The organism is Devosia equisanguinis (genome assembly GCF_900631955.1).
GTDB lineage: Bacteria > Pseudomonadota > Alphaproteobacteria > Rhizobiales > Devosiaceae > Devosia > Devosia equisanguinis.
In genome coordinates this window covers 220,607-275,023 of sequence record NZ_UZWD01000023.1, presented here as the reverse complement: position 1 = coordinate 275,023, position 54,417 = coordinate 220,607, and the positions used below count along the sequence as shown (strand labels likewise).

The window sequence follows — 54,417 nt, the reverse complement described above, 5'->3', positions numbered from 1 at the left end:
GTGCTCGACCGTCACGCCAAACCAGCTATTTGGCAGGCCCTTTTCGGCCTGTTCGAGCGTCTTGGCACTGAGCCCTGCCTCCACCCGCAAGCGCACATAGTCGGCGACTTCGGGCGTGCGCGCGACGATGGTGTAACCCGCCGTCACAGCCGCTGCATCAGCCGGGTGAACATCAAAAGGCCCTCGGGCCAGGGGCCGTGGCCGGAATCGACATTGATGTGGCCTGCCTCACCGGCCTGATGGAAGTCGGAGCCCCAGCAACTGGCAAATTCCGCGGCCCGCTCCAAGGTCACATAGGGATCGTTGCTGGAGGCGACGAGCATGGATGGAAAGGGCAGGGGATCGCGCGGGATCGGGCGGAAAACATGGATAGCCTCGGGCGCCGCCGAGCTTTCCTCAACATCGGTCGGCGCGACGAGGAAGGCACCGCGCACATTGTCGGGCAGGCGCGGTGCGGCATGAACCAGCGCCGAAACCGATGTCGAATGCGCCACGAACACCACCGGCCGTTCGGTCAATTCGGCGGCCTTGACGATGGTGTCGACCCAGTCGTCGGCATTGGGCTCCCACCAGTCGGCCTGCTCGACGATGGCGGCAGTATTCATCTTTTCCGCCCAGCGCGTCTGCCAGTGGCCCGGCTTGATGCCGCCGAGCCCTGGCAGGATCAGAATGTCCGCTTCCGCAATCCTCATGCGCCAAAGACCCGGTTGAAGATCGTGTCGACATGCTTGAGGTGATAGGCGTCGTCGAACATGGCGTCGATTTGCGCGTCGCTCAGAGTCACTTGCGCATCGTCCTTGAGGTTCTGCGCAAACAGACCGGTGCGGTCGCCGCGGTGCTCCCAGACCTTCATGGCATTGCGCTGTACGGCAGCATAGCTGTCCTCGCGGCTGTAGCCGGCCTGGGTCAGCGCCAGGAGCATGCGCTGGGAATTATGCAACCCGCCCAGCAGGTCAAGATTTTTGCGCATGTTTTCAGGATAGACGACCAGCTTGTCGATGACGCTGGTGAGGCGGGCCAGGGCGAAGTCGAGGGTGATGGTGGCGTCCGGGCCGATCATGCGCTCGACCGAGGAATGCGAGATGTCGCGCTCGTGCCACAGCGCCACGTTTTCCAGCGCCGGGGTGACCATGCCGCGCACGAGGCGTGCGAGGCCGGTGAGGTTCTCGGTCAGCACCGGATTGCGCTTGTGCGGCATGGCCGATGAGCCCTTCTGACCGGGGGAGAAATACTCTTCGGCTTCCAGGACTTCGGTGCGCTGCAGGTGACGGATTTCGACGGCGACGCGTTCGATGGACGAGGCGATGACGCCCAGCGTTGCAAAGAACATGGCGTGGCGGTCGCGTGGGATCACCTGGGTGGAGACCGGCTCGATCGAGAGGCCGAGCTTTTCGGCGACATATTCTTCCACCTGCGGATCGATATTAGCAAAGGTGCCAATGGCACCGGAAATGGCCGCCGTTGCGATCTCGTCGCGGGCGGCGACGAGGCGGGCGCGGTTCCGGCTGAATTCGGCATAGGCCTCCGCCAACTTGACGCCGAAGGTGGTGGGTTCGGCATGGATGCCGTGGCTGCGGCCGATGGTGATGGTGTTCTTGTGCTCATAGGCGCGCTTCTTGAGCGCGGCCAGCAGGGCGTCGATATCGGCCAGCAGGATATCGGCCGCGTTCTTGAGCTGCACCGAAAGCGTGGTGTCGAGAATGTCGGAAGAGGTCATGCCCTGGTGCACGAAGCGGGCATCGGGACCGACGATTTCGGAGAGGTGCGTCAGGAAGGCGATGACGTCGTGCTTGGTGGTGCGCTCGATTTCATCGATGCGTTCGACGTCGAAGCCGTAATTGCCCAGCTCGGCCTTGCGGGCATTCATGACCTCCCAGATCTTGTCGGCGCTTTCCTTGGGCACGACACCCAGTTCTGCGAGCTTGGAGGTGGCGTGCGCCTCGATCTCGAACCAGATGGCAAAGCGGCTCTCCGCCGACCAGTTGGCAACCATTTCAGGACGGGAATAGCGCGGAATCATGGGTTCAGCCTTGGTAAGTCAGAGTTTGATTCAGTTGCGAGGCAATGTGTTTTCCACGATCACCCCCACCCGGCCTCCCCCTGAAGGAGGGGGAGGAGTAGGGCGGTGTTTGTCTCAGGATCGAGTCCACAACTCGATCGGTCCCTCCCCCTACCAGGGTGAGGTTGGGTGGGGGCCTTGCTAAACCACCAACCCCGTTGCCGCGTCGCGGATCGCCTTGATCCGGCTGGCATAGGTCGATGGGTCGTTGCCCGCATAAATGGCCGAACCGGCGACCAGGACATTGGCACCAGCGGCCACGATTTCTCGAGCGTTGTCGGCGGTGACACCGCCGTCGACCTCGAGATCGATGTCACGATTGCCGATCAGCGCTTTGGCCTGGCGGATCTTGTTGAGGCTTTCGGGGATGAAACTCTGCCCGCCAAAGCCTGGATTAACCGACATCACCAGAACCAGGTCACAGTCGTCGATAACATGCTGGATGGCCGAGACGGGCGTTGCCGGGTTCAGCGCCACACCGGCCTTCTTGCCCAGGCCCCGAATGGCCTGCAGCGAGCGGTGCAGATGCGGTCCGGCCTCGGCATGGACTGTGATGATATCGGCGCCAGCCTTGGCGAAATCGGCGAGGTATGGATCAGCCGGGGCGATCATCAGATGCACGTCGAATACGGCATCGGTCAGCGGGCGCACCGATTTCATCACCGGCGCGCCGAAGCTGATATTGGGTACAAAGTGGCCGTCCATAACGTCGACATGCACATAGTCGGCCCCGGAGGAGATGATCGCCGTCACTTCCTCTCCAAGCCGCGCGAAATCGGCGGAGAGAATGGACGGCGCAATGCGCAGGGGGCGGGTGGTCATGGAGCGCCTCGGTCTCTGTGCGGTTGCCGGTGCTGTAGCGCGCGGCGGCCCAACCGGCAAGGCTTGCCACCGCTTGCCGCACTAAACCTTGGTCGAAAATCCGCTATTGCGGTCCAGCGCCGCCATCAGCTGCTCCTGGAGCAAGGAACGCGCTTGCCGCCAGTCGCCACTGCGCACCGGCATGCGGGCGACAAGGTTGATCTTGCTGTCGTCCATGCTGTCCACCAGCACTTCACCGGCAACACCGGCTTCCGAGTAGGGGCTCTTGAGCGCCTCGGTCAGTTCGGCGCGCACTTTGGTCAAATCGGCCATGCGCGGAACCGAGAAGGCAATCTCGACCATGCGGCTGGCCTCGCGGGTGTAGTTGACGATCCGAGCATTGGAAAGCTTGGAATTCGGCGCGAACATGAAGACGCCATCCGCAGTGCGCATGCGGGTCGCAAACAGCTCAACCTCCACCACCCAGCCCTCAATGCCGTCGGCATTGATATAGTCGCCGACCTTGAAGGGCTTGAGGAAGAGCAGCATGATTCCGGCCGCGATATTGGAGAGGGTACCCTGCAGTGCCAGCGCGACGGCCAGACCCGCCGCACCCAGTACCGCCAGAATCGACGCCGTCTGCACGCCGAACTGGCCGAGCACGATGACGATGGTGACACACAGAATGCCGTAGCGCGTGATCTCGCCGACCAGCGGTGCGATGGTGGCGTCGTTCTTGAGCCGGGCACGGATCAGATTGGTCATTTGGCGAGAAATGAGGTCGGCCATGATCCAGCCGACCGCCAAAACCACGACGGCGATGACCACATTCCAGGCATTGGCCAGCACCCAGGCGGTGGAAACACCAAAGATATCCGAATTGTCCACGTCTTGCTTCCTTGATTGGTATTCGAAGGTCCAAAGGCACAAGCGCGCCGATGGTTGCGCCTCGACTTGCCACGATGGCGTCTGACGAGGAAGGCCGATGCTCACATAGCCGCGATGCGACCGCGCGGCTCATTGCCTTCTGCAGCGAGCGCGATACACAGGGCGCAAGCAAGGAGCGTCATCGTGGAATTTTCCCTGCCATTGGTCATCGGAGCGGGCGTGCTGAGCTTTCTCAGCCCCTGTGTGCTGCCGCTCGTGCCGCCTTACCTCACCTATATGAGCGGGGCGAGCTATGATCAGTTGCGTGCCGAAGCTGTGGGCGGATCGGCCGGCAAGCTGACGGCGCGGGTTGCTTTCACCTCCATCTTCTTCATCCTTGGCTTTACCGTGGTTTTCGTCACGCTGGGCGCGACGGCAACGGCCTTTGGCCAGGCTTTTCGGCAATTGCTGCCGATCATTACCCCGATAGCTGGGATCGTCATCATCGCCATGGGCCTGCATTTCCTCGGCGTGTTCCGCATCGGCCTGCTCGACCGGCAGTTGCGGCACAATGGGCCAGGGGTCGCCTCCGGACCGCTGGGCGGATTCCTGCTCGGCCTGGCCTTCGCCATCGGCTGGACCCCCTGCATCGGACCGGTACTGGCGGCGATTCTGTCGGTAGCGGCGAGCCGCGATACGGCCTGGGAAGGCGCCAGCCTGCTCGGGCTCTATTCGCTGGGACTGGGCATTCCCTTTTTCCTCGCCGGCATCGCCATCGGCCCCTTCCTCACCTTTTTCCAGGGCTTCAAGAAGCATCTGGGCATAGTCGAGAAAGTCATGGGCGGGTTGCTGATCGTCACCGGCATCCTTTTCCTCACCGGCGATTTCACCCGCATTTCCTATTGGTTCCTCGAGACCTTCCCGGTGCTGGCTACCTTCGGCTGAGCAAGATTGCGTTAACCTTGCGGGGGGTTGGGCAGCACAAGCGCATTTTCTAGAGCCTGCCTTCAGGGGTGGTTTACTTCCCGGGATCATGGTGAGGCCGTTCGGGAAGGGACAGTCGGACCGTGCACGCACAGAGCCAACCGCTTGCCACGTCAGCGGCGGAAATGGGAAGCACCAGCGCGGTGGCCACGGCCGCCCCGGCGGCCATGCGCTGCGAAATCGACGTCACAGTCACCCACGAAATCGAAGACGTCGAAGCCGTCTGGCGGACGCTTTCGACGCAATCCATCGAATCCCCCGGCCAAAGCTATGACTTCATTCGCCTTTGGGTAAGGAATCGAAGGCTGGCGCCCGAGTCGCAACGTTATGTGGTCGGCAAGGTCGATGGCCAGCCTGTTGCGCTTCTGCCCTTGCATCGCAAGCGGGTGCAGGGTGTTGCCGTTTTCACCTGGTTTCCCGGCGCCAATGTGGGGTGCTATGCCCCGGTCGCCGACTATGAGCGGCTGGCTTCACTGGGTGCGCCTGGTCGGGCGGCACTGTGGAAGGCCATGACTGCTGCCCTCAAGGGCGCCGATCTCCTCTATCTGCGGTCCATTCCGGTCGAAGCCGGGGGCCACGCGGGCCTTTTCGACGAGCTGGGCAGTACGCTGGCGGTGGAAACCCTTTACCGCGCGCAGTTTTCCTCTTGGGAGGAATGCGATCGTGAGCAACGCAGCAAGTCACGGCGCAAGCATGATCGGCAGCAGGGCGATCGACTGGCAGCCCTTGGCGAGGTTGCGTTCGAGGAAGTGACGGGCGAGGCGGCGCGGCGCGAGGCTATCGACGTCATGTTCAGGCAGCGCTCAGCGCGTTTCCATGCGCAGGGCATTCGCGATATTTTTGTCTATGACAAGCTCATCGGCTTCTATCAGGACGCGGCACTGCCGGGTTCGGGCATCGATGTGCGGGTGCATGCGCTGCGTCTGAATGGAGACATCGTCGCGGTGCGCTACAATGTGGTCCACGGAGACCGCATGTTCTGCCTCATCTCCTCGATGAGCGATGACCCCCATATCCAGTCTGGCTCACCGGGCAAGCAGTGCCTGTTGCGCGTGATGCAAACCGTGTTCGATAGCGGCTTCACCGTGTTCGACATGGGCTCAGGCTTCACCGACGAAAAGCGACACTGGTGCAATGTACAAATGCCGCTGCGGCAGCATTATATCGGCCTGAATTCGCGCGGCGCCGCCATCGCCCATGTCCATCGTGGCCTGCAGAAGGCGCGCGCCCGCGCCAAGGCCAATCCCACGATCAAGACGGCGCTGCGAACCCTTCGGCAACTGGTCGACAAGCTCCGCGGCCGCCAGTCTGCGGGCTCAGATCAGCTTTAGTCCGCGCAGCGAGGCGTGGCCGTTCCGGCCGACAATGATGTGGTCATGCAGGGCAATGCCCATCGGCTTGGCGATATCGGCAATTTCCTTGGTCATCCGCACGTCCGCCGCCGAGGGTGTCGGATCGCCCGACGGATGGTTGTGTACAAGAATCAGAGCTGTCGCCGAAAGCTCCAGCGTCCGGCGAATGACTTCGCGCGGATAAACCGGCGTGTGGTCGACCGTGCCGACCTGCTGGACCTCGTCGGCGATCAGGCGGTTCTTTTTGTCGAGGAAGAGAACGCGGAACTGCTCGACCATTTCGTAGGCCATCTGACTGCGGCAATAGTCGATCAACTGCGACCAGGACGAGAGAATGGGCTTTTCGGCATCGATCTGGTCGCGGCCATAGCGCTGCGCCACTGCCTGCATCACCTTGAGGTGGGTGATCGAGGTGGCGCCGAGCCCCTTGATCTCCGCAAGGCGGTTGGGCGAGGCGCCCAGCACACCGGAAAACGAGCCGAAATGGCTCAGCAATTCCTTGGCCAACTGCTTGGTGTCGCGCTGCGGCAGGATGATGTGCAGCAGCAGTTCGAGCAGTTCGTAATCGGCCAGCGCTTCGCCGCCAACCGCATTGAACCGGTCTCGCGCGCGTTCTCGATGGCCCACATAATGCGGCTTTGCCGCTTCGGCGAGCCCGTCTTTCTTGTCCTTGCCGCTGTCGCTCACTGACCAGACCGCGCGGCAAGCGGGTTGAACAGGCCCTTGGGCGACAGGGTGAAGATCTCGCAGCCGGTTTCGGTGATGCCGATCGAGTGTTCGCACTGTGCAGACAATGTGCGGTCGCGGGTCACTGCGGTCCAGCCATCAGAAAGGATCTTCACGTGCGGCCGGCCGAGGTTGATCATCGGCTCGATGGTGAAGATCATGCCCGGCTTCAGCGGCACGCCGGAGCCTGGGGTGCCGAAGTGAAGGATATTTGGCTCGTCATGGAACAAGCGGCCCAGGCCATGGCCAACGAAATCGCGGACCACGCTCATGCGCTCGGCCTCGGCGATGGTCTGGATGGCGGCGCCGATATCGCCGGTGGTATTGCCGGGCCTTGCAGCAGCGATACCGGCCTCGAGACCGGCATAGGTCACCTCGATCAGGCGTTCGGCCTTCCGCGAAATCTCGCCCACCGGATACATGCGGCTCGAATCGCCGTGCCAGCCATCCACCACCAGGGTGAGATCGATATTGACGATATCGCCTTCCCGCAGCGGCCGGTCATCCGGGATGCCGTGGCAGACCACGTGATTGAGCGACGTGCACAGCGAATGGCGATAGCCCTTATAAAAGATGGTCGCCGGCACCGCGCCGTGGTCGCGGGCGAATTCATAGGCGATCCTGTCCAGCGTGGCGGTGGGCACGCCCGCTTCGACATAGTCTGTAAGGATATCCAGCGCCTCAGCCGTCAACTGCCCCGCCTTGCGCATGCCGGCGAATCCCTCTTCGCCGTGCAGGGGAATGATCCCCGGGGAACGGCGGGATTTGCTGGTCGCGTCGACATAGGTAATCATGCTGAAAGGTCTCCTTGGCGCGAAAATAGGACCTTAGTGGCGGGATTGGAAGATGCGGTGCGGCTTCTGCGGCAATTGCGGTGACACCGGCGCGTCATCGGCTTGACTTGATGGGCCGGGCAGGGGCATGCAGTTTGCTTCATCGGGACCCTGTCATGACCCAAGAAACACGCGTCACCGCCGCAATGATTGTCATCGGCGACGAAATCCTGTCCGGCCGCACCAAGGACGTCAATATCGGCGCCGTCGCCGATTTCTGCACCGATCTGGGCATCGACCTCACCGAAGTGCGCGTAGTCTCGGACGAGATGGACGCCATTGTCGAGGCGGTCAACGCCCTGCGCCAGCGCTACACCTATGTCTTCACCTCGGGGGGCATCGGGCCGACCCATGACGACATTACCGCCGACGCCATTGCCACCGCATTCGGCGTTGCCCTGCCGATCAATGCCCAGGCACGCGACATGCTCGAGGCGCGCTGGAAGCAGACCGGCACCGAGGTCAACGAGGCGCGGCTGCGCATGGCCCGCATTCCCGAAGGCGCCGACCTCATCGTCAATTCCGTCAGCGCCGCGCCGGGTTTCCGCATCGGCAATGTGCATGTGATGGCAGGGGTCCCCGTCATCATGCGCGCCATGCTCGAAGCGCTGGCGCCGACCCTCAAAGGCGGCAAGAAGGTCAAGTCGGTCACCGTCAAGGCTGCGGTCGGCGAAGGCACAGTCGGCGGTCCGCTGGCGGCGCTGCAGGAGCAGTATCCCGCAGTCAAGATGGGCTCCTATCCGCAGATGGGGCATGGCAAGGTGATGACCGAACTGGTGCTGCGCTCATCCGACGAGGCCCTTCTGGCCGAAGCGGCGGAGAAGGTTCGTGCCATGGTTGCGGCGGCGCATGAAAAGGCCGGCGTCGCGCCGCCCGACTCTGAATGATTGGCGATCCCGCTCGCCTTTGCTAAGCACACATCGATACAGAAACTTTTGGCGTCAGCCGCTTGCCTGGAGAGCGCATTGAGCAACCCCAATCAGAAATCCTTTCCCGTCACCTGGGATCAGTTCCATCGCGATAGCCGGGCTTTGGCCTGGCGCCTTGCCGGCATGGGCAGCTTCGATGCGGTGGTCGCCATCGCCCGTGGCGGCCTGGTTCCGGCGGCAATCGTCGCGCGCGAATTGAACATCCGCACCGTCGAAACAGTGGCGGTGAAAAGCTATGACCACCAGAACCAGGGTGGCATAAAGGTGCTCAAGGAAATCAGCCAGCCGGTACTCGACATCGCCAAGAATGGCGGCAAGGTGCTGATCGTCGACGACCTCGTCGATACCGGTTCGACCGCGCGCGTGGTCCGCGAAATGCTGCCGGGCGCTCATTTCGCCACCGTCTATGCCAAGCCCAAGGGCCGCGACATGGTCGATACCTTCATCACCGAAGTCAGCCAGGACACCTGGATTTTCTTCCCCTGGGACCTCGACGTCGCCTATGTCGCCCCCATCTCCGGCGGCACCGACTGATCCCCTGAGTTCGCGGGCGTGGTGGAATGGTAGACACACCGGACTTAAAAAGTCTTTTTTCTACCGTGCTGAAAAAAAGTTTTGGAGAGGAAAAAGGTTGGCATTTCAGAATGTTGGGAGTGCGGGCTAAGGGAGGCATAAAAGGGCTGTTTTTGTGCTAGGTGCAATATAGGTGCAGAGACCTAGTGCGAGAATCGGCGGCAAAAGGCGGACGTGGCGAAATCGGTAGACGCAGCAGACTTTATAATTGGAGTGCCCGTGGGGAAATCCGCGGAGTAGAACCGCTCAAAGTCGGGGAACGCTAACGGGCAGATGCCTTAAGCCAATCCCGAGCCAAGCCCCTCTTCGGGGGAAGGTGTAGAGACTGGACGGGCGGCGCCTAAAGCCTTTGGGCCACGGCGAAGGGACAGTCCAGACCACGAACGCCATATGGCGGCGGCGAAAGTCGAGGTGGTACGAAAATCTGCTTCTCTGTGAGAGTACGGGTTCGAGTCCCGTCGTCCGCACCATTATCCAGCGTCACAGGGTGCCGCTGGAATCCAAGCATTAAGCGGTGGCGGATGATCTTGCATAATAAGATCGTGTTCGGTGAGTCCGAGTCCAAAATATCGTGCGCGCCATTTCATCTTCGAACTATGAACACTACAGCCGCTGGTCCGAAGATCGAAGTGGAACGGGCGTTAACGTTTTCGATCCTGACCCTGTGATGCAGTTCACCTAGCAACGCACGTGAAACCCCGAAATAAAATCCGCTTATGCAGCTTGCGGACGGTCCCTCTCGAATTCCTATGCAGCAGCATCCTAGAAATAGCTGCGCACTGGAGCGCCGAGGGAGCGCTCATCGCAAATGGCTGGAAATGGTAGGGTCCGGAAGAATCAGAACGAGGCGCCGCGCCCTCAGAAAGAGCCAGGGAATGGTGGGCTTGGCTTGCTGCTTGTCCTGGCGATTACCGCGATCGGCGTTGGGTATGTCGGCTACCGGCTGACCCTCGTCTTCGGCCTGATCTAACGAACGATCCAGGCGTGTTATGCGGTTAGACGAGCAGTCGCGAGAGCACATTGGGCGCTATGGCATCAAGCTGGTCGTCGCTGCGGCAATCGCCTACATTCTGAAGAGCGAGAACTTCCTTGCCACATTCGCGCTGTGGACCGGCATATACGGCGTAATGGCCGTCGCTTATGCAGTTCATCGCGGCGAACGATTCGGCAAGACCAGGTTCACCTATTGGGATGAGGCTCTATGGTTGGCGGCGACGGCGTTGGGTCTCTACATTTTCAGTGGCCATCAGTTGGCCGTCTGATCGGCCGCTTCTGTTGGTTCAAAGAAACCGTGCGGATGCGTCGCCAACGCCTGACAACTCGACCTTCAGTTCCTGACCAGGAAGGATTTGCAGCAGCATCGGGATGATCGATCCGGTTGCTACGATATCGCCGGCGCTGAGATAATTGCCTCTGGCGATCAGGTCATTCACGAGCCAGAGCGCAGAGTTGATCGGATCAACCAGCCCCTCTCCCGATGCCGACTGAAACACTGGAACGTTGTTGATCGACGCTCGCATGTCGATTGTGTCCATGGCCTCCAGGCCTGTTGGCTCATGATATTTGTCGACGATCGTCGAAACATGGAACGCATAGTCAGCAATGGCGGCCAGGTGTGGTTGCCCAGTCAGGTGACCACGTCGCCCAACAAGACCGATAGCCGGTTGGTAGCTCAGGATCGCCTTGCAAAATTGATCGCGAGTTATGGGCCAATGGTCCGCCCCCAAGGGACCGCCTATCGTAAAGACGATTTCGCATTGTGCTCCGATGAAGCCTTGGGGAAGCCGGAACGGCCCGTGGGAGTCCTGAAGAACTGATCCCACAGGGATCGGGCAGTAGATGGGACTGGCAAGGCCGAGCGTGCCGCGGATGGCGGGGCAAGTGCCTATCAGTGCGTAGCCTACCGCGTCATTGGCGAAGGCCGAGATTGCTGCTGACTGCACCGCCCAGGCGTCATCCTCGCTTCGAAGCAGATCGAACGGGATATCTGAGGTAATTCCCTGCCGACGGTTTTGGCAAAGCAAGCTAGCGAGATAGTCGAGATTTTGGTCAATCATAGAAGCACACTCCCGCGCGAGAGAGGGCGCAAAGTCGTGCTCAGTCAAATAAAAATCCAACTATATGAGTACGTATATTTTTGTCAGGGCTTTTTCTTATGAAAATACTATCGCAGCGCGGCTGAGCTCCCGTCGAAACAATATGCGGCTCTATTTAGCTTGAGGGTCCCACCAAACCGGAAGGACCTGAAGGTATGAAGCCGCTTAAACCGTCCCTCGCACCCGCCGCTACGGCCACAGCCGAGGCCGGTCTCCCAACAAGACCGGGGGCTGGGCGTCGGCGGATGCTTTGCCGGAGCGCAGTTGGCGCGGTCGCGATCATGGCCGGTTCGGTGATGGGTCTTGGCCAGGCAGCGGCCGAACCCCTGAGCGCGCCGAGCTTTGGTGGCCCTCTGCGCCCGAACCCCGATCCGATGAGCATGGATGCGGGCGTGTTTGGTCGCCTTCATATCACCGGCCAGCTCACAGGCATCGGCAATGCGCAGACGAACGGCATTCCCGGCGTCGATCCGCGAACGACAGATCCCCTCGTCGATATCGGCAATGCCCAAATTCAGGTGCAGACAACCGGGGCGCCTTTGACGTTCTTCGTCCAGGGCGGTGTCTACTCGCTGCCTTCTTTGGGCTCTGCCTACACCCGCGCAACCGACGTCACCGATCAGTTGTACGGGCCGGTGCCGGTTGCTTATGGCAAGCTCGAGCTGTCGCCGAATTTCTCAGTGCAGGCGGGTTTGCTGCCGACGTTGATCGGCGCGGAATCGACCTTCACGTTCCAGAATATGAATATCGCGCGCGGCCTGCTCTGGAACCAGGAGCCGGCGATCAGCCGCGGTGTGCAGGTGAACTATAGCAATGGACCGGTCAACGCCTCGGTGTCGGTCAATGATGGGTTCTACTCAGGGGATTACAACTGGGTATCCGGTCTGGTGTCTTATGCGGCGACGCCGTCGAGCACGATCACGCTGGTCGCCGCAGGCAACTTTGCAGAGTCGGGCAAGACCGGCGCCGCGACGCCACTGGCGCAGAACAACAGCAGCATCTTCAATGTGATCTACACCTATGTCGACGGCCCGCTGACGCTCCAGCCCTACCTGCAATACACAACGGTCCGCTCGAACAGGGACATCGGGATCGATCGCTCGGCCGAAACATTCGGCGGAGCGCTGCTGGCTCGATATGCCATCAATGAGAATTTTTCGATCGCTGGACGCGCCGAGTACATCGCTTCAAGCGGAGGAGATTGCGGCGTCGCCGCAGACTGCGCCCCCACCAATCTGCTCTATGGGCCGAAAAGCAGGGCGTGGTCGCTGACAGTGACGCCGACCTACCAGCGCGGGATCTTCTTCGCGCGTACCGAGCTTTCGTACACCCGCATCGATCGGGTCACCGAAGGCTACGGCTTTGGGTCCAACTTCGACAAGCGCGACCAGGTTCGCGGGATGTTTGAAGCTGGGGTGCTTTTCTAGGACGGGCGCGGGCGGACATGCGGAGCCACCGGCTCCGCAGACGCTCTGCGAGCTTAGGTGATACATGGGTTTGGAACAGATCATATCGAAATTGGAGGCTCCTCAAGCCACAGCGACTGTGTATCCGGTCCTGCCCGTTCTCTGGGTCTACCGGAACTATGATGATCGCTGGACTGTGCATCTTGAAGGTGAAGACTCCGAATGGTGCCACCCGACGCGCAATGATGCCGTCGGTGCGGCAAGGCTGATAGGCGAGAGCTACGGCTGCTACCGCCTCTATCTTCAACTGCCAGACGGTCGCTTCTGCCTGGAGATGATGAACCTCAGTCGGCGGCGCGAGCCACCTCAGATGGGGAGCGAGGGCGAAAATTGAGCCGGGCTGTACCAAGCGATCGCCAAGTCTCCCGACACGTCTTCCGCTGCGCCGTGGAGATCATCGCTCTGGTGGTGATCGCCGGTTGCGCTGTTCTTGCTGCCGCAGGCCCCAGCATCTACCTGGTGCTCAGAAATGGCGGCTGAATGCAGATTTTCGGGCCGTCCTGCTCACCCCAGGTTGCCACGACCGAAACCGAGGTTCAGCAAACGCGAGCGACGCCGTAGATCGGAATACCTGCTTCTGATGTTTGCTGCGAGCTGTGCCGCGGTGCAGGTCGTCGCCATAGTTTTTCTGAGAGCGGCATGACACGCCCTGCTGCTCCCGCTCTCCAACCCGACGACCGAAGGCGGGCTATCGGTGAAAGCCGTCTGGCTGAGTTGCCAGGCCTGAGGACGCAGTTGGAGATGGCCAGAGTCCTCAAGGAGCACCACATCTGGCTGGCTGTGAGGATTATCGAGGAGCGCGAAGACCAGCCGCAGTTTCGACGGCACCGCCGGCTCCGTGATCTGCTCGAAGCAAGTGCCTTGCTTGAAGCGGTTCTCGAACTCGGAGCGCATCTGCAGCCAACACGGCACCCTTGGTCGATGGGCCGCTCGGGAGATCGTTGGCGTTGTCGCGTGGCGTGGAGCGATCGAGGCAATTTGCGCAGGTGCGTGGGCCGACACGACGATCTGGCCGCTGCCATGCTGATCGCATTGCTGGGCTCCCTCGATCGTCGCCGGCGCCGGCCGAAAGAACTCTCGCAAGGTGGAGAAGAGGCAGCATGAAACCCAGTGGCGACCCTCCGTTATTCGGCGGTCTGATGACCGCACTTGTCACCCCGTACAGGGGTGAGGCTATCGATTTCGACGCCTTGGCGGAGCTCGCCAACTGGCAGATCGACCAGGGCGTACAGGGTCTTGTCGCCTGCGGTACTACGGGCGAGGCGCCGACCCTGTCTGATCCGGAATGGGCGGCGGTGATCCGCTTGTGCGTCGAGGTCTCCAATGGCCGTGTGCCGGTGATCGCCGGCTCGGGCACCAACGACACCCGGCGTACCGTCGAATCGACCTGCGAGGCGGCTCGCCTTGGCGCGGACGGAGCTTTGGTCGTCACGCCTTACTATAGTCGGCCGAGCCAGGAGGGCCTGTTCCGGCATTTCGAGAGCGTCGCGCAAGCTGCCGAGCTGCCGATCATCATCTATAATGTGCCTTCCCGGACGGCCGTCGATATCAAGATCGAAACGCTCGACCGCCTTGCGCACCTGCCCGGTCTTGTCGGCGTCAAGGACGCAAGCGGAGATCCGACGCGGGTAAGCACGATGGCCGTCCGCTTCGGCGATCGTTTCACGCAGCTTTCCGGCCATGACCGATCCATGCTGGCTTTCATGGCGGGCGGCGGCGACGGCGCCATTTCGGTCGTGTCGAACGTCGCCCCGATGCTGACAGCGGCGATGATCGGCGCGGTGCGGAAGAGTGCCTATCTGGAAGCTCGGCGCATCAACGCCCATCTTTTCCCGCTGATCGAGGCGCTGGAGCTTGAAAGCAATCCATGCCCGATCAAGTTCGCGTTGCATTGCGCGCGCGGATACTCGCCCGCCGTCCGCCTTCCGCTGGTCGAGGTTTCCGATGGCACCGCAGCAAGAATACGCGCGACCGTGGCGGAGATCGACTCCTTGGAGATCGATACGTCTCTGGTCGCCGAGAGGTCTCTCGTCCCCCTCTCGGCCTGACCGGGTCTCCTTATAAGAACAGCATGATGCTGCTGTGTTCTCCAATGAAAATACTATGAAATCCGGCTATCCGTGAAATGGAGAACAAATCCCGACATCTTTAAATTCAACGTATCGGCAAAAGGCATCATTTGACTCGACGCGTGGAATGGCCTGCCGATACCGAGAAAGGATGTCTGCGATGTACCCTCGTGGTTACTATTTCTATGCGATGCAACAACAGAACAAGGCCAACCCTGGGCGGACGGATGGCGAAGCCAAGGTTGCCGTGCGCTCGGATGAGCCGATGGCCGACGTTGGAATGTTCCTGCGGCTCGGAGTCGTAATGGCCCTCGTGATTGCGGCCGTCGCCACAGTCACCGCGTTGGCCGGCTAGCGCGCCAACGACGTCCACAGCTCACTCTTCAACGAACAATCAGGATCATCTTCCATGGCAAGCGCCATTCAGCCGAAAGAGCCTCCCCAACCTCTGAACCATTTTTTCGTCGGCCAGGACAACCGAGGATGCTGGACCGTCCGCGATGAGCGTAACCTCGTCGGCGGCTGCTTTGTCAGCAAGGATGCGGCGATTCACTTCGCCCGTCAGGAAACCAATAACGCGCCAGGGGCTGTGATCTGCATGGCCGAAAGCCAGCGCCTGAGCCTTGACCCGCTGTTTGGACGCCGGGCCGCCGCCTAGCCGGTTGCTATCGATGACCCGCTCACGCTCGCTGACGTTACCGTGACGAGTGAGATGGAGAAGTAACTCTTCTCGTTGACATAAGCAAAGCCTGCCGCCTCTACCGAGTCGGCGGGCTTTTTGCTTGCCAATGGGCGGTTTGGCAGAAATTCCTATGGAATTTTTATGCGCGCCGCCAAAATAACTATTGGATTCCTATTTTTTGAGGCCCCGTCCTCTCTCGAACCTATATGCGGTTCGCGTCCATATTTCCGCCAAATTCCTCCTCCGGCACCCGTGCGTACGCAAGGGCGCGCTGGAAGAATTATAGCTGTGGCTTGCCAGGTCTTCCGTCTTGGCTGGTCATTCGTATCAACTTCGGCGCCGGAGGCGAAAGCAATGGACGTTATTGTGCTGGCAATAGGTGTTGGATTTTTCGCACTGATGTTTGGATACATCAGAGTTTGCGAAAAGCTCTGACCGGGAGAAATCAATCATGATCTTGGAATACTTCCTCGGAGCAGCCGTTGCGGTCTTTGTGACTGGCTATCTGCTCTATGCCCTCGCTCGTCCCGAGCGGTTCTGATCAAGACAGTAGCTCGGAAAGAAACCACCGATGACAATAAATGGATGGATACAGATCCTGGTCTTCGCCGGGATCATCATCGCGCTGGTGAAGCCGCTCGGCGGCTATCTCACCCGCGTCCTGAACGGCGAGCGTACACTCCTTTCGGTCATTTTTGGACCGCTCGAACGGGGACTGTACCGCGTCGCTGGAACGAATGAGAAAGAGGAGCAGCATTGGACGACCTATGCGCTGGCCATGCTGCTCTTCAACCTCGCCGGCTTCACGGTTCTCTACCTCGTTCAACGTCTCCAGGGAGGGTTGCCGTTCAACCCTCAGGGATTGGGGGCGGTTGAGCCGACCAGCGCTTTCAATACCGCTGTCAGCTTCATGACCAATACCAACTGGCAGGGCTATGGCGGCGAGACCACCATGAGCTACCTGACCCAGATGGCCGGTCTTACCGTGCAGAACTTCGTGTCGGCAGCGACAGGCATCGCGATTGCGGTCGCATTGATCCGCGGCTTCTCTCGGGCATCTGGCAAAACGGTCGGCAATTTTTGGGTCGATCTCACCCGCATCACGCTCTACGTCCTATTGCCGATCTGCTTTGTCGGCAGCCTGGTGCTTGTATGGCAGGGCGTCCCGCAGAACCTCAACCCATACACTATCGCAACGACCGTCGAAGGCGCGCAGCAAACCATTGCTCAGGGTCCGGTCGCATCTCAGATGATGATCAAGCATCTGGGAACCAACGGTGGCGGCTTCTTCAACGTCAACGCCGCGCACCCGTTCGAGAATCCTAATGCCTTCACCAACCTCATCCACATGGTCTCGATCTTTGCCATTGGCGCGGCTCTGACCAACGTGTTTGGACGCATGGTCGGCAGCGAGAAGAAGGGCTGGGCCATCTTCACCGCCATGGGCGTTCTGTTCCTCGCCGGTGTCGCAATCACCTATTGGGCCGAGGCCGCAGGCAATCCGCTTCTCCATTCGCTTGGCCTTGAGGGCGGCAACATGGAAGGAAAGGAAACCCGTTTCGGCATCCTCACGTCGGCACTCTTTGCAGTCGTTACGACCGCTGCATCGTGCGGCGCGGTCATATCGATGCACGACAGCTTCATGCCGCTGGGCGGGATGATCCCGATCATCAACATGATGCTCGGCGAGATCATCATTGGCGGTGTCGGCGCAGGCTTCTACGGCATCATCCTGTTCGTCGTCGTCGCGATCTTCGTGGCAGGGCTCATGGTCGGGCGGACACCCGAGTATCTCGGCAAGAAGATTGAGGCGAAGGAAGTGAAGATGGCCATGCTGGCCGTCTTGTGCCTGCCTCTTTCGATACTTGGCTTCACCGCGATAGCCGTAGTGCTCGACACGGGCGTGGCTTCGATGGCCAACGCAGGTCCGCACGGGTTCTCCGAAGTTCTCTATGCCTACACATCCGGCACGGCGAACAATGGTTCGGCCTTTGCAGGTCTTTCCGCCAACACGCCCTGGTACAACATCACGATTGGCCTGGCGATGTTGATGGGACGCTTCATGGTGATCGTTCCGGCGCTGGCTATCGCTGGGTCCCTGGCCGCCAAGAAGACGGTTCCTGAATCCAGCGGCACCCTGCCTACGACCGGGCCTCTGTTTGTCGGTCTTCTGGTGGGCGTGATCCTGATCGTCGGCGGCCTGACGTTCTTCCCTGCCTTGGCGCTGGGTCCGATCGTCGAGCACTTCGCCATGTTGGCGGGCCAGACTTTCTGAGAGCCTCGATGACGGCCAAATGGCTGAGATCGATCCGATTTGTCGTGAACCCTCGCTCCTGGTTTGAGGAGCGAGGGGCGGCCAGACCGCCCAGGGCATCGACGATCATTCTCGGCATGACACTGGCTTTGGGGGGCGTGGTGCTCCTCGCCAAACTTATCACTGAATTGCTCGCGGCGGCGTGACCGAGTGGTTGGCCCCCAAGAACAAACTCGCTGGAGTTTCTTATGAACCAGTCCAAATCCGCGAGCATGCTGGACGCTCGCATACTCGTTCCGGCCATAGGAGATGCGTTTCGGAAACTGAATCCGAAAAGCCTCGCTAAAAACCCGGTCATGTTCGTCGTCGCCGTCGTGTCGGTCCTGACGACGGTGCTTCTGCTCAAGGACATTGCTACAGGAGCCGAAAGTGTCGGCTTCTCTCTGCAGATCGTGCTGTGGCTTTGGTTCACCGTGCTGTTCGCCAATTTCGCAGAGGCCGTGGCCGAAGGGCGCGGCAAGGCGCAGGCTGAATCGCTTCGGCGAACCCGCACGGAGACCCAGGCCAAGCTGCTCTCGAACGGCGGCTCCGACTACAAAATGGTGCCGGGCGCCACGCTGAAGGTCGGTGACGTTGTTCTCGTCGAACCGGGCGACATCATCCCCTCCGATGGCGAAGTCATTGAGGGTGTGGCCTCGGTAAACGAAGCGGCGATTACGGGCGAGTCAGCTCCGGTCATCCGCGAGTCTGGCGGGGATCGCTCTGCCGTCACTGGTGGCACCCAGGTCCTTTCCGACTGGATCAAGGTCCGGATCACGGCCGCGGCCGGCTCGACCTTCATCGATAAGATGATTGCTCTCGTCGAAGGCGCCGAACGCCAGAAAACGCCGAACGAGATCGCGCTCAATATCCTGCTTGCGGGGATGACGTTGATCTTCGTCCTGGCCGTGGTGACCATCCCGAGCTTCGCGACCTATGCGGGCGGGTATGTTCCCATCATCGTTCTGGTCGCCCTGTTCGTCACGCTGATTCCGACCACCATTGGCGCACTGCTATCGGCCATCGGCATCGCCGGTATGGACCGGCTGGTCCGCTTCAATGTTCTGGCCATGTCCGGCCGTGCCGTTGAAGCCGCCGGCGACGTCGACACGCTGCTGCTCGACAAGACCGGCACGATCACGCTCGGCAACCGTCAGGCGAGCGAGTTCCGGCCGATCCGGGGCGTCACCGAAAAGGAACTCGCCGATGCAGCGCAGCTTGCTTCGCTTGCCGACGAGACCCCCGAAGGCCGCTCGATCGTCGTGCTCGCCAAGGAAAAATACGGCATCCGCGCACGCGACATGGCGAGCCTCAACGCGACATTCGTCCCGTTCACGGCGCAGACCCGTATGAGCGGCGTCGACCTGGAGGGCTCGTCCGTCCGTAAAGGCGCGGTCGATGCGGTCTTGAAGCATGTGGAACTCGCCACGGTCGCGACCGGCAGCCCGCGTGCGTCCGGTGAGAGCGTCCGTGAGCTCCAGGCTATCGCCGACGAGATCGCCAAGGCGGGCGGCACGCCGCTTGCCGTGGTGAAGGATGGCCGCCTCCTCGGCGTCATCTATCTCAAGGACATCGTCAAGGGCGGCATCAAGGAGCGGTTCGCCGAGCTGCGCCGCATGGGCATTCGCACGGTGATGATCACCGGCGACAACCCCATGACCGCGGCGGCTATCGCTGCCGAAGCCGGTGTCGACGACTTCCTGGCGCAGGCGACGCCGGAGAACAAGCTGGCGCTGATCCGTGAGGAACAGGCCAAGGGCAAGCTGGTCGCCATGTGCGGCGACGGCACCAATGACGCCCCGGCGCTTGCCCAGGCGGATGTCGGCGTCGCCATGAACACCGGCACGGTCGCAGCCCGCGAGGCCGGCAACATGGTGGATCTCGACAGCGATCCGACCAAGCTGATCGAAATCGTGGAAATCGGTAAGCAATTGCTGATGACGCGCGGCGCGCTGACGACGTTCTCGATCGCCAACGATATCGCGAAGTATTTCGCGATCATCCCGGCGATGTTCCTGGCGTTCTATCCGCAGCTTGGTGCGCTCAACATCATGGGCCTTGCTTCACCGCAGAGCGCTATCCTGTCGGCGATCATCTTCAATGCCCTCATCATCGTAGCGCTGATCCCGCTGTCGCTGAAAGGCGTGAAGTATCGTGCGATCGGAGCCGGTTCGCTGCTGTCCCGGAATCTCCTGATTTACGGGCTGGGCGGCATTCTCGTGCCCTTCGCCGGTATCAAGCTCATCGACATGGCCATCACAGCCGCTGGCCTCGTTTAGTCGAAAGCGGTCACCAGAGACACAATCCGCGAAGCGATATTGATCAGCAGCGGACCATTCAGGACAGAAACGATGCTCAAGCAAATCAGACCCGCGATTTTCTTTATTGTCGCACTAACCGTCATCACCGGTCTCATCTACCCCCTTAGCGTGACCGGTATCGCGCAGGCCATTTTTCCCCAACAGGCCAATGGAAGCCTGATCGAACGTGAAGGCGTGGTCATAGGCTCCGAACTCATCGGACAGAACTTTGCCGGCGAGCGCTACTTCCACCCGCGTCCTTCGGCTGCCGGTTCAGATGGCTACGATGCCGGCGCTTCCAGCGGCTCCAATCTTGGCCCCACCAGCCAGGCGCTTCGCGATCGTGTCGCTGCGGATACCGAGGCATCACGCACGGAGAACGGTGGCGCAGCGGTCCCCATGGACCTTGTTACGGCCTCTGGCAGCGGCCTCGATCCCCATATTACGCCTGAGGCCGCCTACTTCCAGGTGGGCCGTGTCGCCAGAGCGCGCGGCATCGATGAGGCCACGGTGCGCGTTCTGGTCGATCAGCACGTCGAGCAGCGCAAACTCGGCTTCCTGGGAGAACCCGTGGTCAACGTTCTCAAGCTGAACCTGGCGCTCGACAGCGCCAATAGAGGCTGAATGAAGGTGTCAGGGCGGCTATAATAGCCGTCCTGACCGTTGATCCGGAGTCATGAAGTGTCTGACGACCCAATACGAGAGCAGAGCCGTCCATCGCCAGATGCGTTGCTGGAAAGTGCGCAACGGGAGACGCGCGGCCACCTCAAGATCTTTCTTGGGGCGGCGCCGGGTGTGGGCAAGACGTACGAGATGCTCATGTCGGGCCGGGCCCAGCGCGCAGACGGCGTCGATGTTGTCATCGGGGTGGTCGAGACCCACGGGCGGGCGGAGACCGAGGCTCTGGTCGAGGGGTTCGAGATCGTTCCGCGCCGCACTGTGCCGTATCGAGGGCATGTGCTCGATGAGATGGATATCGACGCAATTCTGGCGCGCAAGCCGGCGCTGGTCCTGGTGGACGAGCTCGCCCATACCAACGCGCCGGGCAGTCGCCATCCGAAGCGCTATCTCGATGTCGAGGAACTGCTCGCCAACGGCATAGACGTCTACAGCACCCTTAACATCCAGCACGTCGAAAGCCTCAACGACGTGGTAGCGCAGATCACACGGATTCGGGTGCGCGAGACCGTTCCGGATTCGATCATTGACCGCGCCGACGATATCGAAATCATCGACATCACGCCGGGCGACCTGATCAAGCGCTTGAACGAGGGCAAGGTCTATCTGCCCAAAACAGCCAAGCGCGCGACGCAGAATTATTTTTCGCCCAGCAACCTGACAGCCCTTCGTGAGTTGGCGCTGCGGCGCACAGCGCAGCGGGTCGATGACCAGTTGGTCACGCATATGCAGGCGCATGCCATCGCCGGCCCCTGGTCGGCCGGCGAGCGCGTCCTGGTGTGCATCAACGAACGGCCCGGAGCGATGGCGCTTGTCCGCTACGGCCGCCGTCAGGCCGACCGGCTTCGTGCGCCATGGGCCGCGGTTCACGTCGAGACGAGCAAGGATGCCCGACTCTCAGAGCAGCAGAAGGACAAGATCGCCAGTGCATTGCGTCTTGCCGAGCAGCTCGGCGCCGAGGCTGTTACCCTGCCAGGCGAGAACGTTGCGCAAGAGATCCTGGCCTACGCATCGACCAACAACTATGCGCACGTCATCGTTGGCATGCCGACCTCGCCCAGGTGGCGGGAGATCTTCGCGGGCTCCGTTTCGCATGATCTGATCCGCGCCAAGACGGATGTGAGCGTGCATGTCATCTCGCCGGGCAACGGCGAGGAAACGCGATCTCCAGCGACAGTCAGCGCGCGGCCCAAACGACGAATCGATTTCGGCCACTATCTGTGGAGTTCGCTCTACGTCGCCATGGCGCTAGGCATCGGAACGGCGCTCTCGCGCTTTCTGGACGTCCGCAACATCGCCCTCGTCTTTCTGATGGCCGTGCTGGCCTCGGCGATGGGCGGCGGCCTCTGGCCGGCGCTGTTCGCTTCCGTATTGGGCGCGCTAGTCTTCAACTTCTTTTTCCTCGAACCGCGCTACACGCTGGATATCGGCGATCCCGAGAGCGTCGTCGCCTTCGCGTTCTTTCTCGGCGTTGCGGTGATCGCCAGCAATCTTGCCGGGCGTGTTCAACGCCAGGCTGTGACAGCACGTCAGCGGGCCAAAACGACCGAGGGCCTTTATCTCTTCAGCAAGAAGCTCGCCGGCGCCGGGACCTTGGGCGACGTTCTTTGGGCGACGGTCTATCAGATCGCCTCGATGCTTCAGGTCAGGGTCGTCGCTCTGCTGCCGGAGAATGGCCGCATCGCGGTCCAGGCGGGTTTCCCGCCCGACGATACGCTCGATGACGCCGACATTGCGGCGGCCCAATGGGCCTGGGAGCATGACAAGCCTGCAGGGCGTGGAGCGGACACGCTGCCGGGTGCGAAGCGCCTCTACCTTCCCCTGAAAACCGGCAGGACACGGGTGGGCGTCATTGGTCTAGACAATGACAAGCAAGGGCCGGTTCTGACGCCCTTAGAACAGCGGCTGTTCGACTCACTGGCAGATCAGGCCGCTCTGGCGATCGAGCGCATCCAGCTGGTGGCCGATGTCGACAATGCGCGTCTGGCCGCCGAGGCGGACAAGCTGCGCTCCGCGCTTTTGACGTCACTATCGCATGACCTCAAGACGCCTTTGGCGTCGATCCTCGGTTCGGCGGGAGCGCTCAGAGACTATTCGACATCCCTGACCGATTCCGGTCGGGTCGAGTTGCTGACGACAATTGTCGAAGAGGCCGAGCGGCTGAACCGGTTCATCGCGAACCTTCTCGACATGACACGGCTGGAATCCGGCGCTGCGGCGGTGTCGCTGACGCCGCTGTTCATCGGCGACAGCGTCGGCAGCGCCCTGCGCCGTGCCGAGAAGATATTGGCTCTCCACAGGGTAGACCTTGCAGTGCCGCCCGATCTGCCGATGGTTCGGCTCGATCCGGTCCTGTTCGAACAGGTGCTGTTCAATCTGCTCGACAATGCCCGCAAATACGCACCGTCAGGGTCGCGGATCGCGCTTCGGGCGTGGGCGGACGAGAGCCACGTCACATTGCAGGTCGTCGATGAAGGGCCCGGCATTCCGCCCGACGATCTCACCAGGATTTTCGACAGTTTCTATCGCGTCCGGAAGAAGGACCACGTCCAGGCTGGAACCGGGCTTGGACTTTCCATCTGCAAGGGATTTGTCGAGGCGATGGGCGGAACGATTTTCGCGACCAACCGGGCCGACAGACCCGGCGCCATTTTCACGCTGCGGTTTCCGATCGGACCGGAGCCCTCGACTTTGGAAGGAAGGATATGAGTACGTCCGTAGTCAAGATTCTCGTCGTCGATGACGAGCCGCCGATCAGGAAACTTCTGCGCGTCGGCCTGACAGCCGAAGGCTATGCCATGGTCGAGGCTGCAAACGGCGAGGACGCCGTCGCGCTGCTCACAGAGGAAAAGCCCGATCTCATTCTGCTTGATCTCGGGCTGCCCGATATTTCCGGCCATGAGCTGCTTGAAAGGTGGCGGGCCGAGCTTGTCGAACTGCCGATCGTCATCCTCTCCAGCCGGACCGATGAAACGGGCATCGTCAAGGCGCTGGAACTGGGCGCCGACGATTATCTGACCAAACCATTCGGGATGCGCGAGCTGGCGGCGCGCATCCGGGTGGCGCTCAGGCACAAGCTCCAGCAGCAGGGCGAGCGCCCGATATTCCAGGTCGGCGATCTCTCGGTCGACCTGGTGAAGCGGATCGTCAAGGTCGCAGACAAGGAGGTGAAGCTCTCACCCAAGGAATACGAGATCCTGCGCATTCTCGTGCAGCACGCGGGCAAGGTCATCACGCACCAGCACATCCTCAAGCATGTGTGGGGGGGCTCGACCGATGTCCAATATCTGCGGGTCTATGTCCGCCAGTTGCGGCAGAAGATCGAGGCCACGCCCGATCAGCCGCAATATATCCTTACTGAAACAGGTGTCGGTTACCGCCTCCGTGAGCCGGAGCAGTGACCGCGCGCGCTCGTCCACGGGCGGGCGACTTAACGTGAGTACTCTTATGAACCTGTCATCTGCAATTGCACCAGAGGACGTGATCCTTGATCTATCCATCTCAACAAAAGCCGTCCTGATAAAGAAGCTCGCCGCGCATGCGGCCGCTCGCACGGGGGTGGCCGAGGAAGCAATCCATACTGCTTTACTGGGCCGCGAGCGTCTGGGTTCGACCGGCATCGGTCATGGCGTCGCCATGCCTCATGCACCGGTCCCTGGGCTGGAGGCATCCTTTGCGGCGCTGATGGTGCTGAAGAAGCCAATCGAATTCGAGTCGGTGGACGATCTGCCCGTCGATGTTGTCTTTCTGCTGCTGTCGTCCCCCGAAGGCAGCAACGACTACCTGAAGATTCTCGCGGCGGTCGCCCGTCGGACGCGCGATGAGCAGGTCATGAAAATGCTGCGCGGAGCGAAGACCGCGCCTGCCGCGTATTCGGTCCTGGTAGAACAGCCGGTATGAGGAGGTTCCGACGGCCGGATCGACACGAGGTCGTCGAGGTCACTGGCGTCGCCCGAACGGCGATGCCGGGACTGACCGCGGTCGTCTTCTCCAAATGGGATTGTTGCGCGAGGCCGTTGGTCCTGAGGCATTTATCGCTTCCTCCGCCGATTGATTGAAGGGTCGACCGGATGGAGGAGGAAAACCAGGACTCAGAGGGGCCTTCTTTTCCTCCCGTGTCCGCGAAGATCCCGTTTGATCTGAGTTCGCTTCAGTATGTCGTAGCGGCGGCAGACTACCGCAGCTTTCGGCGCGCTGCGGAGGCGTTGGGCCAATATCCGGCGACGGTGAGCCGGGGCGTGCAACGCATTGAGGATGTGGTGGGCGTTTCGTTCTTCGAGCGATGCCCTTCCGGGATTCGCCTGACTCATGCCGGAGAGCAATTTGTCGCCGCCGTCCGTCCAGCGATTGAGCAGATCATGCGAGCGACCCAAACCGCCGGCGCGGCGGGCCGCGGCGAAAACGGAAGCCTGAGCATCGGCGTTCTGACGTCGCTTGCGGGCGGGTTTCTGAGGGAGCTCATCGAAAAGTATGCCTTGCTACATCCAGAGGTGGCCATAGAGATCAGAGATGGGGGACGGGCTGAACACGTCGCCGCACTGCGGGCGCGACAACTGGATATCGCTTTTATCACCGGGAATGGCGCGATCGCCGATTGTGAAACAGCCGAACTCTGGCAGGAACGAGTGCATGTTGCGCTCTCGGCGGATCATCATCTAGCCGAGCGTGAATCGGTCGAATGGTCGTGGCTCCGCGACCAGAAATTCCTAGCGACAAAATGCGCGCCGGGGCTCGAAGTGCATGATTACATCGTTCGTAGGCTGGCGGACTACAGCACCTATCCTGCGATCGAGATCATGCCCTGCAATCAGGAGACCTTGATGAATATGGTCGCAATTGGCAGGGGCATAACCGTTGTGTCGGCCGGCTGGCGCTTTGTCTCTATCCCTCGGCTCGTACTGCGACCTTTGGTCGAGGACGAAGACATTGTACCGTTCAGCGCAGTTTGGGCACCCGGCCGGGATAACCCGTCACTTCGGCGTTTTCTCTCGCTGGCCTCGAGACTGGCGTCCAAAGACTCTGGGGAACGTCCGCGGCGGCTAATCTGATCTCGCCTAACCGCAGTCGGTGCCGCGATCACTCGCGATTTCGGCGCGCTTTGGCGAACGCCCGGTCCGTCGCCATGAACCGCTCAAGCATCGGTACAATGAGCCTTTTGGGGTCGCTGACGGGCTGGCCCGATTCACGGCCGAGCGCCTCCGCATAGGCACTGAGGTCACGGTGAAGAGCGCCTGGCAGGTCGAGCGTGATCTTCACCGGCTTATCCTCTTCGATTGGGGCGAGCTTCAGTTTGGTCATTGCGCTGCTCCGTAGGGTTCGAGCACCAGGTCACGAGTGACAATCACGCGGACCGGGAATCCCGGCCGGATTGTCAGCGTGGGCGCGACCTGCAACTGACGACGGATGATCTGCTGGCCCGCGTCATTGATGGTGTCCTGGGCTCCGTCGCGAATCGCGCGGATCAGGCGGTCCTCATCATCGACCGCGAGCTCGGCGCCCACGGCGAGAAGGGTCGACAACCCGGCGGCTTTCGCAAGGTCCCACCAATGGTAGTCGACGCCGTCCTCAAGGCCGGCATAACCTTGCGTGTCGGCGCCGGGCTGGCGTTCCAGGACGATAGAGCGCCCGTTCGGCAAGATCAGCCGGTTCCAGACCAAGAGCACGCGGCGCTGTCCGAAACCGACATCATTGCTGTATTCGCCGATGATACGGGTGCCCTGGGGGACGAGCAGGATGCGGCCGGTGGGACTGTCATAGATGTGCTCGGTCACCTGCGCGGTGATCTGGCCGGGAAGGTCGGAGCGGATGCCGGTGATGAGGGCGGCGGATATCACTGCGCCGGCCTGAAGCACATAGGGCGATGCCGGCGCCATGACGCGATCTGGCGACACCGTTCGCCGATCGACGGCGGCATTGAGGAAAGCGCTCTGCCGGTCTTGGGCGGTTGGCGTTCCAACCTGCCCCGGCAGACCGAGGCCCGCCAGCGACGGATTGCTCATGCCGGGGCTTGCGGGCGGCGCGCCCGTTCCAGGTCCTGTTTGGAAGAACACCCGGCTCGTTCGGGCTGCTTCCTCCTCGGCGAGACGGCGTTGCTCCTCGGGATCGACCTGGGGTGTCGCCATTGCTGGCGGCACGACGGGCTGGCCGCGGTTCTGGGCGTCGAGGATCGGACCGCCGAGATCGCCCGGCAAAGGCGGGCCGAGGACCGGTCCGGTATAGTCGCGCGGCAGTCCCGCAAGACCATCGGCAGTGGTTCTGTTCTCCGTGGAATAGAGCTCCTCGTTGCCAGGCCCGGCTTGGCGCGTCTGCAACGCATAAATCAGAGCGCTGCCGATGCCGATGCTGGCGACGAGGCCGACACCAGCCAATACCTTGCGGGACAGCCGGGTGACGCGCGGAGGCTCAGCGCGCAGCCGCATGGTCGAGGTTGACTCGACAGTGGGGCCGGCGGGCGCCAGGCTATCATCGCGGTTATCTTCCTTGTTGCTCATGACGCTGGCCTCCCGTCGGTACGGACAATCCTGACGGTTTGCTGGCGGTCGCCGCTGCCGAGTCTCAACTCGGCCGCGCCGAAGAGGCGATCGACGATCAGGATGTGCTGGAAAATGCGGCTGTTGACGATCTGCGCTTCGCCATCGGAGCCAATGACGAACAGCGGCGGCATCTCACCCTGGACGATGCCGCGCGGGAACTCGACATAGACCCGCCGCCCGTCATCATAGACCGACACGGGCCGCCAGGGCGGTGAATCACCGGTCAAGCCGTAGCGATAGTTGCGCGCCGAGGCGACGGGGATGACGGGCGTCGCCGGGACGCTCTGCCTCTGACCTGCGGGCGGCTGCGGGTAGGCCCAAGCGACGGCGGGCATATAGGGCGCTTCGCCGGAGCGCAGTTCGATCATGTAAACCCGCCGATCGGTCGTGATGACGAGGTTGGTCGTGATGTCAGCGCGACTTGGTTTGACGAGGATATGGACGCGACGGGTCGCGCCGCTGCCGCTTTCGGTATCGCCGATGATCCATCGTGCCGTGTCGCCAGCGGCGATGGGGCCGGCTCCGGTCAGGCTCTCCCCTGGCTCCAGCGCGATATTGGTGATCTGGCCGGGCGCGGCATAGACCTGATAGAGCGCGCCTTCGCTCCAGGGATAGATCTGGATCGAGTTGAAATAGCCTTCGCGGCGAGGCTGAACGCGGGCGGCCGAGTTGGCGTTCTGGACGCGTCCCTCCGGGGTGTTGGCGGCTGTCCCCCCTCTTGCCGGCGTCCATGCGGGAGGGACATGCAATGGCCTCGGCTGCGCGTCCGTGACGACTGCCGGCACGGCGGGCAGCGGCGGCACGTCCGAATCGTAACTGATTTGCGGCGGCCGATTGGTCGCGCAACCGGCAAGTATGGTCGCGGAAAGCAGAACGATCGCGAGGCCAGATCTGGATAAACCCTGAAACGCGGATTTGCTCATCGGAGGGCGGCTCATTGGCTCATCTCCCGCGACCAGTTGATGGCATTGACATAGATGCCCAGAGGATTGGCGCGGAGGCGTTCTGCGTCGCGCGGCGTCTGGATGACGATGGTCAGGATGGCGGTCCAGCGTTCCGTTCGGGCGAGCTGGCCGTTTTCATAATGACGCTCTGTCCAGGCGACACGGAAGCTGTCGGGGGAAGCCCGGATCACACTTGAGACTTCTACGGCGACTTGCTGGCGGCCGACCCGTGTGAAGGGGTCGTTGGAGCGGGCGTAGTCGTTCAGCGCTGCGGCGCCGCGATCAGTGGTCCATTCATAAGCGCGAAGCCAGTTCTGGCGAACGATGATGGCGTCAGACGGGATCGCGCGGGTCTGTTCGATGAAGCGAGCAAGGTGGAAAGCGATCTGAGGGTCGTTGGGCCGATAGTCCGCGGAGGCTGGCGCGACGGTTTGCGCTTGGCCGAGATTATCGACCTGCACGACCCAAGGCACGACGGTCCCGCGAGCTGACTGCCAGACCAGGGCTGCGGCAAACCCCGCAGTGAGAATTAGGCTGCCGAACGCCATGTAGCGCCAGTTCTTCGCCTGCACGCGGGCCGAGCCGATGCGTTCGTCCCAGACCTGAGCAGCCTTCTGATAAGGCGTCTCAGGCTCGGGTGTCTTGCCATAGTGGGTTGCGGGTCGTTTGAAGAGGCTCATGAGCGATCACTTTCAGAAAGGTTGACGGAAGAGCCGCCGCCATGGCTGTCGCCGGAGCGCACGGCGTGACCGGCCGCTGAGACGCCGTGGCTGAGGGCCTGGCTGCGTTTCATGCGCTTCGCCCAGTCAGGGGCTCCATCTCGCGGGGGGCTGGCGGAAGCAGCGGCAGCGTCGCCGCCGCCGATGGTCCCCATGGTCGAGGACCCGCCGGTGGCTCCGAAACCGGCCTTCGCGCCGTCGGCGAAGCTGGACTTGACGCTTTCGCCAGCTTTCGTTGCGGCGCGCTTGAGCGGCGATGCGGCAGCCGAACCTGCTGCGCGTGCGACGCCTCCGAGGCCCGAGGCCACGCCTGACGCGCCAGTCTGACCAAGAGAACCGAGACTGTAGGCCGACGATGCGGCGCCGGCAGCGGCAGCGCCACCACGCACGGCGGCGGCTCCACCGGACATGGCGGCGGCGCCGCCTTTGACGGCCAGACCCGCTGCACCACCTGCGGCCAGCGCCGCGCCGCCGACGGCAAGCCCCGTGCCCACAGCGGCGCCGGCGCCGAGCTGCGGACCGCCTGAGACGAGGCCGCTGGCGATGCCAGGACCGAAGATTCCCAGGCCGAGCAGCGAAAGCGCAGCGAGGACCACGGCCATGGCCTCGTCAATCGTAGGGGTCTCGCCGCCGAAGCCAGCGGTAAACTGGGAGAAGAGGGTCGATCCGATGCCGATGATGACGGCAAGCACCAGGACCTTGATGCCGGATGACACGACATTGCCCAGCACGCGTTCGGCCATGAAGGCGGTCTTGCCGAACAGCCCGAAGGGTATCAGCACAAAGCCCGCAAGCGTCGTCAGCTTGAACTCGATCAGCGTTACGAAGAGCTGCACGGCCAGGATGAAGAAGGCGAGAAGCACCAGAGCCCATGCGAACAGCAGGCAGGCGATCTGGATGAAGTTCTCGAAGAAGGCGATCCACCCCATCAGATCGGAAATGGATTCGAGCAATGGACGGGCGGCATCGAGGCCGGTCTGCGCCACCTTGCCGGGGCGCAAAAGATCCTGAACGGTGAAGCTGGTGCCCGAACCCTTCAGACCGAGGCCGGCGAAACTGTCGAAGACGATGTTCGCCAGATTGTTCCAGTTGCCGATGATGTAGGCGAAGACGCCGACGAAAAGTGTCTTCTTTACAAGGCGCGCGATGATGTCGTCGTCGGCTCCCCAGGACCAGAAGAGCGCGGCCAGCGTCACGTCGATGACGATAAGGGTTGTGGCGATGAAGGCGACTTCGCCGCCAAGCAGGCCGAAGCCGGAATCAATGTAGCGGGTGAAGGTCCCGAGGAATGTGTCGATGACGCCGGTGCCGCCCATGGATCACTGTCCTTGATTCTGAGGTGGGGCTGTGGGCGCCGGCGCACGGCCGAGGAAGCGGTCGCGGGTTTCGGCCCAGACGCGCATGCAGTCCGCATCGCTTGCGGCGCTCTGACCAAGCTGCTGGCACCGGCGTTGAGCCTCGCGCAGGGGATCTCGCACGGGCTCTGCGAGACGCGCGGGCTCCTCTGCGGGAGCTCCCTCCTTCCGGGTCATCTCGATCGCCGTCGCAGTGATCGCGATGGCGACGAAGACGACCGCGCCGAGCCGGGCCAGCAGCTTGCCATCCATGCTTGCGCCCTCAGTTGCCGTTGTTGAACATCTGGGCGTTGCCGGGCTGATAGCCGGAGCCAGGCGTCAGGAACCGGCGGCGTTGTTCGCGCCCCTGTTCGGCTGCGGCAGCCCTTTCTGCTTCGGTCAGCGCCCCGGCACGTCCATCGGCCGCGAGCAATGCGACAAGATCAGAGAGCTGCTGCGACTGGAGAGCGAGAAGCTGGTTGCCGGCCTGGGTCGCCTGGAGCGCGCCTGTCGCCCCTTGGCTTTGGCCGACCAGCGTCGAAACTTCGGCGCGGTTCGTGTCGATGTTGCCGACCACGCCGGCCTGGACGCGCATTGCGTCCTGCAGTCCGCCCACGGTGTTCTGCCAGCGTGAGCGTGCATCGGCGACGAGCTGTTGTTCCGTCGTCGACAGTGAGACATTGCCGTATTGTTGCTGAAAGGCCCGATCGATGCTCTGAACATCGAACGCGATGTTCTGAGCCTGGCTCAGAAGCTGTTGCGTGCGCTGAAAGCCCTGTTGAAGCTGCTGGAGCGAGGAATGCGGCAGGCTCGCGAGATTGCGCGCCTGATTGATGAGCATCTGCGCTTCATTCTGGAGCTGTGTGATCTGGTTGTTGATCTGCTCCAGCGTGCGCGCGGCAGTGAGCACGTTCTGCGCGTAATTGGACGGATCATAGACGATCCGTCCGAAGCCAAATTGAGCTTGCGCCGGAGAGATGAAGATCGGCGACAGGGCGACGGGCATCGCCAGCATTGTCGCGGCCATGAATAGTGCGCGCGAGCGGGAACGATGGATGGTCATGACGTAGTCTCCTTGGGGGCTGGGGGAACGAGATTGGCGAGATCGGGGATAAGGTCGGCGGCCCAGTCGACGCCGCGCAGGCGCAGCCATGCGGGGAGGAACCCGTCTGGCCCATGCTCGGCGAAGATCCTGGCGATGGCCGTCTGATCGGTTTTGGAAGAAGCCGCGGTGAGCGCGAGGCCCACTTCGGAGAGGCCCAGGTCGAACAAGCGATTGCCTCGTCGCGACTGGCAGTAATAGTCCCGCTTCGGGGTGGCCCGCGCGAGGATCTCGATCTGCCGATCATTCAAGCCGAAGCGACGATAGATTGCGGTGATCTGGGGCTCGATCGCCCGCTCGTTAGGCAGCAGCAGCCGCGTCGGGCAGCTTTCGATGATGGCCGGGGCGATCGCCGAGCCATCAATGTCGCTGAGCGATTGGGTGGCGAAGATGACCGATGCGTTCTTCTTGCGAAGGGTCTTCAGCCATTCGCGGAGCTGACCTGCGAAGCCTTCGTCATCGAGGGCGAGCCAGCCTTCGTCGATGATCAGCAGTGTGGGCGATCCGTCGAGGCGGTCGCCGATGCGATGAAAGAGATAGGCGAGAACAGCGGGCGCTGAGCCTGTGCCGACAAGGCCCTCGATCTCGAACGCCTGCACCGCTGCATGCCCAAGATGCTCGTTCTCGGCATCAAGAAGCCGACCATAAGGCCCGCCGACGCAATAGGACCGCAAGGCTTGCTTGAGATCGTTCGATTGCAGCAGCACGCACAGGCCGGTGATGGTCCGTTCTTGGACAGGGGCGGAGGCGAGCGACGTTAAGGCGGACCAGAGGTGTTCCTTTACCTCTGGCGTGATCTGGATGCCTTCGCGCATGAGGATGGCGATGAGCCAGTCAGCGGCCCAGGCGCGTTCGGGCACGTCATGGACGCGCGCGAGAGGCTGAAGTGATACGGAAGACTCGGCGCCGTCCGTCAGATCACCGCCAAGGTCGTGCCAATCGCCGCCCATCGCCAATGCCGCGACCCGAATGGAGCCGCCGAAGTCGAAGGCGAAAACCTGAGAATTTTCGTAGCGGCGGAATTGGAGCGCCATCAGCGCCAGCAGCACGGACTTGCCCGCACCAGTCGGACCGACGACGAGCGTATGGCCGACATCTCCGACATGAAGGGAAAACCGGAACGGGGTGCTTCCTTCGGTCTTGCCGAACAGCAAGGGGGGCGACCCGAAGTGCTCGTCCCGTTCCGGCCCCGCCCACACCGCTGAAAGCGGGATCATGTGGGCGAGATTGAGCGTGGAAATCGGCGGCTGCCGAACATTGGCGTAGACATTGCCCGGCAGCGAGCCGAGCCATGCGTCTACGGCGTTGATGGTCTCGGGCATGGCGGTGAAGTCGCGGCCCTGGACCACCTTCTCGACCAAACGCAGCTTTTCGTCAGCGATCCGCGGGTCTTTGTCCCAGACGGTGATGGTCGCCGTGACATAAGCCTGGCCGGCATAGTCGGCCCCTAGTTCCTGAAGTGCGAGATCGGCGTCTGCGGCCTTATTGGCTGCGTCGGTGTCAACGAGGGCGGACGCCTCGTTGGTCATGACCTCTTTCAGGATTGCGGCGATGGATTTGCGCTTGGCGAACCATTGCCGCCGGATCTTTGTCAGCAGCTTGGTGGCGTCGGTCTTGTCGAGCAGGATTGCCCGTGTCGACCAGCGATAGGGGAATGCAAGACGGTTCAGCTCGTCCAGGATTCCGGGTGTCGTCGCGGTGGGAAAGCCGACGATAGTGAGGATGCGCAGATCGGAATGTCCCAGACGCGGCTCAAGCCCGCCGGTAAGCGGCTGATCGGCGAGCAGCGCATCCAGATAGATCGGCGTTTCGGGGACCCGCACCCGATGACGGTTGGTTGAAACGCAGGAATGCAGATAGGTCAGCGTCTCGGCGTCATCGAGCCAGCCGCATTCCGGCATAAAGCCATCGAGCAGCGACAGCACCCGGTCGGTGCGATCGATGAAGCCGCGCAGGACCTCATGCGGATCGACGCCGTTTCGGTCGCGTCCCTCATAGAGCCATGCTTCAGTCCGCGCCGCATCTTCGGCCGGCGGGAGATAGATGAAGGTGAGGAAGTAGCCGGAAATGAAATGGGCGCCGGCTTCCTCGAAGTCCGCCTTGCGCTCGGCATCGACCAAGGCCGACGCCGGATCGGGAAAACGGCTCTCGGGATAGGTCGAGGCTTCGTGCCGTTGCGCTTCAACGAAGATCGCCCAGCCGGAGCCGAGCCGACGGAAGGCGTTGTTGAGGCGTCTCGCGACCGCGACTAATTCGGCCGCAACGGCACTGTCGAGGTCAGGGCCGCGGAAGCGTGCGGTGCGCTGGAACGAACCGTCCTTATTGAGGACGGCGCCCTGGCCCACCAGAGCCGCCCAAGGCAGGAAATCCGCCAGGCGGCTGGAAGTGCGGCGATATTCAGCGAGGTTCATCATGAGCGCTGCTCCTTCAGACCGACAGGTGGCCGGGGATGCGCAGATGCCTTCGGCCGACCTCGACGAAGAGCGGGTCGCGCTTGGCGGCCCAGACGGCGGCGAAGTGGCCGACAACCCAGATGGCCAGGCCGACAAGCCAGAGGCGCAGACCGAGGCCAACGGCTCCGGCCAAAGTGCCGTTCATGATGGCGATGGAGCGCGGTGCGCCGCCGAGCAGGATGTGTTCGGTTAGCGCCCGGTGGACCTGCACGGTGAAGCCCGGCACCTCGTCGAGCTGTTCCAGCCTCCCCGCCATCACACGAGCGCCCCGCCGCCGAACGAGAAGAAGGAGAGAAAGAAGCTGGATGCGGCGAACGCGATCGACAGACCGAACACGATCTGAATCAGACGGCGGAACCCGCCGGACGAGTCGCCGAAGGCCAGTGTGAGGCCGGTGACGATGATGATGATGACAGCGACGATCTTGGCGACCGGGCCCTCGATCGATTGCAGTATCGATTGAAGCGGCGCTTCCCAGGGCATGGACGAACCGGAAGCGTGAGCGGCGGGGGTGAGGATCAGGGTCGCATAGGTGACGGCTGCTGCTGCCGTGACATGGCGGCGGATGCGCCGGGCGTGACGGATCATGAGGGATCTCCTGTTGGGCTTGAGGCTGAGGTTGCGGGAGTGACGCGGTAGTCGCCGTCCGGGCCGAGGCCATCGACGCGCGCGAGTTCGGCGAGCCGGCGTTGCGAGCCACGACCAGCGAGGACAGCGACGAGGTCGATGGTCTCGGCGATCAGCGCCCTTGGGACGGTGACGACGGCTTCCTGGATGAGTTGCTCGAGGCGGCGCAGCGCACCGATCCCTGTGCCGGCATGGATGGTGCCGATGCCGCCCGGGTGACCGGTCCCCCAGGCCTTGAGCAGGTCGAGAGCTTCGGAGCCGCGGACCTCTCCGATCGGAATGCGGTCTGGTCGCAATCGCAGCGAGGACCGCACCAGATCCGACAAGGTGGCGACACCGTCTTTGGTGCGCATGGCGACGAGGTTGGGTGCGGAGCATTGCAGCTCGCGCGTGTCCTCGATGATGACGACGCGATCCGTGGTCTTGGAGACCTCGGCGAGCAACGCATTGGTGAGTGTGGTCTTGCCGGTCGAGGTGCCGCCGGCGACAAGGATGTTGGCCCGGGCGGCGACCGCCTCGCGCAGAGCCTCGGCCTGGTCCGCCGACATGATTCCGGCGGCCACATAGTCGTCGAGCGTGAAGACTGCGACGGCAGGTTTGCGGATCGCGAAAGCCGGCGCCGCAACAACTGGGGGCAACAGGCCCTCAAAGCGCTCCCCCGTCTCGGGCAGTTCGGCCGACACCCGCGGATTGCCGGGATGGACCTCGGCGCCGACATGGTGCGCGACGAGTCGCACGATCCGTTCGCCATCTGCGGGCGCCAGCTGCTCGCCTGTATCAGACAGGCCTTCGGACAGCCGGTCGATCCAGAGCCGGCCGTCAGGATTGAGCATCACCTCGACGATCGACGGATCTTCCAGAAACCGCGCGATGGCCGGTCCAAGGGCTGTGCGCAGCATGCGCGCGCCGCGCGTGATCGCTTCCGATTTCTGGTGAGATGCCGCCATGTCGTCCCCTTGCGGCCAGGGACCGTTCAGCCGGCCCTGGATCGGGGACGATTAAAAGAGCCCGAAGTTGGGCTGATTCAACAAGTCTTTGTCGGAGTAGTAGCGTGGCGTGCAAATACAGGAGAACGGCGGACAGTGCTTTACTGAAAAGCATGGGCGGTCAGGGAGTGGTCGCGACGCGAATCCAAAAAATGCGACGCAATCGACACGGTTTCGCTGGCGATGTCGGACGGTTTGAGTATGATAGGAACACCACGGCGTGTGCTGCGTGCGCCAGGGTCTCGCCCTCATACGGAGAAGAGAATAACTCTTACCCAGAGGACGCAGCCCTATGGCCTCAACGCAGCCTGTCAGCCCCAATCGCGGGCGTATCAATTCCACGCTTCGGCAGTTCCTCGACAATGAGGCCTCTGGCGGCATCATTCTCATGGGCGTTGCAGCGCTCGCCATTCTGACGGCGAATTCGCCACTCGCCGAGGGCTACTTCGCCGCACTACACGCCTATGTCGGTCCATTAAGCGTCCAGCACTGGATAAACGACGCGCTAATGGCCGTATTCTTTCTGCTGGTCGGGCTTGAGATCAAACGGGAGATGCTGGACGGGCAATTGTCCAGTTGGAGCCGAAGGCTACTTCCCGGCGCTGCGGCCGCGGGCGGAATGGCTGTTCCCGCATTGATCTATATTGCCTTCAATCTCGGCAACACGGCCGCCCTGCGCGGATGGGCGATCCCTGCCGCAACAGATATAGCTTTTGCACTCGGTGTGCTGTCGCTGCTCGGGCCAAAGGTCCCAGCGTCGTTGAAAATCTTCCTCGCGGCGCTCGCAATCATAGACGATCTCGGGGCCGTCATCGTGATTGCCCTGTTTTATACCGCCGATTTGAGTCTTCCCGCGTTAGCTGGTGCGGTGCTCGTTGTCGGTGCGCTGACTGTGATGAACAGGTCCGGCGTCATGCGCCTTTGGCCTTACCTGATTCTTGGTGCCGTGCTTTGGGTGCTGGTGCTGCGCTCAGGTATTCATGCCACCCTGGCCGGCGTCATACTGGCGTTGACCGTTCCTATCCGCCTCACACCCGGAACCCCGGAAGCCTCGCCGTCGGTTTCCCCTCTGCATCAGCTCGAACATCTTCTGCAAAAGCCAGTCGCCTTTCTGATCGTCCCGATTTTCGGCTTTGCTAATGCCGGGGTTTCCTTCGCGGGCGTGACGCCTGCGGTCTTGATCGAGCCGCTCACACTTGGCGTGGCGGCTGGTCTAGTTGTCGGGAAGCTGGTTGGGGTGTTCGGCACCGTAGCCATTCTGGTAAAAGCCCGGCTTGCCGATCTCCCTGCCGCCGCAAGCTGGGGACAGACGCTTGGCGTTGCGCTGCTGTGCGGAATAGGCTTCACGATGAGCCTGTTCATCGGCTTATTGGCGTTTGACGATCCTGCATTGCAGGACCGAGCCAAGTTCGGGATTTTGTTTGGTTCGCTGATCGCCGGATTGGCGGGTTACTTCATCCTGAGGATTTCTAATCGCAGGCAGGCCAGTTCCGCCTTGCCCACGTCGTTGGAGCGCAAATCGTAACACTCACTACGTTGCATCATCGGCGACCTATACAGGGATAAGAGGATGCGTTTTTCCATCCATACGCTCGGCACGCGCGGCGACATTCAGCCTTATCTGGCGCTTTCTCGTGGACTCAAGGCGCGCGGGCACGAGGTGCTGATTGTTGCGCCTGCTCAATTCGCCGAGATGGCAGCGGCGGAAGGCGTTGCGTTTGCGCCTTTGCCAGCCGAGTTCCTAGAGCTCCTTGAAACCGCTGAAGCGAAAAAGGCTATCGGCAGCTCGGGCGCTGGTTTTGGAGCCGGCTTCAAGCTGCTGCGGTATTATCGCGAGATAGGCCGAAAGCTGCTTGATGCCGAGTGGGATGCCGCTCGTATGTTCGCTCCCGAAGCGATTTTATTCCACCCCAAGGCGCTCGGCGCACCCCATATCGCGGCGAAGCTCGGCATTCCACTCTTTCTCGCATCGCCGCTGCCGGGCTTCACCTACACGTCGGCTTTTCCAACACCTATCCTTCCGTTCGGTTCGCTTGGACCGCTCAATCGGGTAAGTCATGCGCTGATGATCCACGGCGGACGCATCCTGTTTGCAAAGACAATCCGGGCTTGGCGAGCTGAGGCGCTCGGGGCTTCTGCTCGCGGCAAAACGGCTCCGCTAAGTGGAACACTCTATGGTTACAGTCCGCATGTACTGCCGAAGCCGAAAGACTGGGGCGCAGACGTTGCAGTGACCGGCTATTGGTTCCTCGATACGCCGGATTGGAAGCCCGACGCGGAGCTTGCTGATTTCCTCGCGGCTGGCGATCCGCCGATCTATATCGGCTTCGGCAGCATGCCCGGTATTGATCCGCAACGGCTGGCAAGTCTCGTGGTCGACGGTTTGAAGCGAGCGGGCAAGCGGGGGTTGCTCGCGACCGCGGGCGGTGCGCTCGGGCAGATCGAGCCGAGTCGGCATATCCATGTCATCTCGGGCGCTCCGCACGACCGGCTCCTTCCGCTTATGCACGCAACGCTACATCACGGCGGTGCTGGGACCACTGGCGCTGCTTTGCGTTCGGGCAACCCCACGGCCATTTGTCCATTTCTCGGTGATCAGCCCTTCTGGGCGCGTCGCGTCGTTGCTCTTGGGGTGGGGCCAAAGCCCCTCGTCAAGGATGCGATGACAGCCGAGGACCTGGCTTCCGCCTTTCTGGCGATGGACGATGTCGGCATGCGCGCCCGCGCCGCCGAAATTGGAACAGCTATCCGTGCCGAGAATGGGGTCGCGGCCGCCATCGACTTTATCGAGAGAAAGCTGAACCAAGCCAGATGACAGCAATGTGCTTAAAAGCCGTCGCTGCCACCCCGCCACTCTTCAGCTCTCGCGTTGATCGTCCGAACCGATATCGTCGGGTATCTCACGCAAGAAGCTCTGACCCTGTTGGAGGCGCCGTCCGATCGTCTCGATAAACCCTTCGTAGCGTTCGCGGCCCTTCGCCTGCGCAGCTGAGTTGGCGTCGCCGGTCAGCGGCGGCGTGACCGACAGCCAGAAGCGAACGTATAGGGCAAGCGTCTCGGCCGTGATGCCGAGATCGCGTTCGATGCGGTGGATCTGCCTGGTCATGCGGTCGAGACGGCGTGTGAGGGCGGCTTCGCGCTTGTCTGCTCCATCAGGCGAAAGAAACGATGCGACCGCAGCCTCGACGATCGCCGAGCGCGAGATCTTCTTGCGGTCCGCGAGGTCGGCGATCTGGCGCAGCATCTCAGGCGGAAAGTACACATTCATGCGGTCGCGCATGGCTCAGAGCTCCATATTGTCGTTGGGGTCCATGGCGACCTGGCGGGCGATTCCAGTCATGTGGCGGCGAAGCGCTTGCCGTTGGCGCGCGGCGTCCTCGGGTTCGTCGTCGAGCAGAGCTTTGAACTCGTCGGCAGGGTTCGGATCGGTCGTTTCCTTGACGATGGCGACATGATCGGGAAGCTCGGGTTGTCGACGAAGGCCGCTATTGGCCGCGTCTTGCTCGGCCTTCTGGATCTCGGCGAGCAGCGCAGCGTCCGGCGCCTGCGGCTTCAGCTCTGTCCAGGCGTCCTTGCGCCTCGTGCGACTGGTTTGGGCCGGGTCCGGCGGGGGCAGTACGCGCTCGACGAAGCGCTTGTCCTCGAAGTAGCGCGCCTTGTTGGCCCGGATCGGCGGGGTCGCCGCCAACATGACGATTTCATCGTTGGGCGGAAGCTGCATGATCTCACCGGGGGTCAGCAGCGGACGCGCGGTTTCAGAGCGCGACACCATGAGATGACCGAGCCAGGGCGACAGACGGTGCCCGGCGTAGTTTTTCATCGCCTTCATTTCGGTGGCTGTGCCGAGCGCATCCGAGACGCGCTTTGCGGTGCGCTCGTCATTGGTCGCGAAGCTCACGCGGACATGGCAGTTGTCGAGGATCGAGTTATTGGCGCCGTAGGCCTTTTCGATCTGGTTGAGCGACTGGGCGATGAGGAAGGCTTTCATGCCGTAGCCGGCCATGAAGGCGAGCGCGCTTTCGAAGAAGTCGAGGCGGCCGAGAGCCGGAAACTCGTCGAGCATCATCAGCACGCGGTGCCGCCGGGCCTTGGTGTGCAGATCCTCGGTCAGGCGGCGACCGATCTGGTTGAGCACAAGCCGGATCAACGGCTTGGTGCGCGAGATGTCGGATGGCGGGACCACCAGGTAGAGGGTGGCCGGCCGCGCGTCCTCGATCAGGTCGGCGATGCGCCAGTCGCAGCGGCGTGTCACTTCAGCGACGACGGGATCGCGGTACAGGCCCAGAAAGGACATGGCGGTGGACAGGACGCCGGAGCGCTCGTTGTCGGATTTGTTGAGCAGTTCGCGGGCCGTTGAAGCGATGACGGGGTGCGGGCCGGCCTCGCCGAGATGTGGCGTGGTCATCATCGCCGCCAGCGTGGTTTCGATCGGGCGCTTCGGGTCGGACAGGAAACCTGCGACGCCGGCGAGGGTCTTGTCCTTCTCGGCATAGAGGACGTGAAGGATGGCGCCGACCAGCAAAGAGTGACTGGTCTTTTCCCAGTGATTGCGTTTCTCCAGCGAACCCTCGGGGTCGACCAGGACGTCAGCGACGTTCTGGACGTCGCGCACCTCCCACTCGCCGCGCCGCACTTCGAGCAGAGGATTGTAGGCGGCCGATTTCGGATTGGTGGGGTCGAACAGCAGCACCCGACCGTGCTTCGAGCGGAAGCCGGCGGTGAGCTGCCAGTTTTCGCCCTTGATGTCGTGGACGACGACGGAGCCCGGCCAGGTCAGCAGGGTTGGGACGACGAGGCCGACACCCTTGCCGGATCGGGTCGGAGCAAAACACAGAACATGCTCCGGTCCGTCGTGGCGAAGATAGTCACGATCGAGCTTACCGAGGACGACGCCGTCAGGGTTGAGCAGGCCCGCCGCCTTCACCTCCTGCGGCTTCGCCCATCGAGCCGAGCCATAGGTTTCGATGTTCTTCTGTTCGCGGGCGCGCCACACCGACATGCCTATGGCGACCGCGATGGCGATGAAGCCGCCTGATGCGGCGATGACGCCGCCCTTGGCGAACACGCCCGGCGCATATGCGTCGAAGAAGTACCACCACCAGAAGATCGCAGGGGGATAATAGATCGGCGTCCCGGCAAGCTCGAACCATGGTGTGCCGAGCTGGGCCTGATAGCCAAGTTGCCAGGCGACATATTGCGTCGCGCCCCAGGTGGTGAGGAGGATGATCAGAAAGACGGTGAGGATCTGGCCCCAGAGGATTTTGGTGGCGGACATTCGCCGGGTCCTTTCTTGCTGCTTGTGGTGCTAGAGGCCCAGGCCGCGCTGGCGGCCCAGGCTCCACTCGATGCCGCCATGCCCCTTGGCGACGCCGGCGATATGCTGGCCGAGCTTCTTTTCGAGCGGCGGTGTCCAGGGCACGAGCTGGAAGCCGAGCCCATTGTCGATCATGGCGAAGCGGCCCGAGGTGAGTGCGATACGCTGGCGATAGATACCGGCGACATGCTCGCCGGCCTGCGCTTTCTGGTACGGCAGTCCGTGTTCGCTCTGGAGCTTCGTGCCAACGGCATCGAGCTCGCGCTGCCGCAGCGTATCGAGGAGATCGCGTTGCAGCAGGATGCGTTGGCCCTGCCAGCGGGCAAGGCCTTCATCGGCCAGATGCTCGGCGCGCGCCTGCATGGCGTCGCGCACCTCACCGCCGAAGCCTCCCATCGACATGGGCATCGCCTCGCGCTCAACCAGGCGATGATCCAGCCAGGTCGCGCCCGGCGCCGTGATCTGGCGGTTGAGATCGAAGTCCGATCGGTTGGCGAGCGCCAGCGTCGGCCGGGGATCGTCGGGGCCCCCGAAGCGACGTACCTCGACGATGCCGCCAATCGGGGGCGCATGCTCGAAGGCCTCGATCCCGCGGAAGCGGACATGGTGCGCGCGGCCGTCCGTGCCGTCGATCACGGCATAGGCTTCGCCGGTCAGCTCGTCATGCAGGCCGCGATCGACCAGGCGGCCAATAACGGGTGAACCCGCCCCGCTGCCGTCGATCGTGTAATCGCTGACGCCGCGATCCTGACCACGCTCGGTGAAGGCGCGGTGCATGGTCTTGATGATGTCGCCGCGAATGCCGAGATCGCGCAGTGTGCGTTCGGCCTGCAGCCCGACGGTCCATTCCCCTGGAGCGCCTTGCGCCGCGAGCTCCATGCTTTCGAGATGCTGGAGTCTGCCGATCATCAGGCGGCGCAGCGAGGGATCGGCCTTGCCGTTCGCCTCGGGGCGCAGGTCGATAAAGCCGGTCTCGTCGGCGGCGATGCGGATTTCAACATCGAGCCGTGTCCAGCGCTCGGCGGTGACTTCCTTTTCCAGCGCGTTGCGGATTTCATGTTCGGGCTTGGGGCCGAGCTCGATGGAGACAAGATCCTCGGCGCGGGAGCGCAGGCCGCGGCTGATGTAATCGCGCGAGATGACCAGATCGGCGCCGGTCTCGTCGACGCCGCGCACAAGCAAATGCACATGCGGATTGTCGGTGTTCCAGTGATCGACGGCGACCCAGTCGAGCTTGGTACCCAGATCCGATTCCATCTGGTTGGCGAGGTCGCGGGTGAACTCTCGCAGATCGGTCATGTCCCCCGCGTCTTCGGGCGAGACGATGAATCGAAAATGATGCCGGTCATCCCTGCATCGGTCGGAGAAGGCGAGATCGTCGGCGCGCTCGTTCGTCGCGTCGAACAAGACCCCCTTCTTCCCATCACGGCTGACGCCTTCGCGCTTCAGGTAGGACACATGAGCCGAGAGTGGCGCGGAGCGGAAAGACTTGCCCTGATGGCGGACCACGCGCGCCTTGATGACGACACGGCGCGAAGCACTGAATATGCGCGAACGGCTGAAGCTGGTTCGTCCACGCCCGAAGGTCGAATGACCATGGCCGGCGCTTCTCTTGGCGGTCTGCCCTTCGCCTGAGCTGTGCCCGGCCTTCTTCGAGGCCCTCAGCACTTGATTGATGAAGCTCTTGGACTTGGGTGCGCGCGTGGATTTGATGCGTCCTGGGCGGACGCGGAAATCGCTGTCGCCCTCGCTCATGAGAGGGCCTCCCGAGACGGCGCGAAGGCGCACAGTGCCGAAAACAGCGTTGAAATCGCTGGGTAAAACAGCAGTCGCGGCACGCGACCCGACCGACCGGCACGCCAAAAGCCAAGCCATGTCAATGGCTTGTGCGAATATGGCGAGGCCCTTTTATCTCGCCGTCCTGCTGTCGTTGCTCTCTGCTCCTCCCACCCTTGCGCACAACGCTCTCTGGAACACGCCAAGCTGCGCCATGATGCGAACCGGCTCATTGCGGGTCTCCATCGTCGGCACGGGCAACGAAAATGCTGCCGCTTTGCACAGAATTGGCGGGACCTTCGCCCGATGACGGCGCAGTCCGGGCGTCGTTTTCTTGCGGTTCGGATACCGTTTTGCGCGCATCCAGACCGTGGGCTGTCGGCGTGACGAAGAGCGGAGCTCGTCGCCAAGCGTGCGGATCGGCGGCGGCAACAGCGACGGTCCCCGGTGCGGGTGGCGACAGGTGAGCCCCGCCGATCAATGGCGCGAGCGTGGCGACATAGGCGCGGGTTTCTGCCGGAAGGGGGCGGCCCGCGAGGTATTCCTCATAGCGTCCGGGTCCAGCGTTATAGGCTGCAAGAAAGCCCGGCGATCCGTAGCGATCGTACATTTCGCGCAGATAGGCCGTACCAGCGATGATGTTGTCGCGCGGGTCGAACGGATCGCGTCCAAGGCCATAACGGACGCGCAATTCCGCCCAGGTGGCGAGCATGACCTGCATCAGGCCCATTGCTCCCGCCGATGAGACGGCGCGCGCGTCATCGGCGCTTTCGACGCGGCGCACCGACCTGATCCAGTGTTCGGGAATGCCGAAACGCTGCGAGGCCTCGGTCACGAAGGCGGCGTGAGGATCGTGGGTTGGCTGCGCGATCGACGGAGCGCTCTGCGCCAGTACGTCGAGCGGCGGCGCGGCGGAAACAGACAGGCCGGAAAGGAGGAAGAGGATGATGCACCGGGCAGCGCGAGGCCGCCCGGTTGACATCGGCGATGCGGGGTTGGTGCGAGCGATCCGCATGCGCTATTCCCGTTCGCCGCGCTTCTGAGGGCGGCTCCAGTGCAAAGACCAAGAGGTCGTATCAGCCCCGTTCTGGAACAGGCGGGCACGGATCGGCTGCGCAAAGCTGGGGTCGTCGATCAGCAGTGAGAGATATTCACCAGCCTTTTCGCTGGACTCCGTCCAGGCCGCGCCGATCTCCGGTGCGTTGTCATCCGCGCCGTGGTGGACGCGGTAGCTCGGCGCGTTCTCGACGTCCGAAGGATCGACGGGAACGATGGTGATCTCGCGAAATAGGGTGAGCGTATGAATGCGGCCGGTGAAGCCGGATTCCTCGCGGGTGAATTCGCCGATTTGCGGCATGGCGGTTTCCTTTCAAGATGCGGTGGAGAAGGATTGGGCGAGCACCACGCCCGCCTCAGGCTGGGCGATCACCGCGTTGGCGCCCGCCATTCGAAGCGGCCGTGGCCGTCCTCGTCGGTCCACAAGGGAACCGCGCGGCCGATGACGGCGCTGGCCGGGATCGGGCCGAAATAGCGGCCGTCCAGACTGTCGGGAACGTCCCAGTTCATGAGGAAGATCTCGCCGTCCGCGACGATGCGGCAGCCCTGCCAATCGGGGAGCGGTCGGTCGATGCGGTCGCGTTGGAGTGCCGTTCCCATCGCGACGCCGTCGACACTGATCAGGACGCCGGAGCGGCAGACGGTCTGCCCGGGAAGGCCAAGGACCCTTTTCAGGAGCGGCGTGTCGCGCGGCAGGTATCCGCCATCGGCGAGGAAGCTCGCAATCGGTTCCGGCGCAGCGACGGCGACCAGATCGGTGACTTCGAGCCGCTTTGCAGGTTCGACCGAATAGAAACCGATCGGAGTGCTGGCCGAGGCATTCCAGATGAGTTTGGTGGGGGCGTCGATCCACGTCGTCACGGCGATCGCGCTGGACGCTACGAACGTCGCCATGGCCCATTTGAGGTCGGTCATGGCGCGATCCTCCGACGCTTAAGCCACGCCTGGTGCTGATCGCGCGAGTAGCGGCGTGCGTCCTGGCCGGCGCTCAGTCGGTTGTGTACATGCCGCCAATAGTCTGGCGCGGCTTCGGCCGGATCGAGCGAAAGGGCCTCGATCGCGTCGATGAGCTGCAGCACGCGTTCGACCTTCGGCCAGCTTTCGATCTTGAGCAGGATGTCGCCGCCGGGGCGTACAAAGGGCAGCGTCTGATAGGCTTCGCCGGGCGTGATGGCGCGCACGATATCGATGCGCGAGATGATCGTGCCGAAGTCGTTGGACGCCCACCGGACGAAGGCGAAAGTCGTGCCGGGCCTGAAGAAGAGGACGCGGCGGCGGCGATCAAGGATCGTCTCCTGCACGTCTTGACCGAACCTGATCCAGTATTCGATCTGCTTTTCCACCCATGTCAGCTCGACGTGGGTGAGACGGTCGGTTTGGAAAGACGACGGCATCGAGCCGCCGCGCATGCGGGGGGCCGCGATGCCGGTCATGACGGGTCTCCTGGCGATTGGGGGAATTCGCGCGCGAGCAATTCGCGAAGCATGTCGGCGACGGTGACGCCGCGTTGAAAGGCGGCGATCTTGATGCGACCGCGCACCTCCAGCGTAACGTCGATGGTCAGCCTTGCGGTGAAGCCCGTGCTGGAAGCTGGACCGGGCGACCCCGGTTCAGCGGACTTGATCCAGTCGTCTGGGTCGGAAGGACGGGCGACGAAGCCGCGCCGGGCGCTGGCTTTGGTCATGGCGCCGACCTCCCGACTTCCGCAGTCAGGGCGGCGATCTCGCGCGCGGCCGCGCTATTGTCGTCGGCCTCAAAAACGAGGCGTCCGGACTGCGCCAGGTCGGCGAAGGCGACCCGCTGGCCGATTGTCGCCGACATCAGGGGCGGATCGTGATCGGCCAGTGTCTCGGCGGTCTCGCGGGCGATGACGGTGCGTGCAGCGCAGCGGTTGAGTACGAAGCGGGCGAGGAGTTGCGGCCGATAGATTCGGGCCTCTGCGAGCAGCGCCAGCATTTCGGCCGAGGCCCAGCCATCGAGAGGTGACGGCTGCACAGGGATCAGGACAAGATCGGCGGCGAGCAGCGCCGAACGCATAAGACCTGCAACGCGCGGTGGTCCGTCGATGACGATGTGATCGGCGTCACGCGCGAGCTCGGGCGCCTCGCGATGAAGTGTGTCGCGCGCCAAGCCGATGACGCCGAACAGGCGAGGCAGGCCCTCGCGGGTGCGTTGCTGCGACCAGTCGAGCGCCGATCCCTGCGGGTCGGCATCGATCAGGGTGATGCGCTTGCCTTCACGCGCCCATTGACCGGAAAGATGCAGCGCGAGCGTCGTTTTGCCGACGCCGCCTTTCTGATTGAGAAGCGCGACGATCATTTCGCGCCTCCAGGCTCGTCGCCGAAGGTGCGATGCGCGTGGCCGGAAGAGCGGTCCGTACAGGCGGAGCTACGAAGAGCCTGATCGGTTACATGCGCTTGAAGTGATGGCTTTTTGGCCTGGTTCGGACGCCTTCCGGCGATGTTTTCCACATCGCGCGCGCGCTCTTCAAAGTTAGATTCTTGGTTAGACTCTAAGTTAAGGGCGCGATTTCGCTTTTTGTTTCCAGAGCTTACACCCTGTTTCGGTTCCCGATAGCACGAGCCTCCGGTTCCCGATAGCACGATAGGTCGGGTTCCTGATAGCACGAGGCCGTCCACAGGTTGTCCACAGGCCGCCGATGGTTCGAAAGCAAGCAGCAACCGGCCGCCGACTTCGACCTCAAGGAACAGCGAGTAGCCGGGCAATGGCTGGCGGCGAATGATGTCGCGCAGCTCGAACGCGAAGCGCTTGAATGGCGAAAGACTGCCGGATTTCTGATGCAGGTGGCGGAAGTCGAAGCGCCAGCCATTGCGTTGTTTGCCGCCATGCTTGCGCACAATGCGGTAGAGCCAGCGGTCGAGGCCTCCAGTGAGACCGAAATAGTCCCGGTCGATGGTCAGGACGAGCGCATCGTCGAGAACGGCGCGGTAGAACCAGTCCGGCACGATCAGCTCGATGCCGGCGGGACGCCCCTGGCGATCGGTGCGCTCCTGCCATTCATTGATCCAGGAGAAACGGTGGCGGCGGCCTTCGGCTGCTTGCCGTATCGAGGTTGCGACCGTGGTCGACTGCAGCCGGTCGAGGGCAGCCTTGAGGCGCTGATAATCGCGCATCGATACGCCGCGGCCGATGAAATTGAGGATCTCGTAGGGGGTGGCGGCCATCAGGCGCGAAGTGCGAAGACCTTTGTCGCGCGCTTCGACGATCTGGCTCGCCGCCCAGATGAGGATGTCGGCATCCCAGATTGTGGCCATGCCATGATCGGGAACCGCCTCGACGCGGATGCTCACGTCGCCGGCGACGAAATCGATCGGCGCGGTGCGGTGTGACTTGGAGAGGGAGAAGAACGGATAGGCCATGAGGTCCTGCGCGTCGCGGGGCGCGAAATCGCCAGGGAGCGCGTGGAACAGATCGAGTTGTCCGCGCTCCGGAGATGGGCGATGCCGCGTCGTCATTGAAAAGACCGCGCGGATCAGCGGGCGTGACGGCCGGCATGGGATGCCGGTGCGGGCTCATGGCGTTTCGCGGGCAGCACGCTGCCCCGCGGATCGGAGGTGGACGTCACGGCGCCGCGTTCAGCCCATGCCTCAAGCTCATTGACAGAATAGACGACGCGCCCGCCAAGCTTGCGATAGGCCGGCCCGGTGCCGTAGGTCCGGTGCTTTTCGAGGGTACGGGCCGAGAGACTGAGGAATTCGGCGGCTTCCTTGGTGCGGAGGAAGCGCGGCGGCAGGGTCGCGAGATTGGCGTTCATGGTGGCCTCCGTGGCTTTCGCGGGAGCCGCTGGCGATCAGCGGCGAACGAAGGCCACGGTGGCGAAGAAGAATAGCGAAGGGGGAGTGCGAACTTGGGGGGGTCTAATTCGCACACCTTGCCCTAGTAGCGCAGGTTACGAACGACGGCGGTGGCGAAGAAGCTTGCGGTAACCGCCGTCGATCATCGCGAAGCCGTCCTTGACCAGATCGAGGACAGCGTCCCGGAGCGCGGACGTTTTCCAGGGGTCGCTGGCAACGCGTTCAACGCCGAAAATCGCTTCGGCGATCTCGCGATAGTCGGCATTGTGCAAACGGCCGTCAGCGGCGCGTAGCATGTTTTTGAGACGACGGCGCTGCTGCGCCGTCATCCGGCTGTCCTGTGGAACAGGCAGGCCGTGAAGGCTTCGCCAGAGTCTGATCAGTGACTGGACACGATCCAGGCTGTGGGCGTCGAGCGGAATGATGGCGGCGATGGACTGCGTCGGCTCGAGACCCGCTCTCGCGACAAGGTGCAGGCGACCGCTTCCGGTGAGAACCGATATATGCAGTCCTTCCTCTGAACTGCGGCTGATTTCCGAGCGAATATCCTCGAAAATGCGAGGGCTGACCTGCTCAATTTCCGGGGCGGGTCCGATATGGACTACGCTTGTGTCAGCTTCCGGCGTCCAGAAAACAGGTTGTTCGAGTGCATTCAGGCTGGGCCTGGCGGGGAAATCGGAGACCCCAGCGATCGCCGATCGCTTCGGTCTCAGGCCCGAGTTCGGAGGCCGTGCGGATGGAGTTTGCGTAGTCGCGCTGGTAATCGAGATTGCGCCGAAGGCACTCCCACGCCAGTGCATCCACATCTGCCCGATCGAGATAGTCGTATGTAGTTGATGATCGCCATTCTCTTGTATCGGGCGTCATTTAATCCTCCCCGTTCAGCGAATACGCGTACAGAGCGAATTGATTCCGGGGATTCTATTTCTTGGGAAGGTTGCAAGGCGCAACAGGCGTTGCACTTGAGACAACACGGGATCTAATGAGGCCGGCCGCGCCTGAGCTGCCGGTAGCCCTGCTCGGTCATCCAGTGTGCGCGAGCCAGATGGCTGTCGTGGACGCGGCGAGCGCGGTCCGGCTCAGTCCTTGGACAGATGCCGAAAAGAACCTCGGCCGCTTCCCGCCAGTCTGCTCCATCTGCCTCTGCGTCCAGCAGACGAGCATAGAGTTTGATGTGCTGTCGGTCGTATTCGGTGAGCGACAGCATGGACGGGGCTTCGTCGAGGAAATCAATTGTGGTCATTAGTCGGCACGTGACACTCTGGGATGGCGGTTGCTATTCTGAAGCACCATTACAGCGCGACGATGACAAGCGGGAGGCGGTAGAAGGGTGGGAATTACCGGACTTTGCTGCGTTCGGCTGCTTCGTGCACATCGACAAGCATCACCCCTTCGTTGCGGCCCGATCTGATGAAGGCGATTCCTTCGGCCTCAAGCGCTCTGCGGACCTGGTCGCTGGTGCTTTCATACACTCGCAGTTCAGCGGCCGACTCCATGCGCTTGAGCGCCGTCAGCGAAACCTTGGCCTTGTCAGCGAGCATCTCCTGTGTCCAACCCAGTAATGCGCGCGCGGCCCGTGTTTGTCGGGAAGTGATCATGCATGATCACCTCCCACCGTGCGTCAACGTCACGCCAGAACTACGGCTATTATAGACGGAGTTTGATTGGAAAGCGATCCAGAATCGGTGTTCCTACAGATTTGACGTGGAGTCAGCGGCGGGGGCGATTCGGAAGGTGCTTGGTTCTCTCTCCGCAAGCCAAGGCGCGTAGGAAAGATTGTTCGAAGCTTATCGTGCTGCCGGGAGACGACGACTCATGCCAGGAACGCCAGACAATTAGGAAATCCCGGCGGCTTGCGCCGCCGGGCTCCCGGTATCCCGCTCAGAACGGGATGTCATCGTCGTCGATGAACTTGCCGTCTTCGTTCTGGGTCTGCTTTGCCCGGCTGAGGAAGTCCACCGTCTCGGCGATGATCTCGCAGCCGTAGCGCTCAACGCCCTGCTGATCGGTCCACTTGGTGTAGTGGATGCGGCCGCGAACCAGAACCTTCATGCCCTTCTCGCAATGCTGCTGGATCGTCTTACCGAGGCCGTTGAAGGCGGTGATCCGGTGCCATTCGGTGTCCTGGACGCGATAGCCGTCCTTGTCTCGGACAACCTTGCCTTCCGAGTAGCGGGGGCGCGAGGTGGCCAGCGTGAAGTGGGTGATCGAGGTGCCGCTCTGCGTGTTGCGGGTTTCGGGGTCCTGGCCGATGTTGCCGGCAAGAATGACGATGTTCTGCATTGTAAGTCTCCGTTGCTTCTCGAAGGGACCATCCCTCCGACGAGACCCGGCCAAGGCCGTCGGGAGACGCCAGCAAGTGCCGCCTTGGCGGCACCTCGCCCTTAAGGCCCGGAGTGGAGCGGGCAGCCGCGCTTGCGCGGCAACACGGTCCGGAGCCGCGGGGGTTGCGGTCGGAAACCGAACGGACTTAGGGGATCAGTCAGTCGGAGGGATTGGCGCCTCGGAAAGCTCACACCGGGGACGCACAGCAGAACCGTTCGTCCTTTCCGGCAACGAGGGCGCTACAGGCCCCGATATGAAACCCGCATCAGCAGGGTGTGCGCCGCCGGGATCTCCGTCACGAGCCACAGCACGCCGCCAGTCGGAAGGCGAGCCGGGACCAGGACGAAACGGCTATTGGGCTCCAGGATGTATGGCGTTGTTCCACCCCGTCGGCCGGAGGTGCGATCTAGTGAATTGCAGGGCTGGAGAGCATGAAGGTGTTCGCGGACGCCACGATACGGAGGGGAACGAAGCAGAGAGTGGCGACCTTGCTACGGCAGAGAGCACCGGCCGATGACCGACTTCCACAGCGGGGCCAATCGGAGCGAAGACCCTGGCCGTTACAGCGCCGGTGGCGCCATTCCTCAGAGCAGGATGCCGGAAGCCCAACAGTGCAAACCGGCGCAGATTTTTTTTGTGACGAGCGGCGATTCGCGATCGCATCAGCGAGACAGGACGCCTGTACCGAGCGCATTGAGATTGAGCATCGCCGCTATGCCGATGAAGAGACCGCCGGCGCCGCCGAGCAGGTTCAGCATAATCGTCGAGTCGACGAAGTTCTTCGTGACGCCATGCACGAGCGCATAACCGGCGATCATCGCCGGCACCGCGAATACGGCGAGGGCGATAAGCCGCAAGGCCGGGTTCTTGGCAAAGCCTACGACGGCGATGACCAGCGCCACGGATAGCAGCGCCGCGCCGAGGGCGGCGAGCGCCGACAGCAGGAAGCCGGCCTCCATTCCATAGACATATTGAAAGGCCGTCAGCCCGACCATGAACGGCAAGGCGTAGATGGCAAAGTTGTAGGCGATGACGCAAAGCGCGATCGTCAGGGAGATGGCAAGCAGGATGAGGGTCACGGCAGCCTCCGCATGAACGATTGAGGATCACCACAGGCTGCCGGATAATACGCTCCGCCTGCGACTATGCCAGTTCGCCGTTGCTGCAAATATTCTTCAAGAAAGCCATCAACCTCGTGTTCAGTCAAGTAGAGGCGGCTGGCAGGCCGCCGAGCGGCGGGGGTTTACGCGCCGCCGTCGAACTTCATGACTGGAATGCCGAGCTTGCGCGCCTTATCCGCAAGGTTCTCCTGAATCCCGGTGCCGGGGAAGACCAGGACGCCGACCGGCAGGACATCGAGCATGGCGTCGTTGCGCTTGAAGGGCGCGGCCTTGGCGTGCTTCGTCCAGTCGGGCTTGAAGGCGACCTGCGGCACCTTCCGACTGTCAGCCCAGCGGGAGGCGATCAGTTCGGCGCCCTTCGGCGAGCCGCCGTGCAGGAGCACCATGTCCGTGTGCTTGGCATGAACCTGATCGAGCTTCGTCCAGATCAGGTTGTGATCGTTGAAGTCCGCACCGCCCGTGACGGCGACCCTGGGACCGGCGGGCAGCAGCACCTCGGTCTCGGCCCGGCGCTTAGCGGCGAGGAAATCGCGGCTGTCGATCATTGCCGAGGTGAGGTTGCGATGGTTGACCATCGAACCGCTGCGCGGCCGCCAGGGCGTGCCGGTGTGGTGCTCGAAGGCGTCCGCCGAGAGGTCGCGGAAGAGTTCCATGCTGTTGCGCCGTTCGACCAGGGTCTGTCCCTCCGCCGTGAGGCGTTCGAGTTCGACGCTCTTGACCTCGCTGCCATCCTGTTCCCGCTGGAGGCGGCGCTGCCCCTGCTCGTTGTCGTCGAGTTCGCGTTCGACCCGGTCGGCGGCGCGATGGAAGAGATTGACCGTCGACCAGAGGAGATCGTCGAGATCGGGCTCGAGGCGGGTGTCGCCGAGCGTCGAGACGAGGGCGTCGAAGATGTCTGCGACGGCTGCGGCGACGGTGTTGCCTTCCGGCAGCGGACGCGGATCGGGTTCGTCCTGGAAGGGGCGGTAGCCATAGAGCTGGAGTTCGGTGAGGACGTGATCGGTGGGGGATGAGGTGTGGAACGGCTCGAAGCCTGCGTCATCGTCTTCGTTCATCATCGGGAGCATCCTTCGTCTGGAGACCGCGCCCATCGCGGCCTTCGCAGGCGTCGAAGCTCACGGGCGGGCCGGCCTGGCAGCCCTCGTGCTGCCGCGAGGGCCTTGATGGCCAAGCCGGCTATTTTGCTTCGCGATGCAAAGGCGGGGCTTGCCCCGCCGGCGGAAAATAGCCGACAGCGCAGCGCCATTGCCCGGCTGGCCCGTTTGTGAGCCGATCGCCCCCTCAGAAGGCCGTGGGCGCCCTCTCCGACACGGGAAGGGTGTTCCCGATGATGAGTGGAGACGGCAGGCGGAACCATTCAGAGCTTTGCCCCATCCCCCGCCGATCCTCTCACCCCTCCATGAACCGGCTGACGTCCACGGGATGAAGCTGATCCTTCAGGGCCGCCCGGAGGGCATCGACGCCGCGCCAGCGCAGATCCTCGTTGAAGTCCTCGCGCGCTGGCGACATCGCAACCGCTTCGATCCCGACGCTCGCAGCTCGGGCGATCAGGCTGTCTCTCGCGCCGTCCCCAGCCGGATCACGATCGCGAAGGACATAGAGCCTGCGCAGCGTCGCCGGGAACAGGATGGCGGCGAGGTGTGCGGCCGAGAGCGCCGCCAGCATCGGCATGTGCGGCAGAACCTGACGGGGCGACAGCACGGTCTCGATGCCCTCTCCGGCGACCAGCACATCTCCGGCAACGCCAAAGCGGACGCCGTGTCCGAGAAGGTCTCCCATCGCCCGCCTCGGCGTTTCGACAGGCGCCTTGCCCGAGCCGTCCGGGGCGAGCCAAGTGCGGTGCGCGCCGGTCTGTCGCCCGTCAAGATCGGTGACGGACGCGATCATCGCGGGCCAGATCTCCGTGGGCGATTGCTCGTCGGGCCGGTAATAGCACCGGGGATGGTAGCGCAGTGCGGTGCCGCCGATGAGCGACGTGATTGCCCGCCCGCTGAGGTAGGTCGCCGCGAGCGTGCCGGGGATCGGCTGCGACATGGCGAACAGCCGCCGCGACGCTTCCGGCGAACCGACGGCAATGCCCGATGTCCTGCCGGTCGGCGTCCCTGTCTGTTCCGGCGCGGGATGCGGGAGACTGAGGAAACGGTGCGCTTCCTCGACCACATCCTTGAAATCGACGAGGCCAAGCGCCTCGCGGATGATGTCGAGCAGATCGCCATGGTCGCCGGTGGCGGCGTCGGTCCATTTCCCGGCCGGACCTTTGGGGGTGTCCCTGAGCCGGACATAGAGGGAGCGGCCGGGGCTGTTCTGCGCGTCCCCGACCTGCCAGTAATTGCCTGCCCTCCGACCGGAGGACAGGTATTCGCGGCAGACCGCCTCGGCCTCGCGGCCGAGACGATGCGCCAGTTCCGAGGCGTGACGCGAAGCCATTTATGCGGCCTCCCGTTCGCCGATGCGTTCGACCGGCCAGCGGTCGAAGAGCTTGCCGATGATTACCGGCCCCTGAGCATCCACCGGCACGAAGAAGCGCAGCTTCCACGAGATGATCTCGTGATAGAGGCCATAGGCCGTGAGGCGCTGGCGCATCGTGTCGGTGAAGCCGGTGAGTTCGATGCGCAGCGCGCCCATGACGCGGACCCGGCGAAGCTGAAGGCCCTCGGCGAGATCGAGGATCGTCTTTCCGTCCATAAGGGCGGTGAAGGCATCCTCCGGCGTGATCGACGCGACGCCGGTCGCGGTCGCGTGGGCAACCCAGGCAGGCGAAACGCGGCGGCCGATGATCCGCTCGCCAGCATCGGTCTGGAGCCGATAGACGCGGGTGGATTCGTTCGGCAACCGCTTCCAGATAGGCAACAGGAGACCTGTCACCATATGCAGGGTGCTGTCGGAAAACTCCGGCACCTCGGCAATCTCGGCATTCCAGGCAGAGGCGAAGGCGTCCCGGTCGGCTTCGACCCAATGGGTCTCGGGCATGGTCTTGACCGGGATGTTGTGCGCTTCCATCGGCCGGATCAGCCGGACACGGCGCTCGATCTCGCCATCGTCCAGCATGACGCTGGTGGTCGGAACCTGCACGGCGGCGCGGCCCGACCGCTCGTTGACCAACAGGACCGCGCGCGGATCGTCCAGGTTGCCTATGGCCTCCGCCAGCGTGACCGGATGGTTGCGCTTGCGCTCGGTGATGGTCAGCAGGCGGGTCTGGGCGCCGGTGCGCGGGTGCGTATAGATCGTCTGGCGGTCGGTGACGACAAAGCTCTCCGCTCGCAGCGTCTCCAGCCCGGCGTCATAGGTGCCCGACGCGATGGCGCCCTCGATGCGCGCCGTCAGAAGTTGCTCGAAGGCGGTGAACAGCACGCCCTGAAGCTCAATCGTCAAGGCCAGCAGCCGGTTCAGGAAGGTCGTGATGGCTGGGAGGTCATCCTTGATGCCGTTGGAGTCCATCAGCTTCAAGCCGGTGGCGCTCTCAAAGCGGTCGAGCGAGCATCCCTCGACCTTACCGCGCACCAGCAGGAGATAGAGCTGGCGCAGCGCGTCGCGTGCGTAATGGGACTCCAGGTTATCTTCCGGTCTGAACAGTCCCTGACCGCCGGTCTGTCGCTGGCCGCGC

General features: G+C 62.7%; 60 protein-coding genes (2 of these 60 only partly in view). 21 read left to right on the top strand and 39 right to left on the bottom strand.

All coding sequences use genetic code 11. From position 1 onward, the window contains the following. The 5 genes from DEVEQU_RS09160 to DEVEQU_RS09140 form a co-directional block, all read right to left on the bottom strand. Positions 1-147: the 5' end (the start) of a GNAT family N-acetyltransferase gene (locus DEVEQU_RS09160; RefSeq protein ID WP_126150252.1), read on the bottom strand. 276 nt of this gene lie to the left of the window's left edge; the window shows 147 of its 423 coding nt (coding positions 1-147); it begins with the start codon at positions 145-147; its stop codon lies beyond the left edge, outside the window. Further along, positions 144-692, bottom strand: coding sequence for an RBBP9/YdeN family alpha/beta hydrolase (locus tag DEVEQU_RS09155; protein WP_126150251.1), 549 nt, complete (start codon positions 690-692; stop codon positions 144-146). The genes DEVEQU_RS09160 and DEVEQU_RS09155 overlap by 4 nt, the downstream gene beginning before the upstream one ends. Continuing rightward, the gene (gene purB, locus DEVEQU_RS09150) at positions 689-2,020 is read right to left on the bottom strand and encodes an adenylosuccinate lyase (RefSeq protein WP_126150250.1); all 1,332 of its coding nucleotides are present in this window, start codon (positions 2,018-2,020) and stop codon (positions 689-691) included. Before purB ends, DEVEQU_RS09155 begins: the two co-directional genes overlap by 4 nt. A 180-nt stretch (positions 2,021-2,200) precedes the next feature. After that, positions 2,201-2,881 carry a ribulose-phosphate 3-epimerase gene (gene rpe, locus DEVEQU_RS09145; protein WP_126150249.1) on the bottom strand — a complete coding sequence of 227 codons (681 nt, stop codon included), beginning with the start codon at positions 2,879-2,881 and terminating at the stop codon, positions 2,201-2,203. Between the two features lie 81 nt (positions 2,882-2,962). After that, positions 2,963-3,748, bottom strand: a complete 786-nt coding sequence (locus DEVEQU_RS09140; RefSeq protein WP_126150248.1) for a mechanosensitive ion channel family protein — start codon at positions 3,746-3,748, stop codon at positions 2,963-2,965. 183 nt (positions 3,749-3,931) lie between these two features. On the opposite strand from DEVEQU_RS09140, the gene DEVEQU_RS09135 reads away from it, so the two are divergent. Further along, entirely contained in the window at positions 3,932-4,672 is a 741-nt protein-coding gene (locus DEVEQU_RS09135; protein ID WP_329601456.1) for a cytochrome c biogenesis CcdA family protein, read from the top strand. Between the two features lie 164 nt (positions 4,673-4,836). Then, positions 4,837-6,042, top strand: coding sequence for a GNAT family N-acetyltransferase (locus DEVEQU_RS09130; protein WP_126150246.1), 1,206 nt, complete (start codon positions 4,837-4,839; stop codon positions 6,040-6,042). On the opposite strand, the gene radC is transcribed toward DEVEQU_RS09130, so the two are convergent. Further along, entirely contained in the window at positions 6,028-6,750 is a 723-nt protein-coding gene (gene radC, locus DEVEQU_RS09125) for a RadC family protein (protein ID WP_126150245.1), read from the bottom strand. The two genes, DEVEQU_RS09130 and radC, sit on opposite strands and share 15 nt — an antisense overlap. Next, positions 6,747-7,580, bottom strand: a complete 834-nt coding sequence (gene map / locus DEVEQU_RS09120; RefSeq protein WP_206437816.1) for a type I methionyl aminopeptidase — start codon at positions 7,578-7,580, stop codon at positions 6,747-6,749. Before map ends, radC begins: the two co-directional genes overlap by 4 nt. A gap of 158 nt (positions 7,581-7,738) precedes the next feature. Between map and DEVEQU_RS09115 the strand changes: the two genes are divergently transcribed. From DEVEQU_RS09115 to DEVEQU_RS09105, 3 genes are all read left to right on the top strand, one after another. Next, the gene (locus DEVEQU_RS09115) at positions 7,739-8,509 is read left to right on the top strand and encodes a competence/damage-inducible protein A (protein ID WP_126150243.1); all 771 of its coding nucleotides are present in this window, start codon (positions 7,739-7,741) and stop codon (positions 8,507-8,509) included. A 78-nt stretch (positions 8,510-8,587) separates the two neighbouring features. After that, positions 8,588-9,085, top strand: a complete 498-nt coding sequence (gene gpt / locus DEVEQU_RS09110) for a xanthine phosphoribosyltransferase (RefSeq protein ID WP_126150242.1) — start codon at positions 8,588-8,590, stop codon at positions 9,083-9,085. Positions 9,086-10,113: 1,028 nt separating this feature from the next. Continuing rightward, positions 10,114-10,386 (top strand): hypothetical protein, encoded by a 273-nt coding sequence (locus DEVEQU_RS09105; protein ID WP_003168944.1) that lies wholly within the window; start codon positions 10,114-10,116, stop codon positions 10,384-10,386. 18 nt (positions 10,387-10,404) lie between these two features. Here DEVEQU_RS09105 and DEVEQU_RS09100 read toward each other — a convergent pair whose 3' ends face one another. Then, entirely contained in the window at positions 10,405-11,181 is a 777-nt protein-coding gene (locus DEVEQU_RS09100; protein WP_126150241.1) for a 2-keto-4-pentenoate hydratase, read from the bottom strand. Between the two features lie 320 nt (positions 11,182-11,501). Between DEVEQU_RS09100 and DEVEQU_RS09095 the strand changes: the two genes are divergently transcribed. The 14 genes from DEVEQU_RS09095 to DEVEQU_RS09030 all read left to right on the top strand — a co-directional run bounded on the left by DEVEQU_RS09095 (position 11,502) and on the right by DEVEQU_RS09030 (position 25,756). Further along, on the top strand, positions 11,502-12,647 hold the full coding sequence (locus DEVEQU_RS09095) for a porin (protein WP_126150240.1): 1,146 nt from the start codon (positions 11,502-11,504) through the stop codon (positions 12,645-12,647). 70 nt (positions 12,648-12,717) lie between these two features. Beyond that, positions 12,718-13,020, top strand: coding sequence for a hypothetical protein (locus tag DEVEQU_RS09090; RefSeq protein ID WP_126150239.1), 303 nt, complete (start codon positions 12,718-12,720; stop codon positions 13,018-13,020). A 407-nt stretch (positions 13,021-13,427) separates the two neighbouring features. Next, positions 13,428-13,790 carry a hypothetical protein gene (locus DEVEQU_RS09085; RefSeq protein WP_126150238.1) on the top strand — a complete coding sequence of 121 codons (363 nt, stop codon included), beginning with the start codon at positions 13,428-13,430 and terminating at the stop codon, positions 13,788-13,790. Continuing rightward, positions 13,787-14,734 (top strand): 4-hydroxy-tetrahydrodipicolinate synthase, encoded by a 948-nt coding sequence (gene dapA / locus DEVEQU_RS09080; RefSeq protein WP_126150237.1) that lies wholly within the window; start codon positions 13,787-13,789, stop codon positions 14,732-14,734. Before DEVEQU_RS09085 ends, dapA begins: the two co-directional genes overlap by 4 nt. Positions 14,735-14,906: 172 nt before the next feature. Further along, complete coding sequence (locus tag DEVEQU_RS09075) at positions 14,907-15,110, top strand: hypothetical protein (RefSeq protein ID WP_003168934.1); 204 nt, start codon at positions 14,907-14,909, stop codon at positions 15,108-15,110. 54 nt (positions 15,111-15,164) lie between these two features. Beyond that, the gene (locus DEVEQU_RS09070) at positions 15,165-15,413 is read left to right on the top strand and encodes a hypothetical protein (RefSeq protein ID WP_003168933.1); all 249 of its coding nucleotides are present in this window, start codon (positions 15,165-15,167) and stop codon (positions 15,411-15,413) included. Positions 15,414-15,888: 475 nt separating this feature from the next. Beyond that, the gene (gene kdpF, locus DEVEQU_RS09065; RefSeq protein ID WP_067179871.1) at positions 15,889-15,978 is read left to right on the top strand and encodes a K(+)-transporting ATPase subunit F; all 90 of its coding nucleotides are present in this window, start codon (positions 15,889-15,891) and stop codon (positions 15,976-15,978) included. A gap of 30 nt (positions 15,979-16,008) precedes the next feature. Then, positions 16,009-17,712 carry a potassium-transporting ATPase subunit KdpA gene (gene kdpA / locus DEVEQU_RS09060; RefSeq protein WP_003168932.1) on the top strand — a complete coding sequence of 568 codons (1,704 nt, stop codon included), beginning with the start codon at positions 16,009-16,011 and terminating at the stop codon, positions 17,710-17,712. A 227-nt stretch (positions 17,713-17,939) separates the two neighbouring features. Next, positions 17,940-20,009 carry a potassium-transporting ATPase subunit KdpB gene (kdpB, locus tag DEVEQU_RS09055; RefSeq protein WP_126150236.1) on the top strand — a complete coding sequence of 690 codons (2,070 nt, stop codon included), beginning with the start codon at positions 17,940-17,942 and terminating at the stop codon, positions 20,007-20,009. A 72-nt stretch (positions 20,010-20,081) separates the two neighbouring features. Then, complete coding sequence (gene kdpC / locus DEVEQU_RS09050; RefSeq protein ID WP_126150235.1) at positions 20,082-20,654, top strand: potassium-transporting ATPase subunit KdpC; 573 nt, start codon at positions 20,082-20,084, stop codon at positions 20,652-20,654. Between the two features lie 57 nt (positions 20,655-20,711). Further along, positions 20,712-23,417, top strand: a complete 2,706-nt coding sequence (locus DEVEQU_RS09045; protein WP_206437814.1) for a sensor histidine kinase — start codon at positions 20,712-20,714, stop codon at positions 23,415-23,417. Further along, the gene (locus DEVEQU_RS09040) at positions 23,414-24,109 is read left to right on the top strand and encodes a response regulator transcription factor (protein WP_003168927.1); all 696 of its coding nucleotides are present in this window, start codon (positions 23,414-23,416) and stop codon (positions 24,107-24,109) included. Before DEVEQU_RS09045 ends, DEVEQU_RS09040 begins: the two co-directional genes overlap by 4 nt. A 46-nt stretch (positions 24,110-24,155) precedes the next feature. Beyond that, positions 24,156-24,608, top strand: coding sequence for a PTS sugar transporter subunit IIA (locus DEVEQU_RS09035; protein ID WP_126150234.1), 453 nt, complete (start codon positions 24,156-24,158; stop codon positions 24,606-24,608). Positions 24,609-24,778: 170 nt separating this feature from the next. Next, positions 24,779-25,756: a LysR family transcriptional regulator gene (locus DEVEQU_RS09030; protein WP_126150233.1), complete on the top strand. Its 978-nt coding sequence runs from the start codon at positions 24,779-24,781 to the stop codon at positions 25,754-25,756. 28 nt (positions 25,757-25,784) lie between these two features. Here DEVEQU_RS09030 and DEVEQU_RS09025 read toward each other — a convergent pair whose 3' ends face one another. From DEVEQU_RS09025 to trbB, 11 genes are all read right to left on the bottom strand, one after another. Beyond that, a complete protein-coding gene (locus tag DEVEQU_RS09025; protein WP_126150232.1) occupies positions 25,785-26,006 on the bottom strand; it encodes a DUF2274 domain-containing protein in 222 nt (73 codons plus the stop codon). After that, complete coding sequence (locus tag DEVEQU_RS09020; protein ID WP_223214159.1) at positions 26,003-27,127, bottom strand: TrbI/VirB10 family protein; 1,125 nt, start codon at positions 27,125-27,127, stop codon at positions 26,003-26,005. The genes DEVEQU_RS09025 and DEVEQU_RS09020 overlap by 4 nt, the downstream gene beginning before the upstream one ends. Positions 27,128-27,195: 68 nt before the next feature. Next, positions 27,196-28,164, bottom strand: coding sequence for a P-type conjugative transfer protein TrbG (trbG, locus tag DEVEQU_RS09015; RefSeq protein WP_223214155.1), 969 nt, complete (start codon positions 28,162-28,164; stop codon positions 27,196-27,198). Between the two features lie 11 nt (positions 28,165-28,175). After that, a complete protein-coding gene (gene trbF, locus DEVEQU_RS09010; RefSeq protein WP_010395139.1) occupies positions 28,176-28,865 on the bottom strand; it encodes a conjugal transfer protein TrbF in 690 nt (229 codons plus the stop codon). Further along, positions 28,862-30,220 (bottom strand): P-type conjugative transfer protein TrbL, encoded by a 1,359-nt coding sequence (gene trbL, locus DEVEQU_RS09005; RefSeq protein ID WP_126150229.1) that lies wholly within the window; start codon positions 30,218-30,220, stop codon positions 28,862-28,864. The genes trbF and trbL overlap by 4 nt, the downstream gene beginning before the upstream one ends. 3 nt (positions 30,221-30,223) lie before the next feature. Continuing rightward, positions 30,224-30,511: a putative entry exclusion protein TrbK-alt gene (trbK-alt, locus tag DEVEQU_RS09000; RefSeq protein ID WP_126150228.1), complete on the bottom strand. Its 288-nt coding sequence runs from the start codon at positions 30,509-30,511 to the stop codon at positions 30,224-30,226. Positions 30,512-30,521: 10 nt separating this feature from the next. Beyond that, positions 30,522-31,301: a P-type conjugative transfer protein TrbJ gene (gene trbJ, locus DEVEQU_RS08995; RefSeq protein ID WP_003170522.1), complete on the bottom strand. Its 780-nt coding sequence runs from the start codon at positions 31,299-31,301 to the stop codon at positions 30,522-30,524. Beyond that, positions 31,298-33,754, bottom strand: coding sequence for a conjugal transfer protein TrbE (gene trbE, locus DEVEQU_RS08990; RefSeq protein WP_126150227.1), 2,457 nt, complete (start codon positions 33,752-33,754; stop codon positions 31,298-31,300). The genes trbJ and trbE overlap by 4 nt, the downstream gene beginning before the upstream one ends. Before the next feature lie 13 nt (positions 33,755-33,767). After that, positions 33,768-34,049 carry a VirB3 family type IV secretion system protein gene (locus DEVEQU_RS08985; RefSeq protein ID WP_003170524.1) on the bottom strand — a complete coding sequence of 94 codons (282 nt, stop codon included), beginning with the start codon at positions 34,047-34,049 and terminating at the stop codon, positions 33,768-33,770. Then, the gene (locus DEVEQU_RS08980; protein WP_003170525.1) at positions 34,049-34,381 is read right to left on the bottom strand and encodes a TrbC/VirB2 family protein; all 333 of its coding nucleotides are present in this window, start codon (positions 34,379-34,381) and stop codon (positions 34,049-34,051) included. The genes DEVEQU_RS08985 and DEVEQU_RS08980 overlap by 1 nt, the downstream gene beginning before the upstream one ends. Further along, positions 34,378-35,367: a P-type conjugative transfer ATPase TrbB gene (gene trbB / locus DEVEQU_RS08975; RefSeq protein WP_003170526.1), complete on the bottom strand. Its 990-nt coding sequence runs from the start codon at positions 35,365-35,367 to the stop codon at positions 34,378-34,380. The genes DEVEQU_RS08980 and trbB overlap by 4 nt, the downstream gene beginning before the upstream one ends. Positions 35,368-35,698: 331 nt before the next feature. Here trbB and nhaA point away from each other — a divergent pair, with 331 nt between their 5' ends. Then, on the top strand, positions 35,699-36,931 hold the full coding sequence (gene nhaA / locus DEVEQU_RS08970; RefSeq protein ID WP_126150226.1) for a Na+/H+ antiporter NhaA: 1,233 nt from the start codon (positions 35,699-35,701) through the stop codon (positions 36,929-36,931). 45 nt (positions 36,932-36,976) lie between these two features. Beyond that, positions 36,977-38,221, top strand: a complete 1,245-nt coding sequence (locus DEVEQU_RS08965) for a glycosyltransferase (RefSeq protein WP_126150225.1) — start codon at positions 36,977-36,979, stop codon at positions 38,219-38,221. Positions 38,222-38,263: 42 nt separating this feature from the next. Here DEVEQU_RS08965 and DEVEQU_RS08960 read toward each other — a convergent pair whose 3' ends face one another. The 20 genes from DEVEQU_RS08960 to DEVEQU_RS08860 all read right to left on the bottom strand — a co-directional run. Beyond that, entirely contained in the window at positions 38,264-38,686 is a 423-nt protein-coding gene (locus tag DEVEQU_RS08960) for a CopG family transcriptional regulator (protein ID WP_003170529.1), read from the bottom strand. A 3-nt stretch (positions 38,687-38,689) separates the two neighbouring features. Further along, positions 38,690-40,681 carry a conjugal transfer protein TraG gene (locus DEVEQU_RS08955; protein ID WP_126150224.1) on the bottom strand — a complete coding sequence of 664 codons (1,992 nt, stop codon included), beginning with the start codon at positions 40,679-40,681 and terminating at the stop codon, positions 38,690-38,692. 30 nt (positions 40,682-40,711) lie between these two features. Further along, entirely contained in the window at positions 40,712-42,475 is a 1,764-nt protein-coding gene (locus DEVEQU_RS08950; protein WP_126150223.1) for a relaxase/mobilization nuclease domain-containing protein, read from the bottom strand. A 250-nt stretch (positions 42,476-42,725) separates the two neighbouring features. After that, a complete protein-coding gene (locus DEVEQU_RS08945; protein ID WP_126150222.1) occupies positions 42,726-43,511 on the bottom strand; it encodes a lytic transglycosylase domain-containing protein in 786 nt (261 codons plus the stop codon). A gap of 3 nt (positions 43,512-43,514) precedes the next feature. Further along, complete coding sequence (locus tag DEVEQU_RS08940; RefSeq protein ID WP_003167733.1) at positions 43,515-43,853, bottom strand: DUF736 domain-containing protein; 339 nt, start codon at positions 43,851-43,853, stop codon at positions 43,515-43,517. A gap of 68 nt (positions 43,854-43,921) precedes the next feature. Then, positions 43,922-44,446, bottom strand: coding sequence for a S26 family signal peptidase (locus tag DEVEQU_RS08935; protein WP_428981333.1), 525 nt, complete (start codon positions 44,444-44,446; stop codon positions 43,922-43,924). Between the two features lie 17 nt (positions 44,447-44,463). Further along, positions 44,464-44,985: a DUF2840 domain-containing protein gene (locus tag DEVEQU_RS08930; RefSeq protein WP_126150221.1), complete on the bottom strand. Its 522-nt coding sequence runs from the start codon at positions 44,983-44,985 to the stop codon at positions 44,464-44,466. After that, complete coding sequence (locus DEVEQU_RS08925) at positions 44,982-45,236, bottom strand: hypothetical protein (protein WP_126150220.1); 255 nt, start codon at positions 45,234-45,236, stop codon at positions 44,982-44,984. The genes DEVEQU_RS08930 and DEVEQU_RS08925 overlap by 4 nt, the downstream gene beginning before the upstream one ends. Beyond that, positions 45,233-45,871 (bottom strand): ParA family partition ATPase, encoded by a 639-nt coding sequence (gene parA, locus DEVEQU_RS08920; RefSeq protein ID WP_126150219.1) that lies wholly within the window; start codon positions 45,869-45,871, stop codon positions 45,233-45,235. Before parA ends, DEVEQU_RS08925 begins: the two co-directional genes overlap by 4 nt. Next, on the bottom strand, positions 45,868-47,028 hold the full coding sequence (locus tag DEVEQU_RS08915; RefSeq protein ID WP_029371818.1) for a replication initiator protein A: 1,161 nt from the start codon (positions 47,026-47,028) through the stop codon (positions 45,868-45,870). The genes parA and DEVEQU_RS08915 overlap by 4 nt, the downstream gene beginning before the upstream one ends. Positions 47,029-47,045: 17 nt before the next feature. Continuing rightward, positions 47,046-47,327 (bottom strand): helix-turn-helix transcriptional regulator, encoded by a 282-nt coding sequence (locus DEVEQU_RS08910; RefSeq protein ID WP_003167739.1) that lies wholly within the window; start codon positions 47,325-47,327, stop codon positions 47,046-47,048. Between the two features lie 135 nt (positions 47,328-47,462). Next, complete coding sequence (locus DEVEQU_RS08905; RefSeq protein WP_083825826.1) at positions 47,463-47,789, bottom strand: DUF2285 domain-containing protein; 327 nt, start codon at positions 47,787-47,789, stop codon at positions 47,463-47,465. A gap of 190 nt (positions 47,790-47,979) precedes the next feature. Further along, positions 47,980-48,234: a transcriptional regulator domain-containing protein gene (locus DEVEQU_RS20115; protein WP_126150218.1), complete on the bottom strand. Its 255-nt coding sequence runs from the start codon at positions 48,232-48,234 to the stop codon at positions 47,980-47,982. 112 nt (positions 48,235-48,346) lie between these two features. Further along, positions 48,347-48,610: a DNA -binding domain-containing protein gene (locus DEVEQU_RS08895; RefSeq protein WP_206437813.1), complete on the bottom strand. Its 264-nt coding sequence runs from the start codon at positions 48,608-48,610 to the stop codon at positions 48,347-48,349. Between the two features lie 94 nt (positions 48,611-48,704). Next, positions 48,705-48,965 carry a helix-turn-helix domain-containing protein gene (locus DEVEQU_RS08890; RefSeq protein WP_126150217.1) on the bottom strand — a complete coding sequence of 87 codons (261 nt, stop codon included), beginning with the start codon at positions 48,963-48,965 and terminating at the stop codon, positions 48,705-48,707. A gap of 283 nt (positions 48,966-49,248) precedes the next feature. Continuing rightward, a complete protein-coding gene (locus tag DEVEQU_RS08885; RefSeq protein WP_003167746.1) occupies positions 49,249-49,650 on the bottom strand; it encodes a single-stranded DNA-binding protein in 402 nt (133 codons plus the stop codon). Positions 49,651-50,354: 704 nt separating this feature from the next. Next, positions 50,355-50,771 (bottom strand): hypothetical protein, encoded by a 417-nt coding sequence (locus DEVEQU_RS08875; protein ID WP_010395074.1) that lies wholly within the window; start codon positions 50,769-50,771, stop codon positions 50,355-50,357. A gap of 164 nt (positions 50,772-50,935) precedes the next feature. After that, complete coding sequence (locus DEVEQU_RS08870; protein ID WP_010395073.1) at positions 50,936-51,868, bottom strand: DUF2493 domain-containing protein; 933 nt, start codon at positions 51,866-51,868, stop codon at positions 50,936-50,938. 334 nt (positions 51,869-52,202) lie between these two features. Next, the gene (locus tag DEVEQU_RS08865; protein WP_126150216.1) at positions 52,203-53,240 is read right to left on the bottom strand and encodes a DUF7146 domain-containing protein; all 1,038 of its coding nucleotides are present in this window, start codon (positions 53,238-53,240) and stop codon (positions 52,203-52,205) included. Next, positions 53,241-54,417, bottom strand: the 3' portion of a protein-coding gene (locus DEVEQU_RS08860) for a bifunctional class I SAM-dependent methyltransferase/DEAD/DEAH box helicase (RefSeq protein ID WP_126150215.1). The gene runs 3,170 nt beyond the window's last position; only the last 1,177 of its 4,347 coding nucleotides appear in the window; its start codon lies off the right edge, out of view — the gene reads right to left on this strand; the stop codon is at positions 53,241-53,243.

What these genes read in the sequence shown, in the direction of transcription:
- DEVEQU_RS09155 (WP_126150251.1), bottom strand. Translation starts at nt 692, where the DNA reads ATGAGGATTGCGGAAGCGGACATTCTGATCCTGCCAGGGCTCGGCGGC.
- purB (WP_126150250.1), bottom strand. Translation starts at nt 2,020, where the DNA reads ATGATTCCGCGCTATTCCCGTCCTGAAATGGTTGCCAACTGGTCGGCG.
- rpe (WP_126150249.1), bottom strand. Translation starts at nt 2,881, where the DNA reads ATGACCACCCGCCCCCTGCGCATTGCGCCGTCCATTCTCTCCGCCGAT.
- DEVEQU_RS09130 (WP_126150246.1), top strand. Translation starts at nt 4,837, where the DNA reads ATGGGAAGCACCAGCGCGGTGGCCACGGCCGCCCCGGCGGCCATGCGC.
- DEVEQU_RS09115 (WP_126150243.1), top strand. Translation starts at nt 7,739, where the DNA reads ATGACCCAAGAAACACGCGTCACCGCCGCAATGATTGTCATCGGCGAC.
- DEVEQU_RS09105 (WP_003168944.1), top strand. Translation starts at nt 10,114, where the DNA reads ATGCGGTTAGACGAGCAGTCGCGAGAGCACATTGGGCGCTATGGCATC.
- DEVEQU_RS09100 (WP_126150241.1), bottom strand. Translation starts at nt 11,181, where the DNA reads ATGATTGACCAAAATCTCGACTATCTCGCTAGCTTGCTTTGCCAAAAC.
- DEVEQU_RS09095 (WP_126150240.1), top strand. Translation starts at nt 11,502, where the DNA reads ATGGCCGGTTCGGTGATGGGTCTTGGCCAGGCAGCGGCCGAACCCCTG.
- DEVEQU_RS09085 (WP_126150238.1), top strand. Translation starts at nt 13,428, where the DNA reads ATGGCCAGAGTCCTCAAGGAGCACCACATCTGGCTGGCTGTGAGGATT.
- dapA (WP_126150237.1), top strand. Translation starts at nt 13,787, where the DNA reads ATGAAACCCAGTGGCGACCCTCCGTTATTCGGCGGTCTGATGACCGCA.
- DEVEQU_RS09075 (WP_003168934.1), top strand. Translation starts at nt 14,907, where the DNA reads ATGTCTGCGATGTACCCTCGTGGTTACTATTTCTATGCGATGCAACAA.
- DEVEQU_RS09070 (WP_003168933.1), top strand. Translation starts at nt 15,165, where the DNA reads ATGGCAAGCGCCATTCAGCCGAAAGAGCCTCCCCAACCTCTGAACCAT.
- kdpF (WP_067179871.1), top strand. Translation starts at nt 15,889, where the DNA reads ATGATCTTGGAATACTTCCTCGGAGCAGCCGTTGCGGTCTTTGTGACT.
- kdpA (WP_003168932.1), top strand. Translation starts at nt 16,009, where the DNA reads ATGACAATAAATGGATGGATACAGATCCTGGTCTTCGCCGGGATCATC.
- kdpB (WP_126150236.1), top strand. Translation starts at nt 17,940, where the DNA reads ATGAACCAGTCCAAATCCGCGAGCATGCTGGACGCTCGCATACTCGTT.
- kdpC (WP_126150235.1), top strand. Translation starts at nt 20,082, where the DNA reads ATGCTCAAGCAAATCAGACCCGCGATTTTCTTTATTGTCGCACTAACC.
- DEVEQU_RS09040 (WP_003168927.1), top strand. Translation starts at nt 23,414, where the DNA reads ATGAGTACGTCCGTAGTCAAGATTCTCGTCGTCGATGACGAGCCGCCG.
- DEVEQU_RS09035 (WP_126150234.1), top strand. Translation starts at nt 24,156, where the DNA reads ATGAACCTGTCATCTGCAATTGCACCAGAGGACGTGATCCTTGATCTA.
- DEVEQU_RS09030 (WP_126150233.1), top strand. Translation starts at nt 24,779, where the DNA reads ATGGAGGAGGAAAACCAGGACTCAGAGGGGCCTTCTTTTCCTCCCGTG.
- DEVEQU_RS09025 (WP_126150232.1), bottom strand. Translation starts at nt 26,006, where the DNA reads ATGACCAAACTGAAGCTCGCCCCAATCGAAGAGGATAAGCCGGTGAAG.
- DEVEQU_RS09020 (WP_223214159.1), bottom strand. Translation starts at nt 27,127, where the DNA reads ATGCGGCTGCGCGCTGAGCCTCCGCGCGTCACCCGGCTGTCCCGCAAG.
- trbG (WP_223214155.1), bottom strand. Translation starts at nt 28,164, where the DNA reads ATGAGCAAATCCGCGTTTCAGGGTTTATCCAGATCTGGCCTCGCGATC.
- trbF (WP_010395139.1), bottom strand. Translation starts at nt 28,865, where the DNA reads ATGAGCCTCTTCAAACGACCCGCAACCCACTATGGCAAGACACCCGAG.
- trbL (WP_126150229.1), bottom strand. Translation starts at nt 30,220, where the DNA reads ATGGGCGGCACCGGCGTCATCGACACATTCCTCGGGACCTTCACCCGC.
- trbK-alt (WP_126150228.1), bottom strand. Translation starts at nt 30,511, where the DNA reads ATGGATGGCAAGCTGCTGGCCCGGCTCGGCGCGGTCGTCTTCGTCGCC.
- trbJ (WP_003170522.1), bottom strand. Translation starts at nt 31,301, where the DNA reads ATGACCATCCATCGTTCCCGCTCGCGCGCACTATTCATGGCCGCGACA.
- trbE (WP_126150227.1), bottom strand. Translation starts at nt 33,754, where the DNA reads ATGATGAACCTCGCTGAATATCGCCGCACTTCCAGCCGCCTGGCGGAT.
- DEVEQU_RS08985 (WP_003170524.1), bottom strand. Translation starts at nt 34,049, where the DNA reads ATGGCGGGGAGGCTGGAACAGCTCGACGAGGTGCCGGGCTTCACCGTG.
- DEVEQU_RS08980 (WP_003170525.1), bottom strand. Translation starts at nt 34,381, where the DNA reads ATGATCCGTCACGCCCGGCGCATCCGCCGCCATGTCACGGCAGCAGCA.
- trbB (WP_003170526.1), bottom strand. Translation starts at nt 35,367, where the DNA reads ATGGCGGCATCTCACCAGAAATCGGAAGCGATCACGCGCGGCGCGCGC.
- nhaA (WP_126150226.1), top strand. Translation starts at nt 35,699, where the DNA reads ATGGCCTCAACGCAGCCTGTCAGCCCCAATCGCGGGCGTATCAATTCC.
- DEVEQU_RS08965 (WP_126150225.1), top strand. Translation starts at nt 36,977, where the DNA reads ATGCGTTTTTCCATCCATACGCTCGGCACGCGCGGCGACATTCAGCCT.
- DEVEQU_RS08960 (WP_003170529.1), bottom strand. Translation starts at nt 38,686, where the DNA reads ATGCGCGACCGCATGAATGTGTACTTTCCGCCTGAGATGCTGCGCCAG.
- DEVEQU_RS08955 (WP_126150224.1), bottom strand. Translation starts at nt 40,681, where the DNA reads ATGTCCGCCACCAAAATCCTCTGGGGCCAGATCCTCACCGTCTTTCTG.
- DEVEQU_RS08950 (WP_126150223.1), bottom strand. Translation starts at nt 42,475, where the DNA reads ATGAGCGAGGGCGACAGCGATTTCCGCGTCCGCCCAGGACGCATCAAA.
- DEVEQU_RS08945 (WP_126150222.1), bottom strand. Translation starts at nt 43,511, where the DNA reads ATGCGGATCGCTCGCACCAACCCCGCATCGCCGATGTCAACCGGGCGG.
- DEVEQU_RS08940 (WP_003167733.1), bottom strand. Translation starts at nt 43,853, where the DNA reads ATGCCGCAAATCGGCGAATTCACCCGCGAGGAATCCGGCTTCACCGGC.
- DEVEQU_RS08935 (WP_428981333.1), bottom strand. Translation starts at nt 44,446, where the DNA reads ATGGCGACGTTCGTAGCGTCCAGCGCGATCGCCGTGACGACGTGGATC.
- DEVEQU_RS08930 (WP_126150221.1), bottom strand. Translation starts at nt 44,985, where the DNA reads ATGACCGGCATCGCGGCCCCCCGCATGCGCGGCGGCTCGATGCCGTCG.
- DEVEQU_RS08925 (WP_126150220.1), bottom strand. Translation starts at nt 45,236, where the DNA reads ATGACCAAAGCCAGCGCCCGGCGCGGCTTCGTCGCCCGTCCTTCCGAC.
- parA (WP_126150219.1), bottom strand. Translation starts at nt 45,871, where the DNA reads ATGATCGTCGCGCTTCTCAATCAGAAAGGCGGCGTCGGCAAAACGACG.
- DEVEQU_RS08915 (WP_029371818.1), bottom strand. Translation starts at nt 47,028, where the DNA reads ATGACGACGCGGCATCGCCCATCTCCGGAGCGCGGACAACTCGATCTG.
- DEVEQU_RS08910 (WP_003167739.1), bottom strand. Translation starts at nt 47,327, where the DNA reads ATGAACGCCAATCTCGCGACCCTGCCGCCGCGCTTCCTCCGCACCAAG.
- DEVEQU_RS20115 (WP_126150218.1), bottom strand. Translation starts at nt 48,234, where the DNA reads ATGACGCCCGATACAAGAGAATGGCGATCATCAACTACATACGACTAT.
- DEVEQU_RS08895 (WP_206437813.1), bottom strand. Translation starts at nt 48,610, where the DNA reads ATGACCACAATTGATTTCCTCGACGAAGCCCCGTCCATGCTGTCGCTC.
- DEVEQU_RS08890 (WP_126150217.1), bottom strand. Translation starts at nt 48,965, where the DNA reads ATGATCACTTCCCGACAAACACGGGCCGCGCGCGCATTACTGGGTTGG.
- DEVEQU_RS08885 (WP_003167746.1), bottom strand. Translation starts at nt 49,650, where the DNA reads ATGCAGAACATCGTCATTCTTGCCGGCAACATCGGCCAGGACCCCGAA.
- DEVEQU_RS08870 (WP_010395073.1), bottom strand. Translation starts at nt 51,868, where the DNA reads ATGAACGAAGACGATGACGCAGGCTTCGAGCCGTTCCACACCTCATCC.
- DEVEQU_RS08865 (WP_126150216.1), bottom strand. Translation starts at nt 53,240, where the DNA reads ATGGCTTCGCGTCACGCCTCGGAACTGGCGCATCGTCTCGGCCGCGAG.